The 57,671-nt window shown below is 60.2% G+C and carries 47 protein-coding genes (1 of these 47 running past the window's edge); 16 read left to right on the top strand and 31 right to left on the bottom strand.

What is annotated here, in order from left to right; translation table 11 throughout:
* The 3 genes from AAAX59_RS04415 to AAAX59_RS04405 form a co-directional block, all read right to left on the bottom strand.
* Nucleotides 1–123: the start of a NifU family protein gene (locus tag AAAX59_RS04415; protein ID WP_217750973.1), read on the bottom strand. The gene continues 156 nt to the left of window position 1, outside the view; only the first 123 of its 279 coding nucleotides appear in the window; the start codon lies at nt 121–123; the stop codon falls past the left edge of the window.
* A 171-nt stretch (nt 124–294) separates the two neighbouring features.
* Nucleotides 295–819, bottom strand: coding sequence for a dCMP deaminase family protein (locus AAAX59_RS04410; RefSeq protein WP_195535517.1), 525 nt, complete (start codon nt 817–819; stop codon nt 295–297).
* 83 nt (nt 820–902) lie between these two features.
* Entirely contained in the window at nt 903–1,754 is an 852-nt protein-coding gene (locus AAAX59_RS04405; protein ID WP_349070824.1) for a type III pantothenate kinase, read from the bottom strand.
* Nucleotides 1,755–1,966: 212 nt separating this feature from the next.
* Between AAAX59_RS04405 and AAAX59_RS04400 the strand changes: the two genes are divergently transcribed.
* A complete protein-coding gene (locus AAAX59_RS04400) occupies nt 1,967–3,670 on the top strand; it encodes an OPT/YSL family transporter (RefSeq protein ID WP_349070821.1) in 1,704 nt (567 codons plus the stop codon).
* Between the two features lie 201 nt (nt 3,671–3,871).
* On the opposite strand, the gene AAAX59_RS04395 is transcribed toward AAAX59_RS04400, so the two are convergent.
* The gene (locus AAAX59_RS04395; RefSeq protein ID WP_349070820.1) at nt 3,872–7,327 is read right to left on the bottom strand and encodes a CAP domain-containing protein; all 3,456 of its coding nucleotides are present in this window, start codon (nt 7,325–7,327) and stop codon (nt 3,872–3,874) included.
* Nucleotides 7,328–7,634: 307 nt separating this feature from the next.
* Here AAAX59_RS04395 and AAAX59_RS04390 point away from each other — a divergent pair, with 307 nt between their 5' ends.
* The gene (locus AAAX59_RS04390; protein ID WP_349070818.1) at nt 7,635–8,774 is read left to right on the top strand and encodes a DUF389 domain-containing protein; all 1,140 of its coding nucleotides are present in this window, start codon (nt 7,635–7,637) and stop codon (nt 8,772–8,774) included.
* 14 nt (nt 8,775–8,788) lie between these two features.
* On the opposite strand, the gene AAAX59_RS04385 is transcribed toward AAAX59_RS04390, so the two are convergent.
* From AAAX59_RS04385 to AAAX59_RS04340, 10 genes are all read right to left on the bottom strand, one after another.
* Complete coding sequence (locus AAAX59_RS04385; protein ID WP_349070817.1) at nt 8,789–9,298, bottom strand: aryl-sulfate sulfotransferase; 510 nt, start codon at nt 9,296–9,298, stop codon at nt 8,789–8,791.
* Between the two features lie 85 nt (nt 9,299–9,383).
* Nucleotides 9,384–14,189 carry an acyl-CoA dehydratase activase-related protein gene (locus tag AAAX59_RS04380; RefSeq protein WP_349070816.1) on the bottom strand — a complete coding sequence of 1,602 codons (4,806 nt, stop codon included), beginning with the start codon at nt 14,187–14,189 and terminating at the stop codon, nt 9,384–9,386.
* Nucleotides 14,190–14,201: 12 nt separating this feature from the next.
* Entirely contained in the window at nt 14,202–14,912 is a 711-nt protein-coding gene (locus tag AAAX59_RS04375; RefSeq protein WP_349070814.1) for a TetR-like C-terminal domain-containing protein, read from the bottom strand.
* Between the two features lie 121 nt (nt 14,913–15,033).
* A complete protein-coding gene (locus tag AAAX59_RS04370; protein WP_349070813.1) occupies nt 15,034–15,891 on the bottom strand; it encodes an HAD family hydrolase in 858 nt (285 codons plus the stop codon).
* 115 nt (nt 15,892–16,006) lie between these two features.
* Entirely contained in the window at nt 16,007–17,269 is a 1,263-nt protein-coding gene (locus tag AAAX59_RS04365; RefSeq protein ID WP_349070812.1) for an MFS transporter, read from the bottom strand.
* A 108-nt stretch (nt 17,270–17,377) separates the two neighbouring features.
* Nucleotides 17,378–18,040 carry a helix-turn-helix domain-containing protein gene (locus AAAX59_RS04360; protein ID WP_349070811.1) on the bottom strand — a complete coding sequence of 221 codons (663 nt, stop codon included), beginning with the start codon at nt 18,038–18,040 and terminating at the stop codon, nt 17,378–17,380.
* Nucleotides 18,041–18,114: 74 nt separating this feature from the next.
* On the bottom strand, nt 18,115–18,453 hold the full coding sequence (locus tag AAAX59_RS04355; RefSeq protein WP_117629936.1) for a P-II family nitrogen regulator: 339 nt from the start codon (nt 18,451–18,453) through the stop codon (nt 18,115–18,117).
* A gap of 212 nt (nt 18,454–18,665) precedes the next feature.
* Nucleotides 18,666–19,943: an ammonium transporter gene (locus tag AAAX59_RS04350; protein WP_349070809.1), complete on the bottom strand. Its 1,278-nt coding sequence runs from the start codon at nt 19,941–19,943 to the stop codon at nt 18,666–18,668.
* Nucleotides 19,944–20,141: 198 nt separating this feature from the next.
* A complete protein-coding gene (locus AAAX59_RS04345; protein ID WP_349070808.1) occupies nt 20,142–21,161 on the bottom strand; it encodes a putative ABC transporter permease in 1,020 nt (339 codons plus the stop codon).
* Nucleotides 21,162–21,164: 3 nt separating this feature from the next.
* On the bottom strand, nt 21,165–21,701 hold the full coding sequence (locus tag AAAX59_RS04340; RefSeq protein ID WP_349070807.1) for an HD domain-containing protein: 537 nt from the start codon (nt 21,699–21,701) through the stop codon (nt 21,165–21,167).
* Between the two features lie 228 nt (nt 21,702–21,929).
* Between AAAX59_RS04340 and AAAX59_RS04335 the strand changes: the two genes are divergently transcribed.
* The 6 genes from AAAX59_RS04335 to AAAX59_RS04310 all read left to right on the top strand — a co-directional run bounded on the left by AAAX59_RS04335 (nt 21,930) and on the right by AAAX59_RS04310 (nt 28,682).
* Nucleotides 21,930–23,711, top strand: a complete 1,782-nt coding sequence (locus AAAX59_RS04335; protein WP_349070805.1) for a 1-deoxy-D-xylulose-5-phosphate synthase — start codon at nt 21,930–21,932, stop codon at nt 23,709–23,711.
* A 649-nt stretch (nt 23,712–24,360) separates the two neighbouring features.
* On the top strand, nt 24,361–25,356 hold the full coding sequence (locus tag AAAX59_RS04330; RefSeq protein WP_349070804.1) for a glutamate ABC transporter substrate-binding protein: 996 nt from the start codon (nt 24,361–24,363) through the stop codon (nt 25,354–25,356).
* Between the two features lie 138 nt (nt 25,357–25,494).
* Nucleotides 25,495–26,154, top strand: a complete 660-nt coding sequence (locus AAAX59_RS04325) for an amino acid ABC transporter permease (protein WP_022094657.1) — start codon at nt 25,495–25,497, stop codon at nt 26,152–26,154.
* Nucleotides 26,151–26,984 carry an amino acid ABC transporter permease gene (locus AAAX59_RS04320; RefSeq protein ID WP_349070803.1) on the top strand — a complete coding sequence of 278 codons (834 nt, stop codon included), beginning with the start codon at nt 26,151–26,153 and terminating at the stop codon, nt 26,982–26,984. The genes AAAX59_RS04325 and AAAX59_RS04320 overlap by 4 nt, the downstream gene beginning before the upstream one ends.
* A 36-nt stretch (nt 26,985–27,020) precedes the next feature.
* Nucleotides 27,021–27,785, top strand: coding sequence for an amino acid ABC transporter ATP-binding protein (locus AAAX59_RS04315; RefSeq protein ID WP_006234892.1), 765 nt, complete (start codon nt 27,021–27,023; stop codon nt 27,783–27,785).
* An 87-nt stretch (nt 27,786–27,872) separates the two neighbouring features.
* Nucleotides 27,873–28,682, top strand: coding sequence for a gamma-glutamyl-gamma-aminobutyrate hydrolase family protein (locus AAAX59_RS04310; RefSeq protein WP_349070801.1), 810 nt, complete (start codon nt 27,873–27,875; stop codon nt 28,680–28,682).
* A 105-nt stretch (nt 28,683–28,787) separates the two neighbouring features.
* On the opposite strand, the gene AAAX59_RS04305 is transcribed toward AAAX59_RS04310, so the two are convergent.
* The 3 genes from AAAX59_RS04305 to AAAX59_RS04295 form a co-directional block, all read right to left on the bottom strand.
* Entirely contained in the window at nt 28,788–29,144 is a 357-nt protein-coding gene (locus AAAX59_RS04305) for an Hpt domain-containing protein (RefSeq protein ID WP_055286833.1), read from the bottom strand.
* 23 nt (nt 29,145–29,167) lie between these two features.
* Complete coding sequence (locus AAAX59_RS04300; protein ID WP_349070800.1) at nt 29,168–31,048, bottom strand: HD domain-containing phosphohydrolase; 1,881 nt, start codon at nt 31,046–31,048, stop codon at nt 29,168–29,170.
* Between the two features lie 200 nt (nt 31,049–31,248).
* On the bottom strand, nt 31,249–32,046 hold the full coding sequence (locus AAAX59_RS04295) for an alpha/beta hydrolase (RefSeq protein ID WP_349070799.1): 798 nt from the start codon (nt 32,044–32,046) through the stop codon (nt 31,249–31,251).
* A 225-nt stretch (nt 32,047–32,271) separates the two neighbouring features.
* On the opposite strand from AAAX59_RS04295, the gene AAAX59_RS04290 reads away from it, so the two are divergent.
* The 3 genes from AAAX59_RS04290 (at nt 32,272) to AAAX59_RS04280 (ending at nt 35,169) form a co-directional block, all read left to right on the top strand.
* Entirely contained in the window at nt 32,272–33,048 is a 777-nt protein-coding gene (locus tag AAAX59_RS04290) for a radical SAM protein (RefSeq protein ID WP_349070797.1), read from the top strand.
* 164 nt (nt 33,049–33,212) lie between these two features.
* Nucleotides 33,213–34,100: a type I methionyl aminopeptidase gene (gene map, locus AAAX59_RS04285; RefSeq protein ID WP_349070795.1), complete on the top strand. Its 888-nt coding sequence runs from the start codon at nt 33,213–33,215 to the stop codon at nt 34,098–34,100.
* A 133-nt stretch (nt 34,101–34,233) separates the two neighbouring features.
* Nucleotides 34,234–35,169, top strand: coding sequence for a D-2-hydroxyacid dehydrogenase (locus tag AAAX59_RS04280; RefSeq protein WP_349070792.1), 936 nt, complete (start codon nt 34,234–34,236; stop codon nt 35,167–35,169).
* 251 nt (nt 35,170–35,420) lie between these two features.
* Here the strand turns inward: AAAX59_RS04280 and AAAX59_RS04275 are convergent, their stop codons facing one another.
* The gene (locus tag AAAX59_RS04275) at nt 35,421–36,806 is read right to left on the bottom strand and encodes a M18 family aminopeptidase (protein WP_349070789.1); all 1,386 of its coding nucleotides are present in this window, start codon (nt 36,804–36,806) and stop codon (nt 35,421–35,423) included.
* 161 nt (nt 36,807–36,967) lie between these two features.
* Between AAAX59_RS04275 and AAAX59_RS04270 the strand changes: the two genes are divergently transcribed.
* Nucleotides 36,968–38,053 carry a carcinine hydrolase/isopenicillin-N N-acyltransferase family protein gene (locus AAAX59_RS04270; protein WP_349070787.1) on the top strand — a complete coding sequence of 362 codons (1,086 nt, stop codon included), beginning with the start codon at nt 36,968–36,970 and terminating at the stop codon, nt 38,051–38,053.
* 140 nt (nt 38,054–38,193) lie between these two features.
* Nucleotides 38,194–39,273, top strand: a complete 1,080-nt coding sequence (locus AAAX59_RS04265) for an ATP-dependent 6-phosphofructokinase (protein ID WP_117821054.1) — start codon at nt 38,194–38,196, stop codon at nt 39,271–39,273.
* Between the two features lie 537 nt (nt 39,274–39,810).
* Here AAAX59_RS04265 and AAAX59_RS04260 read toward each other — a convergent pair.
* The 7 genes from AAAX59_RS04260 to AAAX59_RS04230 form a co-directional block, all read right to left on the bottom strand.
* A complete protein-coding gene (locus tag AAAX59_RS04260) occupies nt 39,811–42,576 on the bottom strand; it encodes an FtsX-like permease family protein (RefSeq protein ID WP_349070785.1) in 2,766 nt (921 codons plus the stop codon).
* A gap of 5 nt (nt 42,577–42,581) precedes the next feature.
* Nucleotides 42,582–43,283, bottom strand: coding sequence for an ABC transporter ATP-binding protein (locus tag AAAX59_RS04255; RefSeq protein WP_118328239.1), 702 nt, complete (start codon nt 43,281–43,283; stop codon nt 42,582–42,584).
* An 85-nt stretch (nt 43,284–43,368) separates the two neighbouring features.
* Nucleotides 43,369–44,721 carry an ATP-binding protein gene (locus AAAX59_RS04250; RefSeq protein WP_349070782.1) on the bottom strand — a complete coding sequence of 451 codons (1,353 nt, stop codon included), beginning with the start codon at nt 44,719–44,721 and terminating at the stop codon, nt 43,369–43,371.
* A 29-nt stretch (nt 44,722–44,750) separates the two neighbouring features.
* Entirely contained in the window at nt 44,751–45,434 is a 684-nt protein-coding gene (locus AAAX59_RS04245) for a response regulator transcription factor (protein ID WP_349070779.1), read from the bottom strand.
* 228 nt (nt 45,435–45,662) lie between these two features.
* Entirely contained in the window at nt 45,663–46,241 is a 579-nt protein-coding gene (locus AAAX59_RS04240; protein WP_349070778.1) for a methylated-DNA--[protein]-cysteine S-methyltransferase, read from the bottom strand.
* A 403-nt stretch (nt 46,242–46,644) separates the two neighbouring features.
* Complete coding sequence (locus AAAX59_RS04235) at nt 46,645–47,670, bottom strand: aspartate-semialdehyde dehydrogenase (RefSeq protein ID WP_349070777.1); 1,026 nt, start codon at nt 47,668–47,670, stop codon at nt 46,645–46,647.
* A 173-nt stretch (nt 47,671–47,843) separates the two neighbouring features.
* Nucleotides 47,844–49,232, bottom strand: coding sequence for an aspartate kinase (locus tag AAAX59_RS04230; RefSeq protein ID WP_349070775.1), 1,389 nt, complete (start codon nt 49,230–49,232; stop codon nt 47,844–47,846).
* A gap of 103 nt (nt 49,233–49,335) precedes the next feature.
* Between AAAX59_RS04230 and thrC the strand changes: the two genes are divergently transcribed.
* Nucleotides 49,336–50,853, top strand: coding sequence for a threonine synthase (gene thrC / locus AAAX59_RS04225; RefSeq protein ID WP_349070772.1), 1,518 nt, complete (start codon nt 49,336–49,338; stop codon nt 50,851–50,853).
* A gap of 202 nt (nt 50,854–51,055) precedes the next feature.
* A complete protein-coding gene (gene thrB, locus AAAX59_RS04220; RefSeq protein WP_006234874.1) occupies nt 51,056–51,937 on the top strand; it encodes a homoserine kinase in 882 nt (293 codons plus the stop codon).
* Between the two features lie 203 nt (nt 51,938–52,140).
* Here thrB and AAAX59_RS04215 read toward each other — a convergent pair whose 3' ends face one another.
* Nucleotides 52,141–52,404 carry a helix-turn-helix transcriptional regulator gene (locus AAAX59_RS04215; protein ID WP_231501614.1) on the bottom strand — a complete coding sequence of 88 codons (264 nt, stop codon included), beginning with the start codon at nt 52,402–52,404 and terminating at the stop codon, nt 52,141–52,143.
* Between the two features lie 102 nt (nt 52,405–52,506).
* On the opposite strand from AAAX59_RS04215, the gene AAAX59_RS04210 reads away from it, so the two are divergent.
* Entirely contained in the window at nt 52,507–53,520 is a 1,014-nt protein-coding gene (locus AAAX59_RS04210; protein ID WP_349070770.1) for a hypothetical protein, read from the top strand.
* A gap of 232 nt (nt 53,521–53,752) precedes the next feature.
* Here the strand turns inward: AAAX59_RS04210 and AAAX59_RS04205 are convergent, their stop codons facing one another.
* From AAAX59_RS04205 to AAAX59_RS04185, 5 genes are all read right to left on the bottom strand, one after another.
* The gene (locus tag AAAX59_RS04205; RefSeq protein ID WP_349070768.1) at nt 53,753–54,451 is read right to left on the bottom strand and encodes a helix-turn-helix transcriptional regulator; all 699 of its coding nucleotides are present in this window, start codon (nt 54,449–54,451) and stop codon (nt 53,753–53,755) included.
* Entirely contained in the window at nt 54,417–55,100 is a 684-nt protein-coding gene (locus AAAX59_RS04200) for a DUF3990 domain-containing protein (protein WP_349070765.1), read from the bottom strand. Before AAAX59_RS04200 ends, AAAX59_RS04205 begins: the two co-directional genes overlap by 35 nt.
* A gap of 100 nt (nt 55,101–55,200) precedes the next feature.
* Nucleotides 55,201–55,791: a ribosome biogenesis GTP-binding protein YihA/YsxC gene (yihA, locus tag AAAX59_RS04195; protein ID WP_006234871.1), complete on the bottom strand. Its 591-nt coding sequence runs from the start codon at nt 55,789–55,791 to the stop codon at nt 55,201–55,203.
* A 38-nt stretch (nt 55,792–55,829) separates the two neighbouring features.
* Nucleotides 55,830–56,570 carry a 5'-methylthioadenosine/S-adenosylhomocysteine nucleosidase gene (gene mtnN / locus AAAX59_RS04190; RefSeq protein ID WP_349070764.1) on the bottom strand — a complete coding sequence of 247 codons (741 nt, stop codon included), beginning with the start codon at nt 56,568–56,570 and terminating at the stop codon, nt 55,830–55,832.
* Nucleotides 56,571–56,648: 78 nt separating this feature from the next.
* Nucleotides 56,649–57,434 (bottom strand): serine hydrolase, encoded by a 786-nt coding sequence (locus AAAX59_RS04185; protein ID WP_349070763.1) that lies wholly within the window; start codon nt 57,432–57,434, stop codon nt 56,649–56,651.
* Nucleotides 57,435–57,671: the final 237 nt, after the last annotated feature.

Genomic DNA, 57,671 nt, shown 5'->3' with positions numbered 1-57,671 from the left:
CAGCTCCAGCTTGACGACACCCTCGTCGTCGACGCCCACATACTCCATATCGCCGCCATCGGCCTGCAGGTTGGGGCGAATCTCCTCAAGAACCTTCTTAAGCAGCTCTTCGTTAACAGCCACAGGGGCTCCTTTCTCACAATAACGCGGGCATGCCCGCGGACAGGGGCTATGTTACTACAGCCATGTACCCGCTTGAGCGCCAGCCATGCGCGCGGACACGACTTTCACGAGCAGTCAATTTGGGACGGGGCTCTTTTGGCTGTTTTTGCCGCCAGCTGGCATTGGCACGCGCTACTGCTGAGCTTGCTCCCCGGTACCAATATGGACATCGACGATGACCTGGCGGTAGCTGATGCCGCAGGAGTCGAGGATACGGCGGCTGATACGGCCGTCATCGGTGTCGGCATACTTGTTGTCCAGGTAGACGACCTCGCCCACGCCCACCTGCGCCAGGATCTTGGCGCAGTCGTGGCACGGAAACAGCGTGACGTAGACCGTGGAACCCTCAAGGTCTTTGAGCGAGCCGCGGTAGTTGAGCACGGCGTTTGCCTCGGCATGCACCACGTAGTTGTGCTTGTCCTGTAACGGGTCATCGCTCGTTCCCCACGGGAAAAAGTCGTCGTTGAGCGCCGAGGGCGTGCCGTTGTAGCCCACCGAGAGGATGCGGTGGTTGGTGCTGGCGATGCACGCGCCCACCTGCGTGTTGGGGTCCTTGCTGCGGCGCTGCGCGGCAATGGCCACGCTCATAAAGAACTCGTCCCAGCTAATGACGTCGCGGCGCTTGCCCGACGCAGTTTGATGAAGATCGTCCGACATGGCAGACACCTCCGTAATCGCAACATTTTGACCCATTGTAGCAGGTAGGTGGTGGGGGCGTTTGTCCCACCGACTTCCTCGTCCTACGCGCGGCGGGGCTTTTGGTTGATGCGGTAGAGCTCGGCCAGACCTCGCAGCGTGAGCGCGTCGTCGACCGTCAGGCTGTGGCCGACCAACGCCGCGAGCGCCTCGGCATCGTCGCCGGTAATGACGATGGGCACATCGCCCTCCCCCGCTGCCTTGGTCGCGCGCATCTCGGCAAGCACCATGTCGAGCATGCCGTCGATGCGTGCTACCTCGCCTAAGACCACGCCCGAACGCATGGCCTCGCGCGTGTTGCGGCCGATGACATGCGTCGGTGCCGAGGGCTCAACCTGGGGCAGGCGCGCCGCAGCGGCCGAAAGCGAGCGGGCACCAAGCGCCAGACCCGGCGCGATGACGCCGCCCACAAAGGTACCGTGCGCATCGATGACCTCGATATTGGTCGTGGTGCCAAGATCGATCACGATGCACGGCGAGCCGTAGACGGCGCGGGCCGCCACGGCATCGGCGATGCGGTCGGGACCGATCTCGGCCGGGTCGTCGTAGTGCACGGGCATGCCGGTCTTGAGACCCGGCCCCACGGTGAGCACGCGCCCCGTACAGGTGCGGGAAAGTGCCGCCTTCCACGGGCGCTCGAGCGCCGGCACCACGCAACTCAGCACGGCCGCCGCGGGCACGAGTGCGCCCAGTATGCCCGCATCGGCCGCAAGGGCGCCCATGACCTGCGCGAGCCTCATGCGCGCCTCATCGGCTGTAATGCTCGCCGGCGTGGTGATCTCGCACGTCGCAAGTGGACATTCCTGCGCCGCAGCCGAATCCTCTGCAAACAGGCCAAAGCGAATGAACGTGTTGCCCACGTCGACCGTCAATATATATGCGCACCCATTAAGCATCGTCGGCGCTCCTTTCGTCTGCCCAGCAGTATATCCCGTATACAAATGCATCCCAAATTAGCTGCTTTTGGCGGAGCGCAGGGCGGGCGATGCCGCTATACTGGTGCGCGGTCGTTTGCGAGCTCACGCGGCGGCCCTTGGTAACCCGACTTCCCGCGCCGTATACGTAGCGGCGCTCCCGGGGGAAGCGGATATACGCAAAGGAGTTATATATGAGCAATCCCTCGAACCGCGCCTCGATGCGCGGGCAACTCACGCTGCGCGGCGTCGTCATCGGCGTCCTTGGCTGCGTGATTATCACGGCAAGCTCGGCCTACACGGCGCTCAAGATGGGCGCACTCCCCTGGCCGATCGTCTTCGCTGCCGTCATCTCGCTGCTCTTCCTTAAGCTCATGGGCAACGCCAGCCTCAACGAGGCCAACGTCACCCACACCATCATGTCCGCGGGCGCCATGGTCGCCGGCGGTCTGGCGTTTACCATCCCAGGCGCCTGGATGCTGGGCTATGCCGACCAGATCAGCTGGCTCGACATGTTCATCGTGGCACTCGCCGGCACCATCCTGGGCCTGCTGGCCACGGCACTCATCCACCGTCACTTTATCGTGGATGCCGCGCTTGAGTTCCCCACCGGCAACGCCGCAGCTCAGACCCTGCGTGCGACCGAGGCCGGCGGCAAGACCGGCAAGCAGCTCTTTGGCTCCATGGCCCTCGCCGGCATCTATAGTGTGCTGCGCGACGCCCTAGGCGTGGTGCCCAGCATGCTGTGTACGCTCAACATCCCCGGCGTGACCTTTGGCATCTACAACTCGCCCATGCTGCTCTCCGTCGGCTTCCTCGTGGGCTTCGCCCCGGTCGCCTTCTGGTTTGCTGGCGCGCTGCTGGGCAACTTTGGCATCATCGTGGGCGGCACCGCTGCCGGTCTGTTCGACGTTATGACCGCACAGGGCATCGTCAAGTCCCTGGGTATGGGCCTTATGATGGGCTTTGGCGTCGCCGTCGTCCTTAAAGACATCCTGCCGCAGGTCGCCGGTATCGTCCGTGGCCTCGCCGCCGACAGCTCCACCGACACCGACGAGCAGTCGCTCATCTCGGGCTCCCTTAAGCTCGACGCTGGCATCATCGACCTGGGCGCTGCCGCCATCGCCGTGATCATCGCCATCGTGCTCGACCTTGGCCCCGTTCCGGCCGTCATCGTCACGCTGTTCACCTTTGTCACCACCATCATGAGTGCGCAGAGCTGCGGCCAGACGGGCATCGACCCCATGGAGATCTTTGGCCTCATCGTCATGCTCATCGTGGCGGCCTGCGCTCAGATCGCCCAGGTCAAGCTGTTCTTTATCGCCGGCATCGTGGCCGTGGCGTGCGGCCTTGCGGGCGACGTCATGAACGACTTTAAGGCCGGCGCCGTGCTGGGCACCAACCCGCGCGCGCAGTGGATCGGCCAGGCCATCGGCGGCATCGTGGGCGCCCTTGTTGCCGCCGCCGTCATGGTCGCACTCGTCACCGCCTATGGCCCGGACGCCTTTGGCCCCGACAAGAGCTTTGTGGCCGCGCAGGCAAGCGTCGTCGCCACCATGGTCTCGGGCATCCCGAGCGTGCCGTGGTTTGCGGGCGGCTTTATCGCCGGCATCGTCATGTACTGGCTCGGCATTCCGGCCATGATGATCGGCCTGGGCGTGTACCTGCCGTTCTACATGTCGCTCACGGCTTTCCTGGGCTCCTGCGTTAAGCTCGCCTACGACAAGTGGGCCGCTCACCGCGACGCCGAGGCCGGTCTTTCGGACGAGGAAAAGGCCGCCAAGGATGCCGCCTTCCAGGAGCAGGGCCTGGTTGTCGCCAGCGGCCTGCTCGGTGGCGAGTCTATCGTCGGCGTTATCCTGGCGTTTGTCTCTGTTGGCCTGAGCCTGCTGGGATAAGCTGAGCAGCTGCTCGACAGCAACCATATTGCCTACGATTTGCCCGGTCGGTAGCTTTCGCGGCTATCGACCGGGCTTTTTGATACCAACGCAAAGAGAGGCCGGCGCACTGCGTTTAACAGCGCGCCGGCCTTATCGGTTAAGCTATCGAAGCGTTCCTGCTGTGAACCGAAGTTCGTTGCAGAATCTACGCTCGAAACGCTACATCTGCTTGCGGCGACGATCGCCCAGCGTCACACCCGCAGCCACGAGTGTAATACCGCCGATGACGAAGACCTCGCCCGCAAGCGCGGAGTCATCACCGGTCTGGGCGAGCGCGGCCGACGTTGCCTTCTTCTTGGCGACAGGAGCCTTTGCAGCAGCCTGCGCAACCTGAGCCTTGGCCTGCGGCTCAGCCTTGGGATGATACTTGTCGTACTCGGCCTGCGCGGCAGCCAGGGCATCCTTGGCATCGCCAAGCTCGGCAAGCGCGGCGGCATAGACGTCGTTGGCATCGGACAGCTTGGCATCGGCATCGCTCAGAGCAGCCTTGAGACCAGCAGCGGCATCAACGGCGGCCTTATAGCGAGCGTAGGCTGCGTTCAGCTTGACCAGCTTCTCGTTGCCCGTCGTGCCCGCGGCAAGGGATGCCTTGTGGTCGACAGCCTCAAGATCGGCCTTGAGTGCCTCGTCGTTGGCAAGCTCGGCCTTGGCCTTGACGATCTCGAGGTTCGCATCGACGACGGCTTCGTTGGCGGCCTCGAGCTGCTTCTGGGCATCGGCGACACCGGCGACGGCAGCGTCATAGGCGGCCTTGGCGTCGTCGACCGCCTTCTGGGCGCCGGCGAAGCGCTCGAAGGCCTTGTTTGCGCCGGCCAGCTCGCCCTCGGCGGCCTTGGCCTTCGCCTGTGCGTCGGACAGGGCCTGCGTCTTGGCGGCAACTGCCTGCTTGGCGTCCGAAAGAGCGGTCGCGGCGTGCGCGTCTGCGGCCTGAGCCTTGTCAACGCCAGCTTGGGCAGCACCGTCGGCCTTCTTGGCCTCGCCTAGCGTGCCCTGCTTGTTCGCAAGGTCCGCCCTAGCGGCGTCACGCTTGGCAGTGAGATCCTTGACCGAAGCAGTGGCGTTGTCATACGCCTCGTTGGCCTTGTCGGACTTTGCCTTGGCGGCATCGCGGGCGCTGCGAGCCTTCGCCTTGTGAGCAGCGGCATCGGCCGCCTTCTTCTTGCTGTCAGCAAGCGCGGCGTTTGCCTTGTCGAGGGCCGCCTGGGCAGTAGCGGCCTTGCTCTTGGCGGCATCGAGCTTGGCCTGAGGCGTCTTGACGTCGATGCCCTTGAGTTTGGCTTCGGCGGCGTCGTATGCCGTCTTCGCGGTGGCGGTTCCGGACTTAGCCTTCTCGTACTCACCCTTGGCGGTGTTCATGTTCACATCTGCTGCGGTGAAAGCGTCCTGGGCGGCATCCTGCCCGTTTACAGCTGCGAAGTAAGCTTCCCTAGTAGTTCCAAAGTTCTTCTGCGCCTCGGCGAGCTTGCCCTGAAGCTCCTTGAGCTGCGCCTTCTGCGCCTGCGTGCCGCCTGCGTTGTAGGCAGAGTCGATGTAGTCGTTCACGAGCTTCTTGAACTCGGAGACAGTGAAATCCATCTGTCCCGTGCTTCCGCTATAGTCGAAAACGGTTACCTCGGAATCGCTTTTCTTACCGCTACCGGTTGCGATGCCGATAGCCTTCGCACCGGCATCGATGATGTTGAGATAGTGCCCGCACTCATGGTAGATGCTGTAATGGTGCTGGTAGATATAGTAGGAATCATATCGATGGCTTCCAAGTGCGTCACCATACTGCTCGACGTACTTATCGAACGCCTTTTTCTCCTGGGTGTAGAGACCGGTATATGGCCAGCCAAGCGTATCCTCGGTCTCGCCTCCGGTGTATGCCCCGCCGCCGCCTGCAAGATTCTCACCTTGATCGAAATAGCAGTTCGAGTGTCCCCAGATGTTCGATGAATATGATGCATTAAGGGCGGCTGCCACAGTCATGCGGAGGCTGACGCTGAGCGCCGACTGACCGTTCGCCTTGCGGAGGTTGTTCTGGGTGTCGAGATATGTCAAGGCGTTGCGCATCTGCTTCAGGGAGAGCGGGTTGGTGTCACGAGACATGTCATGATCGACGTACTGGTCATACCATTCGGCCTTGTCAGCGGCACCGGTCAGCATCGATACGGCTTCCTGGGCGTTCTTTTTCTGCGTGGCTGTGAACTGGCTGCCGCCGATGATGTAGTTCATGAAGCCGAACATACCCTGACTGATGACTTCCTGGTCAACGGTCATGTTGGACTTTAGGTCTGCAATCTGCTGCTCAAGAGCCTCAACCTGGGCATTAGCAGCGTCATAAGCCTTTTCCGCGGCGTTCGAAGCGGCGCAGGCTGCCTCCCACTCGCTGCGCTTCTGCTTGCGAACTTCGACAAGCTTATCGTACGCGGTCTTCTTGTCTGCTTCGGTCTGCTGTGCCTTCTCGTATGCGGCCTTGGCGGCGTCACGCTTACTGGCCGCGTCCTTGTACTCCTTGTTTGCCGCATCGTATGCAGACTGGGCAGATGCCACAGCAGCGTTGGCGGCGTTGGCCTTCTCCTGCGCGGCAGCGACGGCAGCCTGGGCGGCCTGCAGATTTGTCTGTGCGGTGGCGTCGGCATCCGTCGCGGCATTGAGCTCCGTCTGCGCGGTCTTGAGCTCACCAGCAGCAGCTTTCTTGGCGGCCTCAAGCGCACTCAGGTCAACACCCGTACCCGAGACGGCAGCATCGAGCGCGGCCTGCGCCTGGTTGAACTTCTGCTGGGCGTTATCGCGCGCGGTGGTCGCAGCGGCGAGAGCAGCGGCAGTCTCCTGCTTCTTGGCCTGAGCGGAAGTCAGAGCGGCCTCAGTGTCCTTCTTTTCCTGCTGGGCGCTGGCCTCGGCAGCCTTGGCCTGGTCCAGATTGGCCTGTGCAGTAGTAACGGCCTTATTGGCGTCATCGAGCTTTGCCTGCGCGTCCTCGACGGCCTTCTTGGCGGCCTCGTACTCGTCCATACCCATGGCCTCGAGCTTGGCCTGGGCATCATCGAGGGCCTTCTTGGCCTCATCCTGCTTTGCCTTGGCGTCCTTGAGCGCCTGGGTCTTATCCTCGACACTCTTGTTGGCCTGATCGAGCTGATCGTTCAGGTCGCCCAGCTTCTTCTGCTGCTGTTCGGTCTTTTCGACGGTGGCTTTGAGCTCGTCAATCTTCTCCTGGAGCGCGGCGACTCCTGCTGCGTTCTGCTCGATTTCGTTGTCGCTCACAGCCTGCGAGGCCTGATTCTTTTGCTGCTGCGCCTGCTTTTGAGACTGGCCCGCCGCGTCGGCCTTCTTCTGGGCGGCATCGTAGGCGGCCTGAGCGTCCTTGAGCTGCTTTGCCGACTCCTCGGCCAGCTGGGCAGCCGTCTTTACGACCGCTTGGTTACCGGCGGCAACGGTGTTCTCTACAGAACTACCCCCCCCCTGAACAGAATCGCTGTTATCGGTTGACGGTGCGGCGATTGCCGCCAGCGGCGACATGAGCGGCTGAGCGATGAGGCCCGCCGTCAAAACGGTTGCGACGGCGCGGTTGGCAACGCCCTTGACGTTGACGGCCTTGGCCCGAGGCTCAAAGTGTTGTGGACTGTAGTTTGCCATGGCTTTCTCCCTTTGACACGGATGTATCCATACGCTTCAAAATGTAGGAGCTGATTTTTGAATTCTGTTGCGCAACATTGGTCACCGGAGGATTTTTGAAATTCACGCTCTCGTGCTTCACAATTTCGTCACATATGTAGGAGCTGGCGCATCATATTTCTTGCGGGATCGAATTGAGCCTGTGATTTGCATTTGCTCCCGCGTCATCCGCCCTATCGGATTCCGCATCCAACAGACACCTCGCCTGCCACGGTGTAGAGTTAGGACAACGGGCGCGTTGCGCGGACCGCGCTGGAACGAGGTGGACATGGAACTCGACAAACAACAGATTAAGCGACTACGCGAACACCATCACCGGCGCCACGGCATCCGCCCTGCTCATAGCGAAGCCATGGAAAACGTCACCCGCTTCCTCAAGCGCGCGTTCAACATTCGCGAGGGACGCGCGCCCTATCACGTGATTCGCAAGCGTTTTGTAAACGGGGCGCGCCTGACTGGCTCGCACTTATGCATCCTGATTATTGCCATGTTGATCGCGAGCATCGGCCTCGATATCGACTCGGATATCGCCATTGTAGGCGCCATGCTCATCTGCCCGCTCATGGGCTCGGTCCTTGCCATGGCATACGGCATCGCCACGCTCGACCGCGAGATTACCGTCGAAGCTGTCGCCAGCCTTGCGCTGCAAATGGCCTTTTGCCTAGTCACATCCACGTTGTACTTCAAGCTCTCGCCCCTCGGCACCACCACGGCCGCCATTATCGACAACTCGACGCCCACCGTGTGGGATCTTGCCGTCGCGCTCGCGGGCGGCTTTGCGGGTGGCCTGGGCAATTCGCGCGACCAGGAACCCGCCACGCTCATCGCCGGCGTGGCCGTGGCGACCGCGCTCATGCCGCCCCTGTGCGCGGCGGGCTATGGCATCGCCATCGCAAGCGGGCCGCTGTTTCTCTCGGCGCTTTACGAGTTTGGCATCAACGTGGTCTTTATCGCACTGGCTGCCGAAGCCGTGCTGCTTCTTTTGCGCGTGCCGCTCAAGCGCGACCTGAACGGCGACGGTATTGTGACTGCTGAAGAAGATGCCGAGGTCGACGAGTTATCGCACAAGGTGCGCCGCCGCATCATTGTGGGCACGCTGATCTTTGCCATCCCCTGCATCGTTATGACGGCTGGCTCCATTGGCTCGGCGCAGGCCGGCGTGCAGGACGGCTACGGCGTCACCGAGACCACACGCGAGCTTGCCGCGGTGCTGCCGGGCTTTAAGGATTACACCGTCGCCGTCGAGACCTCGGCTACCGAAGGCGAGGAAGAGGGCATGGTCGAGCGCGAGGTTGTCGCTCACGTGACGACAAGCGAGACGCTTGGGGCGCACGACCGTCACGTCGCCCGCAAGCTCATTGACCTCAACGTGCCCGAACTCGATCGCGTGGAATTTGACGTAAAGTGATGCGGAGCGCGGCCCTACAGCTCGTACTTGTACACGCGGTAGATGTACTTCTCGGTTTCCATCTCGTAGGTGGCGATGGGCAGTCCATAGCGATCGTACTCAGTAAAGGTCTTGGCCTGGCCCGATGCCACGAGCATACTATTCGAATCGCCGACGCGCTGTGCACTACTTACGTAGCTCGAGAACGGCACTGCGATCTGGTCCACAAGCTCGTAGGTGCGCGCGGTCACGTCCACCGTAAAGATTCGCCCAAACGAATGCGTTCCCTTGCTATAGTCGGTCACCACCGCGGCGCCCAGCTGACCCCAGTCGAACTTGGGATAGCTTTCTGCCGCACCAAAGTTGTTGTCGTACAGTAGCACCTGGTAGCGAGCGGTTGCCGCCGTATCGGAGCTCGGCAGATAGGTCACACTGTGCTGGCCTGCGTTGAGCGAAAAATCGCCTTGGGCCTGCAGCAACTTGTCTTCAAAGCCCGAACCGGCCCAAAACTCTGGCGAGCCCACGGAAGGCTGTAGCAAGGTCATTTGCGCAACATATGTCCAGCAAAAGCGGGTGGTAACCGGTACGGCTACCACCCGCTTGCCTCATATCTAGCCCAAAGCAGGCCAGTTACTTCTTAATGCCACGTCCCAGACACTTGGCGACCGATGCAACGGCTTCCTCGCTGGCCGGCCCGCAGCTCACGCAGCCATCGTGGGCGCGCATCTGGCCGGTGACCTCGTCCATCGCGAGCGGCGCCACCTTCTCGAGCTTAAAGCCCTTGCCGGCGCGCATGTTTTCCTTGGCAACGCTGATCATGAGCTTAATACGGTTGAGCTGGTTGACCTCGGACGCGCCAGGGTCGTAGTCCACCGCGACAATGTTGCTCTCGGGGTGCTGGCGGCGCAGCTCCTTGATCACGGCCTTGCCCACCACATGGTTGGGCAGGCACGCGAAGGGCTGCGTGCAGATGATGTTGGGCGCACCGTGATCGATCAGGTCGAGCATCTCGGCCGTGAGCAACCAGCCCTCGCCCATGTTGTTGCACACCGAAAGCACCGTGCGGGCCTTATCGGCCATGGTGCCGATGCGCTCGGGCGCCTCAAAGCGGCGGGACTTTTCGAGCATCTCTTCCACCGGCGTGCGCATCCAGTCCACGAGCTTGATGAGCGCCTGCATACCAGCGCGCGTGGTAGCAGAGCTTCCCAGCTCGTCCTTCTGCAGCTCGGCGTTACTCATGGAGTACAGGAAGAAGTCGAGCAGACCCGGCACCACGGCCTCGCAGCCCTCGCGCTCGATAACGTCGACCACGTGGTTGTTGGCCGTGGGATGGAACTTGACCAGAATCTCGCCGACCACGCCCACGCGCGGCTTGGTGCCCTCGCCCACGAGCGGCATGGTGTCGAACGCGCGAATGGCCTCGCGGCACAGCTTGGTGTAGTTGTGCCTGTTGAACTTAGGCGCCAGCTTGCGGGCGCGCGCCATGTACTCCTCGTAGAGCGCGTTCGCCGCACCGGGCGTAGCCTCGTACGGGCGGCAGCGGTAGAGCATCTGCATCATCACGTCGCCAAAGAGCACCGCGTACACGGCCTGCTTAAGCAGCGCCGGCGTAATCTTAAAGCCGGGGTTGTCCTCGCCGAGCGCCACGGCAGAAAGCGAGATCACCGGGATCTCGGGGTGGCCGCTCTCGCGCAGGGCCTTGCGGATGAGTGCGATGTAGTTTGTGGCACGGCAGCCGCCGCCGGTCTGGCTGATAACCACGGCCGTCTTGGAGAGGTCGTACCGACCGCTCTCGATGGCCTCCATAATCTGACCCGTTACCAGAATCGACGGGTAGCAAATGTCATTGTTCACATAGCGCAGACCGGCCTCGACGGCATCGTGATCGGTCGAGGGCAGCAGCTCCAAGTTGTAGCCGGCACCGCGAAACACCTCTTTGACCAGGTCAAAGTGGATCGGCGCCATCTGCGGGCACAGGATGGTGTAGCCCTCGTCGCGCATCTGCTCGGTAAAGGGCACCTTGGGCCACGCGGTCGAAGCACTCTCGCGCTGAGCCTCAAACGTGTACTTGCGGCTCGCGAACGCGGGAGCATCCGTGGAGGGCGCCACCGGCGCGGCATCGCCCTGCTCGTAGGCCTCGCCCGCGGCCGTGGCCTCGGCCAAGCGCTCGGCCTCCTGGTCCTTGAGCGCGGCCATGAGCGAGCGGATGCGGATGCGCGCGGCGCCCAGGTTGGACACCTCGTCAATCTTGAGCACGGTGTAGATCTTGCCGCTGGCTTCCAGAATCTCCTGCACCTGGTCGGTGGTCAGGGCGTCCAGACCGCAGCCGAAAGAGTTGAGCTGGATCAGGTCCAGGTCGTTGCGCATCGTCACAAAACGGGCGACGGCGTACAGGCGGCTGTGGTACATCCACTGGTCGACGACGCGAATCGGACGCTCGGGCTTTACCAGATGCGCGAGCGAATCCTCGGTAAAGACCGCAAAGCCAAAGCTCGAGATAAGCTCGGGCAGGGCATGGTTGATCTCGGGGTCGTTATGGTAGGGGCGGCCGGCGAGCACGATGCCGTGACCACCGTGGTCCTCGACCCACTTAAGAGCCTCCTCGCCCATGGTCTGGATGTCCTCGTGGAAACGCGCATCGGCCTCAAAGGCAGCGTTGACGGCGGCATCGACCTCGGAGCGCGTGATCTTGGGTCCACGCACGCGACCACGACCAGCCTCGGCATCGGCCACGCGGTCGACGGCGAGCACCTGATACAGACGGCGCTTGAGCTCGGTCTTGTCGTGATAGGGCACAAACGGGTACAGGAACTCGATGTTCTGCTCGCGGATCTCATCAATGTTGAGCGCCAGCGCCGTGGGGTAGCTCATGACGATGGGGCAGTTGTAGCAGTTACCGGCCGTCGGATCCTCTTTGCGCTCCCAGCGCACGCACGGCATCCAGATGAAGTCGACGTCACGGTCGATAAGGTTCATCACGTGGCCGTGGCTCATCTTTGCCGGATAGCACACGCTCTCGGACGGCATGGACTCGATACCCGCCTGGTAGGTCTTTTTGCTCGACTGGTCGGACAGTTGCACGCTAAAGCCCAGACGCGTAAAGAACGCGTGCCAGAAGGGGTAGTTCTCGTACATGTTGAGTGCGCGGGGGATGCCGACGGTGCCGCGCGGGGCCTCGTCGGGGCTCAGCACCTCGCGGTTAAACAGCAGCTCGTTTTTCTTTTTGAAGAGGTTGGGGGCCTCGGTCTTTTGCTTTTTGTGGCCGGCGCCCTTCTCGCAGCGGTTGCCGGTAATGAAGCGCCTGCCGCCGCCAAAATCGTTGACGGTAAGCTGGCAGTTGTTGGAGCAACGTCCGCAGCGGACGTGCTTTTGCGCCACGGTGAGGTGCGCGATGTCCTCGGCCGAAAGGATGGTCGAGGTGCCGTCGGCGCCGGCGCGATCGCGGGCGAGCAGGGCCGCACCGTAGGCGCCCATACAGCCGGCGATGTCGGGGCGCACGGCGTGAACACCGGTGAGCTGCTCAAACGCACGCAGCGTGGCGTCGGACATAAAGGTGCCGCCTTGGACGATCACCTGATTGCCGATCTCCTTGGGGTCGCGCAGCTTAATGACCTTGAACAGGGCATTCTTGATGACGGAATAAGACAGGCCGGCCGCGATGTCGCCCACCGTGGCGCCTTCCTTTTGCGCCTGCTTGACGCGCGAGTTCATAAAGACCGTGCAGCGGCTGCCCAGGTCGACGGGGGCCTTGGCATGAATGGCGGCATCGGCAAACGCGCGCACGTCCATGTTCATAGACACGGCGAAACTCTCGATAAAGCTGCCGCAGCCCGACGAGCAGGCCTCGTTGAGCATGATGTGCTCGATCACGCCGTCCTTGACGCGCAGACACTTCATGTCCTGGCCGCCGATGTCCAGAATAAACTCGACGCCGGGCAGGAATGCCTTGGCGCCGCGCAGGTGCGCGACGGTCTCGATCTCGCCGGAGTCAGCCTTGAGGGCCTCGATGAGCAGCGCCTCGCCGTAGCCCGTGGTGGTCACGTGGCCGATGGTGCAGCCCGCGGGGATGTGGTTGTAGAAATCGGCCATGATGACCTTGGCCGTGCCCAGGATGTCGCCGTTGTTGTTGCCGTACCAGGTGTGCAGCAGCTGGCCATCCTCGCCCACGAGCGCGGCCTTCATGGTGGTAGAGCCGGCGTCGATGCCAATGAACACGCGGCCGGTGTAGCCGTCGAGCTTGCCCTTGGGGACGACCTCGGTGTCGTGGCGACCCTTGAACTCGGCAAAGTCCTCGTCGGTGGCAAAGAGCGGATCTAGACGCTCGACCTCGGCACCCTGCGTGTCGCCCAAGCTGTCGATGGCCTCGATGAGCTGCGGGAACGTGCTGAGCTTGTTGGACTCGTGCGCCATGGCGGCGCCGCTTGCCACAAACAGGTGGGCGTTTTGGGGCACAATGCGGTGCTCCTCGTCCAGGTTGAGCGTGAGGTAGAAGCGGTGACGCAGCTCGGAGAGATACTGCAGCGGGCCGCCCAGGAAGGCGACGTTGCCGCGGATGGGACGGCCGCACGCCAGACCCGAGATGGTCTGGGTCACGACCGCCTGGAAGATGGAGGCGGCCACGTCCTCGGGGCGGGCGCCCTCATTGAGCAGCGGCTGCACGTCGGTCTTGGCAAAAACGCCGCAGCGGCTGGCGATGGGATAGATGGTGGTGGCGTTGGCCGCGAGCTCGTTGAGGCCGCCGGCATCGGTGTGGAGCAGGGTTGCCATCTGGTCGATGAACGCGCCCGTGCCGCCGGCGCAGGTGCCGTTCATGCGCTGCTCGATGCCGTTATCGAAGTAGATGATCTTGGCGTCCTCGCCGCCCAACTCGATGGCGACATCGGTGGCCGGGATGAGGGTCTCGACGGCGCGCTTGCTGGCGATGACTTCCTGGACAAACTCCAGGTCGAGCCATTGGGAAAGCAGCAGACCGCCCGAGCCGGTAATGGCGCAGGTCATCTGGGCCGTCGGCAGCACGGTCGCGGCACCCTCGAACAGGTCGCGGGCGCAGGCACGGACGTCGGTGTGGTGGCGCTGGTACTTGGCGTAGACGATCTGGTTGTCGTCGTTGAGCACGGCGAGCTTAACGGTGGTGGAGCCCACGTCGATGCCCAGGTGCAGGTTGCCACGAGCGTTCTCGGGGTTGAAGATCGCGCCTTCGGGGGCGTGGGCGGCGGTGGCGGTTACGGGCTCGGCGACGGTGGCCGGTGCGGCCGTGTTGGCAGTCTCGCCAGCGACGGACGCCTCCCCCGCCGCGCTCTTTGCCTCGGCGACTGCCTCGGCAACTTTCTCGGCAGCAGCGGTCGCCGCCTTCTGCGCGGCATCCACCACGGCGGGCGCGGCCTCGCGTGCGGCAGCGACCATGCGGTCCTTAATGCCCTCGACGAGTTTACTCATCTGTCTCTCCTCTTAGTTGTTGGACTCGACGGCTGCGGCGGTGTCGGCCGCGTCCTCGAGCTGCAAGTTCAATAGCTTCATGCCGTATTCCGGCACGTTGATATCGATGGGTTGTCCATACAGGTCACCAGGGCGCACAAAAGCGAGCACCGTCATAATGCGCGCCATGGCCTCGGGCGATTCGGTGAGCCCACGCTCAAACCAGCGCTGGAGCAAACCGACCTCGGCGCTCACGACGTAGGTGACGTAGTACTCAAAGAACGTGCCCAGCGCCAGGCCCAAAATACCGGTCTGCGCACGCGGGACCACGGCCTCACGCGCGGTGTCGATAATCTTTTTAATGAAGGCCTGGTCGCCGCCCGGACCTAGCAGCGCACCGATTAAGTCACGGTTGGCCGCAAGATAACGCAGCAGCTCAACCGAACCGGGCGCCGGCTCGAGCTCATCGATGTTGTGATAGAGATCAGGCAGCTGAGCTGCGGTGATGAGCTCAATACGCTCACGGATCTCGGCCAGCAAACCGTCCTCGATTTGATTGATAAAGTCGGGGATATCGCGGTAGTGCGAATAGAACGTGCGGCGCGTAAGGCCAGCGCGCTCGGTGAGCGACGCGACATTAATGCGCGAAAGATCACCGCTTTCGGCAAGTTCGCTGGCAAGCGCCTGGCGAAGGGCACGCTGCGAGCGAAGGGACCGGCGATCGCATTTCTCGAGCTGGGACAAGCGTCCTCCTTGTTACTCAGCCTGTGCGCTATTGCACAGTGCGAGTATTATTGCACACCGTGTGTATCAACACGTAAAGGCAATATTTGGATTGTGGCAAAGGGACTGTCCCTTTGCCACATTATTCGATGACGGTGCGGGAGTTTTGCTTGCGCATGGTGGCGAGCATGTGTTTGGGGACGGCGTGGACCATGCAGTTGCCGATGGTCGCGCTCGCGGCGGCCTTGGCCGCGTCACTGCCATTCTTGGTCGCATAGCTGTGGCGGAAACGCTTGAGCATGGCGATGTCGTTGCCGCCGTCGCCGTAGACCGCGACCTCGTCCTCGGCAATACCGTAGTAGCCCGCTAGCCAGGCCACACTCTCGCCCTTGTTGCACGCCACGTCCGTGATCTCGAACATCACCGGATCGAACGGCGCGTTGACCACGCGGTCCGAGCGCTCGGCAAGGTACGCCTTAAGGTCGCGCTCAAGCTCGGGCGAGGTCACGCGACAATTGATCTTGCATACATCGTGACGCAGGATGTCACCGATCGACTGGTCGAAATACTGTTCCTCGTGATAACCGCCACGCGCACGCATGCCGCGCATCACAATACGCTTGACGGGGCTGTCCTTTTTAAAGCCCGCTTGATGCATCTCGAACGAACCGCTCGAGAACATGCCATCGGGCGTGGAGCAATCAAAACAAATGTCCGGGAACGCCTTGAGCAGCTCCTCGGTAACCTGCGGGTCGATGGTCCAGGTCTTGAGCACCTCTCCATGGCTGTCGCGCACGATGGATCCATTGGAGCAACAGGCGTCAAGCGCCAGGCCCGTAAAACCATGCTCGCCGATCGGCAACGTCGAGCGCCCGGTCGCAGGAACCACATGCAAGCCAGCCTCGGTCAGCTCGCGAATGGCACGGCGGATGGTCCCATCTGCCTCATGCAGGGCGTTAAGCAGCGTTCCGTCTAAGTCACTCGCGAACATCTTGATCATGGGCATGCCTCTCCTTCGTCTGCACGATATTGTAGACGAAGGAGAGGCACGCCCAAACAATGTCGTCCCGGCGCGGCGTACCACCGCCTCCACAAATTCACGGTGCCCCAGCGCGTTAAGACAATCGCCACAAGCGACTTTTCAGCCGATAAAACAGCGCCGTCGTCAACGTCAGCACCGCCAGCATGCCTGCGAACACAATCGCCGGTGTCCATCGATCATATGCAACCCCGTACGTCAATTGGCCGATAGGTGTTGCGCAGGAAAGGACCACGTAAACGACCGAAAGCACTTTTCCGCAGAGCTCAGTCGGCGCTGCCCGCTGAACAAACGCGATGATTTCAACCGACGCAATGCTTGCCCACACCATGACCCATGCCGAACCAACCGCAAACACGGTGAACACGCAGACATCTGCGCCGAACAGCAGCGAAACAGTAATCGGTACGACTCCAAAACAGATCATCGCAACATATCGACATATACCATTGAGAGAAAAGCGATGCGGCCAAATGCCGACCAAGCCACTGCCGGTAAGACCACCCAAGCCCAGAGCAACCTCAACTATCCCAACGCAGGACGATTGCATGCCGAGATGCTTTGTAACAATAATGGGGGCGCCAATCGTTAGCCCAACCAACGCAAGGTTCAAAACGGCCGCAAGCAAAATCACAGCGGCCAATGATGCATTTTGCAACAGATACCGAATCGACTCCCGAAAATTGTTTCGGTATGTCATACGAGTCGCGTCGTCTCCCATCGTTTCAGATGAGGCATTTTGCCTGAGTGCACGCCCAAACAGCAGAGTCGACACCGCAAACGCCACCGACGCGGTTGTGCAAAGAGCATCGATGCCAAAGCACCCATAGACTGCCGTCCCGACCACAGGACCCAAGATATTGCTCACCATGGTCACCTGCGAAACCAATGCAGTGGCCCGCTCAACCTTCTTTTCACCCGCCATGCGCACCGTCTCAATTTGGAGCATTGGCTTTAGCAGCGATTGAACGCCATATTGAACACAAAGTATCGCTACTACGACGATCGCAAGAGGCAACGAGCGCTTCATGGGGATAGACAGCAGTGATGCAGTCATCAGAGCAATGCCGAGGGCCACGAGGACCTCGCGATGTCTTCCCCTATCCGCCAAGATTCCGCCAATCGGAGCTGCGAGTACGCCGGGTATGAACGCTATCGCCACGACGACGCCATATAACGTTGACGATCCACTGCAATCGAACAAGTAAAGTGGATACGCAAAGCACAGCGCCGACAGCATCGAATACGTGCACAGTTGCGCAACCAGAAGTTCCGCGAGCCTGATTGACCGCACTGTTTTTGATTTCAACGAGACGCCGACGTCTCTCAGCCCAGCCATAAGTCCGCTCCCTATACATACCGCTAGTATGTATTTATCGACTTGAAAAGGGCAGCCGGTGCTGCCCGTTCAAATCTATTACATACCGTTGGTATCTATATTACCACCTTACCACCCGGCGCGGTCCCATACGTCCCAAATCTGCGCCGTTGTCTGGAGCACTTCTTCCCCCAAATCGAGTCCCACCGCGGCAGCCATCTGCGCCAAACATTGAGCGCGAGCGAGCATTCGATCCTTGGGTTCAAGCGGACGGAACAGCGGCAGCAGCCAAAGATTCGCCAACAACGATACGGCCTCCGCCGCTTCACGCGGACATTCGCACGCAATGGATCCGTCGGCGATGCCCTCCTCGATCACCGGCAAGAGATAGCCATCGGCAGACTCGTTAAACGAGCCCTGGTACTGCATCGCCAGAAGACGCGAGCTTTTTACCGGATCTGCTGCAGGACGCATACGTGCCCATAGCTCAATTTGCGGAACAACGGACTCAGGAGCGTAAAGCCTTTTTAGCTTTTGGGCGCCGGTCATATTACCGACGCCAAGCATCGAGCGGCGGTGCTCAACAATCGGAGTCATCGCCCGATCAAATGCGGCGTTGAAAATCTCCTCTTTGCTCTTAAAGTGATGATAGACGGCACCCTTGGTCATGCCATCGAGGCGGTCGACGATATCTTGAATGCTCGTCCCCTCATAACCCTGTGTGCAGAATAGCTTCAGCGCCGCGTCGAGAATCTTCGCGACCGTCTCCTCGGGATATTTATTGCGACCCATAATCCGCCCATCCGCAACGCAAGTCTTGTGCCTCATTGCAGCATTTTAACGTTGCGGATGGCAGACGGTCGATTCTACACCGCGGCCGGACCGTGTTCGCCGGTGCGAATGCGGATGACTTCTTCGACCGGCTCGACCCAAATCTTGCCGTCTCCAACGGCACCGGTGCGGGCGGCATTGCAGATGATGTCGACAATTCCGTCAACGTGCTCATCAGCGCAGATGAGGGTGAACTGCACCTTGGGGATGGTATTGACGAGCAGTTCGTTGCCGCGCACGTATTCCTTCCAGCCGTGCTGTGCGCCGCAGCCCTGCACCTGGTTGATAGTCATGCCGCGAACATCAGCAGCAAACAGCGCGTCTTTAAGAACCTCAAGCTTCTCGGCACGAACGATCGCCGTAATCTTCTTCATAATGAATTCCTCTCTTCAATAAAAGAAATGAATTGTCCTTCACATGGCACGGGTTTTCCAGGTGCCGCAAACCAACCTCAGAGATCAATAAGTTCAACTGACTGGTCTTAGCAGGTTTCCCAAGTGCCGCAGATTGCCGTGAAAGAGGAGCGAAGCGTACTTAAGTACGTGAGCGACGATTGAACGGCAAGGTGCGGTGCTTGGGGAAGCTGCTAATCGAGTCCGGAGAACGAAGGATAAGCGCTCTCGCCGTGTTGACTCGCATCCAAGCCCAGCGCCTCGTCGGCCTCGTCCACGCGCAGGCTGCCGTGGAACAGCGCCTTGACCACCGCGGCGACCACCAAGTCGAGCACCAGTACAATAGCGACCGTCACCACAATGCCCAAAATCTGCGAGACGAGCAGCGACACGTCGCCCGTGTAGAACAGGCCACCCTTACCGGTCCACGAGAGCTCCGGCACGCAGAACAGGCCCGTAAGCACGCCGCCCAAGATGCCGCCGATGCCGTGGCAGCCAAACGCATCGAGTGCATCGTCGTAGCCGAACTTGGTCTTGAGATGGCTGATGGCCAAGTAGCAGACGGGCGAGACGATCAGGCCCATGACCAGCGCCGCCCACGGCTCGACAAAGCCTGCGCCGGGCGTGACCACCACAAGGCCCGCAACCAAACCGGTACTGGCACCCACCAGCGTGGGGCGACCGGTGTGCACGCGCTCGACGGCAAGCCACGAGACCATGCCCGCCGCGCTAGCCGTCACGGTGTTGAGGATGGCGAGCGCCGCCACAGCGTCGGCCTTGAACTCGCTGCCGCCGTTAAAGCCAAACCAGCCAAACCAAAGCAGGCCGGCTCCCAGCGCCACAAACGGCACGTTATGCGGACGGTAGCTCACCATGCCAAAGCCGCGACGACGGCCGAGCATTAAGCAGAGAATCAGACCCGTCAGACCGGACGAGATGTGCACCACGTCGCCGCCGGCAAAGTCGAGCGCGCCGATGATGTCGCCGATAAAGGAGCCCTCGCCGCCCCAAACCATGTGGGCAAGCGGCGCATAGACCACGAGCAGCCAAATGCCCAGGAAGGCCGCCATGGCACCAAACTTAACGCGGCCGGCCAGGCTGCCCGTGACGATAGCTGCCGTGATCATGGCAAACGCCATCTGAAAGGCGATGTTGATGATCTGAGGGTAGACGACACCGTCCGCAGCATTGCCCTCGGCCGCATGAAGCACCTGGTTGAGTACCGGCATGCACAGCAGCTGGTCAAGGCCCCCAATAAACGGGCTGGAACCGTCGCCGCCGTAGGCCAGCGACCAGCCGGCAACAATCCACAGCACACCAACCAGCCCAATAGCGCCAAAGCACATGAGCATGGTGTTAATGACATTTTTGCGCCTGGACAGGCCGCCATAGAAAAACGCCAGACCCGGTGTCATTAAAAACACGAGCATGGTGCAGATGAGCATAAACGTTGTCGAACCCGTATCGTACATTCGCTCTCCCTTGGTCGCATGAACGTTGTCGGCGCCCATAATGCGGCTGAGGGACAACTGGTGTAGACCAGATACGGCGTTGTTAAACGCAGCGTTGTCGAATGGAAACGGTGCCGCAATCTTGGAAACGGCGCGGCAACGGACGCGAAACGGACGGGAAATACGCGAGCAAGGAAGCCGTGAGCGTGCCCGTCCCGGCTAGCGGCGGAACAGCTCGCGGGCTCGGTCGCGGAGGTCGGTAGCGCGGATGACGCCTTCGTAGCGATTGATGCGCAGACGCGGGAAGGCGTTAAAGAAGCGTAGGTCGCGGCGGCTGAGCGACACGCTTGGCACCGGACGGCTCATGCGCTTGCCGGCAAGGCGACGACCGAGCGACGGACGCGGCATGCTCGGCGCGGCATCGGCCACGCGGCGGGCAGCGAGCGCCAAGCCGCGAGCACCATCCGAGATAAACGTCGGCATCGAAGCCTTCTCACGAAGGGCATCGAGCGTCGCGTCGCCCAGCTCGGCCAGCCACGCGTTAACGGCACGGCTACGGATATGCGTCTGTGCCACCGAGTCGATCGCCGAATCGGGAATACGTTCGAGCATGGAGTCGGACGCATCGGCAAGCGACTCATTGATGCGGTCGGCAAGGTCAGCGCGCACACGCTCCAGCTGATCGAACAGGCGACGCCAGCTGGCCAAAGAGCACACCGCGTCGACCATCATCGCGACCGCGGCGATAAAGGCGGACAGCCGCACAATCAGCACCGGCAGATGGCCAAGCAGCCCCAGCAATGCCGGCTCCACTAAACGGCAAATGCACAGCGCACCCAAGCCAAACGCGCAGGCCCAGTACAGGCAGATGCGTCCATGCAGGTTAAACGGCAGGTGCGAGTAATCCCAAAAGCGCGCGCCTGTTGTTTTTTCCAATAGAAGGCCCACGCTGTACTCGATTGCGCTACATACAAGCGCCGCGGCGACAAACTGGCTCGAGGCATCCGGAATCCCGCGCAGCAAAAGCCAGCAGGCAATGCCGTCCACACCATAGATAGGACAACACGGCCCCAGCAAAAAGCCACTGTTGGCAAATCGTCCGTGATTGAGCATGGCGCATACTGTCGACTCCCATACCCAACCGCAAAACCCGTAAAAGGCAAACGAGAGCACCAGTGCCGAGAGTGGGCAGGCGGCAAGCGTCGCGCCGCCAAACGCCATATCAATCGCGGTTTCCACCGTCTACCCTCTCCTCTTTTCACTCGATGCTTTACTCACGCTATCGTCCGTCTCGTCCTTGCGCGGCAGGCGGCCGGCGACCGTCTCACGCAGAGCACACCATTTATCCGCCAGACAAACAATCCACGCCTCGCGACACGTCGGCGGCACCGGCACCAGCGGAAACATATGCCGCACGATAATATTCCGCTCTCGCGGCGTCAGCTCAAAATCTTCCTCGGCACGCGCCAGGGCAAAAAACGGATGTCGAAATCCGTGCAGTCGATGGCTCGGGTCGGGGTCGTGCCAATCATAGAGAAAGTAGTCGTGCAGCAAGGCCCCGCGCAGCAGCGAGGCACGGTCGATCGAAATGCCAGCACGGCCCAAGTGCTCGGCAAAGGACAGACTTGCCCGTGCCACCGAGGTCACATGTGCATAGACCGTCACATCGCCATGTTGGATAAACTCATGCGTCAGGCCCAAGCCGCCCGTCTGGGCAAGCTGACGGGCGGCATCGTCGACCTCGCGCGCGATTTTCTCGGCACGAACGGTATCGGACATGCTGCCTCCTTCCAGCGGCTCACGGCGGCAAGCCACGGCCTGCACACATTGAATAAAATCATCATCGAATTTACCAGTATGGCATCGGACAAAACGTTTTGCCCCACCAGTTGGCGAATTACCGCGCCGCCGTCACATATCAAACGCCAAAATGTGCGAGACTGTCTTGTGCAATTGTGCCGGCCGAGGGAGCGCCGGCGCTCGATTCGCATGGAGTAACCCACAACGATGCTGCTTACGCAAACGACAACGCCCGAGGACGTCAAGGCTCTCGATCGCGCCGAGCTTCCGCTGCTCTGCGGCGAGATCCGCCACGCCATCCTCGAAAGCTCCGCCGCCGTCGGCGGGCACGTTGCCCCCAACCTGGGCGTCGTTGAGCTTACGGTCGCGCTCCATCGCGTGTTTAACTCCCCCACCGACAAAATTGTCTTTGACGTGTCACACCAGACCTATGCCCACAAGGCGCTGACTGGGCGCGCGTACACTTATATCGACCCGGCACGCTACGGCGAGGCCTCTGGCTTTGCCAATCCCGACGAGTCCGAACACGACCTGTTCGCCATGGGCCACACCTCCACATCGGTGAGCCTGGGCTGCGGCTTGGCACACGCTCGTGACCTGGCGGGCGATGCGTACAACGTCATCACCATCATTGGCGACGGCTCGCTTTCGGGCGGTCTGGCGTTTGAGGGCTTTAACAATGCCGCCGAGCTCGACAGCAACTTGATCATTATCGTCAACGATAACGACCAGTCCATCGCCGAAAACCACGGTGGCCTCTATCGCAATCTGGCCGAGCTGCGCGCCAGCAACGGTACCTGTGAGCGCAACGTTTTCCGCGCGATGGGGCTCGACTACCGCTATCTGGACGCCGGTAACGATGTGTTGGCCCTGGTCGACGCATTGCAGGAACTGCGCGATATCGATCATCCCATCGTGCTGCACGTCTCCACCGCCAAGGGCAAGGGCTTTGAGCCGGCCCAGAGCGACCCCGAGCGCTGGCACCACGTGGGTCCGTTTGACATGGCGACTGGGCGCAAGCTCTGCCCGGGCCATCCGAGCGAGCCTGCGCCTCGCACCTATGCCGACATTACGGGCGAGGCGCTCAGCGCCGCCATCGAGCACGATCCGCAGGTCGTGGGCATCACGGCCGCCACGCCCTACATCATGGGCTTTACACCCGAGCTTCGCGCCGCGGCAGGCAAGCAGTTTGTTGACGTGGGCATTGCCGAGGAGCACGCCGTGACCTTTGCCACCGCGCTTGCGCGCTCGGGCGCCAAGCCAGTCTTTGGTGTGTACGGCACGTTTTTGCAGCGCGCCTACGACGAACTGTGGCACGACCTGTGCCTCAACGACGCCCCCGCAACCATCCTGGTATTTGGCGCGTCGATCTTTGGCACCACATCCGAGACGCACCTCTCGTTCTTTGATATTTCCATGCTGGGCGGTCTTCCCAACATGCACTACTTGGCGCCGGCCTGCATGGAGGAATATCTGTCCATGCTGAGCTGGTCGCTCGATCACCGCGAGCATCCCGTGGCGATTCGCGTGCCGGGCATTGGCTTGGTAAGCCGCCCCGACTTGGCACCTGCCGAGGACGCCGATTACGGCGCCGTTCGTTACAACGTGGTGCGTCAGGGTCGCGACGTGGCCGTGCTCGCGCTTGGCGATTTCTTTGAGCTGGGCGAGCGCGTGGCAAACCGCTTGGCTGCCGAGTACGGCATCGAGGCCACGCTCGTCAACCCGCGCTATGCAACTGAGCTCGACCGTGAGTTCCTCGACAGCCTTGCCGCCGAGCATCGCGTTGTCGTCACTCTCGAGGACGGCATCTTGGACGGTGGCTGGGGCGAGCGTGTCGCGTGCTACTTGGCCTGCACGCCCGTGCGCACGCGCACCTTCGGCATCGCCAAGGGCTTCCCCGACCGCTACGACCCCAACGAGTTGCTCGCTCAGAACGGCATGACGGTCGAGAGCATGGCCGCCGAAGCCGTAAGGCTACTGAACGAGTAAAAAACCTCCGCAAGGGAAGCACCCCTGCGGAGGTTTTTATTTTTGAGCTCAACTATCTCGATCTGTAACATCTAGGGCCCGAATTCCCGTCTAACTGTTACAGATCTAGACAAACCGTCTTTGCTCCTGACCTTTGTCTCAATCTGTAACAGATAGAGACCTTTTGGCCGCCTAACTGTTACAGATCGAGACATTCAAATCCCCCTAAGGATAAAATCTCGATCTGTAACAGTAAGAACCCATTTCCTCGTCTAGATGTTACAGATTGAGACAAAACAACGAGACCGGCCGCCGTACCAGCCCAAACCACCACAAAGGTGCCTGTCCCCTTTTTGGTGGTTTTAGGTCACGGTCGGCGCGAAAAACGAATAACCGTTCATACGCGATCTCCTTACTTATATATGTGTCGCGTTGCCGCCATTATAGCGACCGCCGCGAGCGACCACGCCGTCCGCGAAACGCCGTCTCAGCAGTAATAACCGACGTTTTCCCAGAAAAAACCTACCAAAATAGACCTGTCCCTTTTTGGTAGGTAGAATAACCTATAAGACAAGTATGTTTCTGAGTTATTTCGTGTTGACACATTTGAGCGCGATAGGGTATAACTCTACTCAACCGCTAGGGATTTTATTGAGAAAGGTGTTCTCCTATGAGCAAGAACCTCTCCCAGCAGGTCGTTCTCGACCGCCGCGGCTTCGTTGCCGCCACCTTCGCAACCGTCGCCGGCCTCGGTCTTGCCGGCTGCTCCGACACCAGCGCCGAGGCCGACAAGGGTTCCGCCGCCGGCTCCTCCAAGAGCTCCGAGGGTACCGAGGCTTCCACCACGCTCGACGCCAAGGCGTTCGACAAGCTCGTCGACAACGGCCCCAAGGCCGATGACGATGCCATCGCCGCCAGCACCTGGGCTACGGCCGTCAAGGACGCCGGCGTCTTTAAGATCGGTGGCGTTCAGACCTCTACGCTTTTCTCCCTCCTCAACGAGAAAGACGGTCAGACCCGTGGCTTCGATGCCGGCATCGCGCAGCTTCTGTCCAACTACATTCTGGGCGAGAACAAGGTCGAGATCACCCAGGTGACCTCGGACACGCGCGAGTCCGTCCTGCAGAACGGCCAGGTCGACGCTGTCTTTGCCACCTACACCATCACTGACGAGCGCAAGAAGCTCGTCTCCTTCGCCGGCCCCTACTACTACACCCAGCAGGCTATCCTGGTGCTCACCGATAACGACGACATCAAGGGCGTCGACGACCTGGCCGATAAGAACGTCGCCGTCCAGTCCGGCTCCAACGGCCCCGCCATCCTGGAGGAGTTTGCCCCCAAGGCCAGCCAGCAGGAGTTCAAGACCGACGAGGAGGCACGTCAGGCACTCCAGCAGGGCCGCGTCGATGCCTACGTCATCGACAACAACATGCAGCAGAGCGCCCTGGTCCGCGAGCCCGGCAAGTACAAGATTGCCGGCAAGCCCTTCGGCAGCAAGGAGCCCTACGGCATCGGCCTGCCGCTCGATTCCGACGGTGTCGCCTTTGTCAACGACTTCCTTAAGAAGATCGAGGATGACGGCACCTGGACCGAGCTGTGGCAGATCTGCATTGGTGACCGTACGGGCGACACCAATGTTCCCGAGCTGCCCGAGATCGGCGCCTAGGCAGCGAGCCTAGTAACGGCCGCTACGAAACCATATGGAAACGCACGATGCGCTTTATTGCGCTAAACTGTTTCCTCACTGAGTTGTCGGGGCTTCCGTACACACGGGAGCCCCTTTCCTTACCGGCGGGAGGTCCGCATGAGTCTCTCCGAGCTCTGGTCGCTCTATGGCCAGAACTATATCGACGCGCTGCTAGCAACCTGGGGCATGACGCTTGAGTCGTTTGCCATCGCCATGGTGCTGGCCGTCGCCGTCACCGTGATGCGCGTGTCGCCGCTCAAGCCGCTGCGCGTCTTTGGCGACCTGTATGTCCAGGTCTTCCGTAACATCCCCGGCATCGCGCTGCTCATCATCGTCGTCTACGCGCTGCCCCCGCTCAAGGTCGTCCTGCCCTACCGCACCTGCGTTATCGTCGCCACGGTGCTGCTAGGCTCGGCATTTGGCTCCGAAAACTTTATGAGCGGCATCAACACCGTCGGTGTCGGCCAGGTGGAAGCCGCCCGCTCGCTGGGCATGAGCTTCAGCCGTATCCTCGCCAAGATCGTGATTCCGCAGGCGCTGCGTTCGAGCGTGCTGCCCATGACCAACCTCTTTATCGCCGTCATGCTCACCACCGCGCTCGGCAGTCAGGTGCCGCTTAAACCGCAGGAGCTCACCGGCGTGGTGAGCTACATCAACACGCGCTCGCTCGGCGGCGTCGCCGCGTTCTTTATCTCGGCGCTCGGCTACCTGGGCACGGCCTTTGTGGTGAGCCACATTGGCAACTATATCGATAAGAAGGTGAGGATCCTCCGATGAGCAAGCACTCCACCTCCGCGCTCACCATGCGCGATGCGCTCTACGAGGCTCCCGGCCCCAAGATGCGCGCCAAGATTCGCGTCGGCACCGCCATCTCACTTGTTGCCGTGGCCGCGCTCATCGCTCTGGTACTGCAGCGCTTTTATGTGACCGGCCAGCTTTCGGTCCACTATTGGTATTTCTTTACGCACCTCACCACCTGGAAGTTCCTGCTTGCCGGTTTTGAGGGCACGGTAAAGGTCGCGCTCACCGCAGGCGCCATCGCGCTGGTGCTGGGCCTGGGCCTTATGCTCGGCCGCACAAGCGATATTAAGCCGTTGCAGCTGGCCTGCCGCGTGCTCACCGATTTCTTCCGCGGCGTACCAAGCCTGCTGTTCATCTACTTCTTCTTTTTGGTGCTGCCCCAGTACAAGATCGCGCTGCCGTCGTTTTGGATGCTCACGCTTCCCGTCGCGCTCGCTGCAGCCGGCGTACTTGCCGAGATCTTCCGTGCCGGCGTCAACGCCGTACCGCGCGGGCAGGTTGAGGCGGCCCAGGCGCTCGGTCTCTCCAAGGCTAAAATCACCTTTAAAATCGTGCTGCCGCAGGCGATTCGGTTTATTATTCCGTCGTTGATTTCGCAGCTCGTGGTCGTAGTCAAAGACACCACCGTCGCCTATGTGGTGAGCTACCCCGACCTCATGCAAAACGCCCGCGTGCTCATTACCAACTACGACGCCCTCGTATCGGTCTACCTGGTGATCGCAGTCATCTACATCCTCATCAACGTCGCGATCAACAAGGCCGCTGTCTATGTTTCGCACAAGACCGGCGCGACCATCATCCGCTAACGCTTTACCATTTCGAGTCATAAGGAGCCGAGCACCATGGCACAGAGCACCTCTTCCACCGGCAATCAGCCGCTGATCGAGCTCAGACACGTCGATAAGCACTATGGCGATCTGCACGTCCTCAACGACATCAATCTCTCGGTCGACCGCGGCGAGGTCGTCGTTGTGATCGGCCCCTCGGGCTCGGGCAAGTCGACCATGTGCCGCACCATCAACCGCCTGGAAACCATCGACTCGGGCGAGATCCTCATCGAGGGCGAGCCCCTGCCGCAAGAAGGCAAGGATCTTGCCCGCATGCGCGCCGAACTGGGCATGGTGTTTCAGCAGTTCAACCTGTTCGCACATATGACGGTGCTGCAGAACGTCATGCTGGGACCGGTCGATGTGCTGGGTGTCTCCAAGGACGAGGCCCGCGAGCGCGCCATGGACCTGCTGAGCCGCGTGGGCGTGGCCGAGCAGGCCGACAAGGTGCCCGCACAGCTTTCGGGCGGCCAGCAGCAGCGCGTGGCCATCGCCCGTTCACTCGCCATGCAGCCCAAGGCCATGCTTTTTGACGAGCCCACAAGCGCCCTCGATCCCGAAATGATCAACGAGGTGCTCGAGGTCATGGTCCGTCTGGCCCAGCAGGGCATGACGATGATCGTCATCACGCACGAGATGAACTTCGCCCGCCGCGTGGCCGATCGCGTCGTATTTATGGCCGACGGCCAGATTGTGGAAACCGGCACGCCCGACGAGTTCTTCGACCACCCCCAGACCAAGCGCGCCCAGGACTTCCTCAACTCCATCAAGGGCCACTAACCCAATTGCCACGCGGGCAAATTCATCAGTAACGTTTGCCCCGCGCCACCCCTGTGCTATGTCCACCCGGATTCGAAAGCTACGCCCATGATCGGAACCCGCACCTCATCGTCCTACACTCCGCACGTCGACGTCGATCCCGCCGACCGTCCGCTCATCCTGGTCGCACCACGCTGGGAAGAAGCGAAACCCTATTTGAGCGAGACGCTCTCCCCCAACGAGGAGATTGCGAGCGTCTTTGTCGATGCCATCCTTGCCGCCGGCGGCCTGCCGCTGCAGATGTCCATCACCGAGGACATTGAGGTCATCCGTCATTACGTCGATATCGCCGACGGCATCGCCATTCCCGGCGGCCCCGATGTCAATCCCAAACGTTGGGGCGATGATCGACCCTACGACCCCACCCTCTGCTGCGAGATCCGCGATAGCTTTGAGTTTAAGCTGGTCGGCGAGGTGCTCCGCGCCAAAAAGCCGCTCTTTACCACCTGTCGCGGCACGCAGTTGCTCAATGTCGCCACCGGCGGCACCCTGTGCATGGACGTGCCAAGCCTGGGCGCGCGCGAGGGCCGCACGCAGTGGCGCCATACCCACGTGCTCAACGACCCCGTGCATCCCGTCGAGGTCGTGCCGGGCTCGTTGCTGGAGCGCGCGCTTGGCGGGCACAGGCTTATCCAGACCAACTCCGCACACCACTGCTGCATCGATCGTCTGGGTAAAAGCACGCGCTTGGTCGCCAAGGCAACCGATGGCGTGCCCGAGTGCATCGAAGTCGAAGGCCAACCCTTCTGCCTGGGCGTGCAATGGCATCCCGAGTACACCTGGCAGACGCTCGAAACCGACTTTAACCTCTGGAAGTCGTTTGTCGAGGCGGCAGCCAAGGTCAAGCAGGCCCACTAGCACGCGAACCACAAAACAGATAAGGGCGCCCCGCCGGCCACATGGTCCGGCGGGGCGCCCTTTCACCTATATGTGGCCGGCAAGCAGCCCAAGGCTCGCAAGCTCTTATTCAGCCGCCTCGCGCAGAGCCGACATCGTTGCCGCATATTGCTGCTGCAACGCATGCATTCCCTCGCGAGCGCCGTCAACGGCATCGGCGCCGCGCAGTGCTTCGGTCACCACGACCGCCGGCTCGTACAGATTATCGAATCCCAGGTTCTGGCTCACGCCCTTGAGCGTGTGCGCTGCCATAAACGCACCTTCGGCGTCTCCTGCCGCCATGGCGGCCTCCAGCTTGTCCATGCTCTCGTCATCCAAAAACTTGAGGGCAAAGCGGGCAAGCATTTCCTCGCCCATCAGCCGAGCGCACGCGTCATCATAATTAGCGCCGATCTTCTCATACGCCTCACGCATGGAAATCATGGATTAAAACTCCTTAGGTCAAACTAAATCGTGGGAAACGCGACAACGTCGGCGGGGCGTGCCAACGTCTCGGCAATACGGTCTTGCACCTCGAGCAGGCAGTCGAGCAACAGCGGGTTAAAGGTGCCGCACTTACCGTCCAGGATCATCTGGATCGCCTCCTTGTGCGGGATAGCGTCCTTGTACACGCGCACGCTCGTCAGAGCATCGTACACGTCGGCCACCGAAACCACCTGTGCGGCAATGGGAATATCGTCGCCCTTAAGGCCATCGGGATAGCCCTTGCCGTCCCAGCGCTCGTGGTGCCAACGCGCAATTTGGTACGCATATTCCATAAGCGCATTGCCGACGTGATGGCAACCCAGCTCAAGCAACATGTCGGCGCCGATCGTGGTATGCGTCTTCATAATCTCGAACTCCTCGGGCGTAAGGCGCCCGGGTTTGTTGAGAGTTGCATCGTCAATCGACATCTTGCCGATATCGTGCAGCGCCGAAGCCAGGGCAATCGTAGAGCGTTCCTCGTTGTCGAGGGAAATGGTGTCGCTACGCTGGACCAGACAGCCAAGCAGCAGCTCGGTCAGCTTTTCGATATTCGTAACGTGCCTGCCACTCTCGCCATTGCGAAGTTCCATGACACCGGCCATGATGTCAATGAGCATGCGACTGTTCTTGACGCGCTCGTTGTACTGTTGAGCCAGCAGATTCGTCAGGCGACGCTGCTTGGCGTACAGACGAATGGTGTTGCTTACACGGCGGCGCACGACGCGCGCGGCGAACGGACGGCTGATATAGTCCGAGGCACCCAGCTCGTAGGCACGCAGCACCACGTCATCGGAGTCTTCACTCGAAATCATAATGACGGGCAGGTTATCCATGGCAGACCGGCGTGACAGATCGGACAGCACCTCAAAGCCGTTCATGCCCGGCATGACGATGTCGAGCAGCACGAGCGACAGCTCGTCGCCGTAGCGGTCGACCATGTCGAGCGCCATGCGGCCGTTGTCAGCCTCCAGAATGCGATACTCATCCTTGAGCATCTCGTTGAGGATGACGCGGTTCATCTCGGAGTCATCAACGATAAGAATCGAGGGCTTTTGGCTTTGGAAGGTCTCGATTGCGTCGTTGTCAGTCACGACCGTACCGGGCTTTGCCTTGGCATGGCTCAACAATTGGACCGCGCGGCTAACGCCCTCATCGACCGTCTCGCCATTGATGCGAACACCGCCCACGCATGCCGTAAGGCTGACATGCTCATGGCCGGGGACAATCGTGGCATGAACGACATCGGATACATGGCGCAGGCGACGGGCGAAGTCATCGGAGGGGACATTGGGCATGACGACCACAAACTTGTCGCAGCCATAGCGGACAAGCTCATCAGTCGAACGAATGCCGCTGCGTATTGCCGCCGCCACGGCACCGAGCGCCAGGTCACCGGCATGACGACCGCAGGTATCGTTGAAGACCCTAAAATCATCGAGGTCGATCATCGCAACGCCGGCGTTCATGCGGGCGCTGCGAAGCCTCTCCTCGTAATAACGGCGATTACGCACGCTCGTCAGCACATCGGTGTAGACAAGGTCCTCTTCTGCGGCCTCTTGTTCGTTGATCGGGCGCGCCATCAGCAGGACGTGAGGCTCGCCTTCGACCGTCATAGAGCGCACGCGAGCACGGTATTCGATACCGTCGTTAAGCAGCTGCTCCGATATCTCATCGGAAGTTGCCAAGGCCTCGAGACTCGACTGGCGCAGACAAGGGCACCGATCGCCGGCGAACAGACAGTTACGCTCGTTCTTGACCTGTTCGGCAGATAGCAGACGTACCACGGGGTAGATCTTCGCGGCACGGGCAACCTCGGCGGCAGCTTCCTCGTCGCTTAGATTGGCCTCGTGATTATTGAGCATATGGGGCCCTTTCAGTCGTTGCGTTTGATAGCAGTTGGCATCAAATGGTACAAGGGTAGCATCTTGTCGATGCAGGTAAGCACGTGAATGCCGTTACATTTTCATGAGTTGGCGGACGGCATGTTTGGAGGTGCAGACGCGAGGTTTTGGGGGCGTTTGTTAACACCGCCGAAACGCTTGCGAGTGGGCTGGCGCGACTGCTACGACCCCAGGATGCCGCGGACGGTCTGGGCCGCCGGCGCCGGGCGATCGCGAAGACCGTTATGCGCTCCGGGAATCGTCACGAGTGGGCAGTTCAGGAGCTCTGCCGCCGTTCGCGTGCCCGCCTCGCGAGATGTGCCGATCGAAAGCTCGCCCAAAAGCACAGCGGCAACCGCCTTTGGTGCGCTGATGTCTTCCCATTCGGGTGCATAGGTCATGTTGAGCCCGTATTCGTTCGCCATGAAACAACGGCCGTTGCGCAGGGCATGCTTGGCCTCCGCTTCAGTTGTCTTGGGGGCCTCAGGGTCTGGGTCGCCGATGGCGCCCAGAAAGGCCCTCAATGCCCTCGAGACCTTCCCCGCCGCAATCATATCGAGCAAAACCGGAGCTGCACCCAGACCGGCACCCTCACCCGTCACGGCGGGCTCATGCAGAATCGCTCGCGAGACGACGGCCGGGTTTGTACGAAGAAGTTCCAGGGCCACCAGCGTTCCGGCGCTGTGCGCGAGCACGTTTGCCGCAGGGCCGACATACTCGATAACGGCCTGCAGGTCGGCAGCTTGGGTGGCGAGGTCATAGCGACCGTCCGCAGCATCGCTGCTCTCACCGCAGCCGCGGCGATCGTAGGTAATTACGCGGTAGTCATGGCTGAGCTCGCAAGCAATGCCGTCAAAGAAGATGCCGTCGACGCAGGCACCGTGCACGCATACCAGGGCAGGCGCATCGGACGGCACGTCCGGGCCGGCATACTCGCGACAGGCAATCGTGGTGCCCGCATTCTCAACCGTAAAATCCATGTTGTATCCCCATCATCAATGCTCATCCAGACGCACGCCGGCAGCTCCGGACAGATGCTCATCGTCTTGTGCTTTGTTAACAGATTAACTGTACCCGACTCGAAAGCTTTCATAGCGCAGCATCAAGGGCAGAGTAAAAAATCGAAACCTGCAAAGCACAAGCCCGGACCAAGCGTTGGCGCCGATGCTATGCTAAGGCACAACTGTCTTGAGGAGCATATGCCTATGTCTACGTTTTTGAATGCCAGCCCTATCTTTGGGCCCGTCCGCAGCCGTCGCCTTGGCCTCTCGCTTGGTGTCAACATGATGCCGGCTAGCGGCAAGATTTGCACCTTTGACTGCATCTACTGCGAAAACGGTCTCAACGCCGAGCGCCCCTGTCACGAGCCGTATAACACCGCTGCCGTGGTGCTCGACGCTCTGGAGGCCAAGCTGCATGAGATGGCAGCCGAGGGCGAGCTCCCCGACGTGATTACGTTTGCCGGCAACGGCGAGCCCACCGCTGCCCCGGAGTTTCCGCAGGCTATCGCCGGCGCTGTAGCGCTGCGCGACCAGCTGGCTCCGAGCACCAAGATTGCCGTACTCTCCAACGGCACGCGTGCCGACCGCCCCGAGGTGCACGATGCGCTCATGATGGTCGACGACAATATTCTTAAGCTTGATACCGTTGACCCGGCATTTATCCAGCTGCTTGACCAGCCTGTTGGCCCCTACGACGTTGAGCACCAAATCGAGACGTTCGCGAGCTTTGACGGCCACGTCATTATCCAGACGATCTTTTTGACCGGCGAGTACCAGGATAAGTCCGTCGACAACACCGGCGAGGAATACGTCGGCCCCTGGCTCGCAGCGCTCGAGCGCATCCGCCCGCAGGAGGCGACCATCTACACGGTGGCGCGCGAGACGCCGGTCGCCGGCCTTGCCAAAGCAGCGCCCGAGGCGCTCGACGCCATCGCCGCACGCGTCCAAGCCCTCGGCATCCCCTGCCAGGTGAGCTACTAGCACGCGACTACGATTCAGGCGGCCAGCGCCCCCTCTCACGTCATCAGTTGCGGTGATACAGTTCCTGTTTATGCCGTTAAACCGCTTAAATCGGAACTATATCACCGCAACTCATATAGGCATGTTAGTGGGCTATACTAGCTGCGGATGAAAGGAAGTTAGCCATGTTTGACAAGGGACCTGTGCCCGGCCGCAACGACGCTTGCTGGTGCGGCAGCGGCAAGAAATATAAGAAATGTCACAGCGCCTTCGACGAGCGCCTCGAGCGTCTGTGGGAGGAGGGCTGGAACGTCCTGCCTCGCACGCTCTACAAGACGCCTGCCGACATCGAGGGTATCAAGCGCTCGGCCGCCATCAACGTGGGTGTGCTCGATTACGTGGGCGAGCACATCGCCGCGGGCATGACCACCAACCAGATCGACCAGATGATCTACGACTACACCGTCGAGCACGGCGGCACGCCGGCCGACCTCAACTACGAGGGCTACCCCAAGAGCGTGTGTACCTCGATCAACGACGTCGTCTGCCACGGCATTCCCTGCGACACGGACGTCCTGTGTGAGGGCGACATCATCAACGTGGACTGCTCCACGATCTTGGACGGCTACTTTAGTGATTCGAGCCGTATGTTCTGCATCGGCGAGGTCTCGGCCGAGCGCCAGCGCCTGGTCGAAGTCACCCGTGCCAGCGTGGAGGCGGGTCTGGCGGCCGTCAAGCCATGGCTACCACTGTCCGTTATGGCCGAGGCCGTGCAAAAGACGGTCGAGGACGCCGGCTTTAGCGTGGTGCGCGAGTACGGCGGACACGGCATCGGTAAGGAGTTCCACGAGGACCCGTTTGTGGGCTTTACCACCGAGGCGCCCGATGTGGACACCATCATGGCTCCGGGCATGGTCTTTACCATTGAGCCCATGGTCAACGCCGGAGCGCCCGACATCAAGATCAGCAAGGGCGACGGTTGGTGCGTGCGCACCAAGGACGGCAGCGATTCGGCCCAGTGCGAGGTACAGCTCGTGGTGACCGAGGACGGCTACGAGCTGCTGAGCTGGTAGCCGTGGATGCGCCGGGCTTCGCGATGGATATGTTAACCATCGCGAAGCCCGGCGTTTTTATAGCGTTTTGCCTGATAAAACCTGCCAAAATAAACCTGTCCCCTTTTGGCAGGTTGGGCGGAGAGGACCGTTTGTGAACATCCTGGTTTTGTTGCCCGTCAACGACCGTCATCGCGCAATTCTTGAGTCGAGCGCTCCGGGCGAGGACTTTATCTACACGAGTGCCGACGCCATCACGCGCGAGCAGGTCGCCGATGCCGACGTGATCTTGGGCAACATCGACCCTTCCCTGCTGACCGCATGCGAGCACCTCCAGCTGCTGCAACTGCAGACCGCCGGCTATGACGACTATCTCGCCGCCGGCACCGTGCCGGCTGAAGCCAAGCTGTCTTGCTCAATCGGCGCCTACGGCCAGGCCGTGAGCGAGCACATGTTTGCCATGGTCCTTTCCATGATGAAGCACCTGCCCGGCTATCACGACTTGCAGCGCGAGCATCGCTGGGAGGATTTGGGGCCGGTCACCTCGCTCAAAAACGCCAATGTGCTGGTGCTGGGCGCGGGCGATATCGGCGGCCACTTCGCCACGCTCTGCCGCAACATGGGCGCGCACGTCCGCGGCATCAAGCGCCATCCACTCGTCTACCCCATTGTGTTTGAAGACATGGACGGCATGGACGCCCTGTCCGAGCGCCTGGCGGAAGCTGACATCGTCGCATCCTTTATGCCGAGCACACCCGAGACCCGCGGCCTGGCAAACGCCGAGTTCTTCGCCGCGATGAAACCGGGCGCCTTCTTTGCCAACGGCGGCCGCGGCGACCTCGTAGTTGCGGACGATTTGGTTGCCGCTCTGGAGTCGGGACATCTCGCCGGCGCCGCAGTCGACGTCACCGACCCCGAGCCGCTGCCTGAGACAAGCCCCCTGTGGGATGCGCCTAACATGCTCATTACGCCGCATATCTCGGGCTGGTTCCACCTGGCCGCCACGCTCAACAACGTCGTCGACATCGCCGCGGAGAATCTGCGTCACCTGCAGGCGGGCGAAACGCTTCGCTGCTGGATCGAGCATTAGGGTTCCGCCGTTCTAACGAACGGCGGACCGGTCGACGCTGCGCGCCGCCCAGAACGACAATTTGTCATTCAAAAGACAAGGCATGACCAGAAGGTCTATGCCTTGCCTTTTTCATGCCAACTTGTTCGCTCTGGACATCGCTCGCTGACGCTTGCTCAACCTGCGGTGTCATAACAATTCTGTCCAGCTGTTGGCTTTGCGGCATTTGCCCAGATAAACCTGCATAATAAACCTGTCCCTTTTAGCAGGTTTTAGAGCTCCACGCTTTCGGCACCGTTGATGGTTAGGTTTCGCTCGTAGAAGGCTGTGAGGGCGCGGATGGCGTACATGACGTCGCGCACGCCGCCGGTCTCGTAGCTCGAGTGCATGGCAAGCTGCGGCAGGCCCACGTCCACGGCATGCATGCTCGCCTGCATGTTCGACAGATTGCCCAGCGTAGAACCACCCGCCATATCGCTCTTGTTGGCGAAGGCCTGCGTGGGCACGTCGGCATCATCGCAGATGGCTTGGAACACCGCGCGGCTAAAGGCATCGGTGCAATAGTGCTGGTTGGCGGCTTCCTTGATGACGATGCCGCCGTTGAGCACAACCTGGTTGCGCGCATCGCACTTCTCGGCGTGGTTGGGGTGCACGGCATGCGCGTTGTCGCAGCTCACGAGCATCGATGCGGCAAGGGCGCGATGATACGACTCGTCGTCAAAGCCCAGCGATCCGTTAATGCGGCGCAATGCGTCGGCCAAGAACGTCGACATGGCGCCCTGCTTGGTCTCGGAACCAACCTCCTCGTTATCAAAGCAGCAGAAGACCGAGACGTCGCGCGCGTTCTCGGCACCCAAAAATGCCTGCAGTGAGGTGTAGGCGCAGGCCAGGTCGTCGAGCTTGGGCGTCGAGATGAACTCGTCAGCCCAGCCCCAAATGCGCGCATCCTGGCGGTTGACCAGGAACAGATCGCGGCCCAGGATCTGCTCGGGCTCAACGTCCAGCTCATCGGCAATCAGGGCATCAAAATCTCCCTGCTTGAGTTCGCCGGCGCTGATGAGCGGGCACAGGTCGACGGCTCGGTTGGGAGCAAAGCCCTCGTTAACGCCGCGGTTCATGTGGATGGCAAGACTCGGAATGATAGCGACCTCGCGCTCGGTGGCAAGCAGGCGGCTCTCGATACGGTCGCCCTCGCGCACCAGCACGCGGCCTGCGAGCGCCAGCGGGCGGTCGAACCAGGTGTAGTCGATCATGCCGCCGTATGCCTCGGTGTTCAGGCGCAGCGTCTCGCCCGCGCCGTCGAGTTCGGGCACAGCCTTGACCTTAAATGTCGGCGAATCGCTGTGCGACGCCGTGAGCTGAAAATGATAGTCACCCGCAACGCCGTCCTCGCCCCACGTCGCGGCCAGGTCCTCGCCCACCTTAAAGGCGATGACGCTCGAGGTATTGCGCTGCGTGTAATAACGCCCGCCCGGCTCGATGTCCCACGCCGCATTCTCGGGCAGATAGGTGAAACCCGCCTCGTCGAGCTCGGCCATAATGGTTGCCGCCGTATGGAACATGCTGGGGCATGCCTCGATAAAGTCGATAAGGTCGTTGGCGGCCTCGATATCATCGGCCGTCACATGCGCGCGCTCGGGCGTTTCCTGATCCGTCATGCTCTCCCCTTTCGCTGGGTTGATGGTCCCCTCCAGCATACCCCGCCACGCCAGCGCCGCACTCTTCATTCCGTGCTTAATTCCGCGCCGCTCACCAACTTGAGCCATCATGCCCGCGTTCCTTTTGCGACAATTGCGCTAACAGGACGAGAGGAGTCGTCATGAAGCCACGTAACATTGCCATCGCCTGCGGTGTCGCGGGAGTCGCCGTCGGCCTTGCCGCTGCCACCGGTATCGTTTATCACAAGCAAATCAAGTCCGCCGCGTCGCTCAAACGCTTGACCGGCTACGCGGATGGCTATGACCTGTACGCAATCGACATCGCCTACGACTACGATCTTGATCGCATCATCGCCGCTGGCGTGCGCGACGACCAGGCCTACATCGATGCCGTGGTGGCGCAGGTGCTGCCCGGTGTGCCGGCACATGTCCAGGCGCCCCAGTTTGCCTGCAGCGCTTTTGTCGCCGTAGATGCCGAAGGCCGCGTGCGCACCGGTCTCAATTACGACTTTAAGGACGACACCTCGGCGCTGCTGGTGCGCAATCACCCACGCGGCGGCTATGCTTCCATCGGGTTTGCCGCCCTCAATAACCTGGGCGCCAACACTCCGCTTGACTCCATCACCGGACGCGCCGCGGCGTTGATGGGCCCGTTTGCCCAGCTCGACGGTGTTAATGAATGCGGCGTGTCCATTGCCGTACTCACCCTGGATTCCAAGCCCTGTGACCAGGACACGCAACGCCCCGCCATCAATACCTCGCTCGCCATCCGCCTGGTGCTCGACCGTGCCGCCACCACGCAAGAAGCTGTCGACCTGCTTTCCGCCTACGACATGCACGCTATGGCAGGACGCGATTACCACTTCTTTATCAACGACGCCGCCGGTGACGCGCGCGTAGTAGAGTGGGATCCGCGCGATCCGGACCGCGCTTTCAAAGCGACTCCTGTACGCCAGGTTACGAACTTCTATGCCTGCTATGGCGACGAAGTGCTGCCCAACCAAAAGAATGGCGAGCTGGGCCATGGTAAAGAGCGCGCCGTCGCAATCGCCGATGTCCTTGACGCCCATGTCGGTGCCCAGAACGAGGCAGTCGCTTGGAAGGCCCTACGCGCTGCGGCGCAAGAGCCCAATCCGGAAGACATCACCAGCAACACGCAGTGGTCGGTCGTCTTTGACAACACCGAGCCCGCTGCCGCCATCACGCTGCGCCGCCACTGGGGCGACATCGATGCCTTCGCGCTGTAAGGAGCTGGCACCGTCGTCCTTACGCTGGCCTGACGTTGCTTACATTTCCATACATTTGAGCTAACACGTTTTACCCCCGTATCAACAGTGTGCGGGGGTAAACTTATGCGCATGTTATAACTTGCCCGGAAGGATTCACCATGCTTAGAATCGGTCTTCTTACTAGTGGCGGCGACTGCCAGGCGCTCAACGCCACCATGCGCGGCATTGTCAAAACGCTTATGACCAATAGCGAAGAGCCTATCGAGATTTATGGCTTTGAGGACGGCTATCAGGGCCTTATCTACAGCAGGTTCCGCGTCATGACGCCCGCCGATTTTAGCGGCATCCTCACCCGCGGCGGCACCATCCTGGGCACGAGCCGCACACCGTTCAAGCGTCTGGATACCCCCGAGGCCGATGGTGTCGAGAAGGTGCCGGCGATGGTCCACACCTATCATAAGCTGCAGCTCGACTGCCTGTTTATGCTGGGCGGTAACGGCTCCACCAAGACCGCCAACCGCCTGCGCGAAGAGGGCCTCAACGTTATCGCGCTGCCCAAGACCATCGATAACGACACCTGGGGCACCGAGCTGACGTTTGGCTTTACGAGCGCCATCGACGTCGCCACCAAGTGCATCGACGACATCCACACTACCGCCTCGAGTCACGGCCGCGTGTTCGTTATCGAGATCATGGGCCACAAGGTTGGCTGGATCCCGCTGTACGCCGGCGTCGCGGGCGGCGCGGATGTCATCTTGATTCCCGAGATTCCCTACGACATGGACCAGGTCATCAAGACCATTGAGCATCGCATGGAAACCGGCAGCCGCTTTACCATCGTGGCCGTCGCCGAGGGCGCTATCTCCAAGGAGGACGCGGCGCTGTCCAAGAAGGAGTACAAGAAGAAGCTCGCCGAGCGCACGAGCCCGTCGATCGTCTACGACATCGCCAAGGAGATCGAGGCCAAGACCGGTCGCGAGACCCGCGTCGCCATCCCCGGCCACACGCAGCGCGGCGGCCAGCCCGACGCCCAGGACCGCATCTTTGCGACCCAGTGCGGCGTCGAGGCGGCACTGGGCTGTCTACGCGGCGAGTTTGGCTACATGATCGCCCTGCGTGACGGCAAGATGTGTCACATGCCGCTCGAGGATGTCGCCGGCAAGCTCAAGTATGTCGATCCCCAGAGCGATCTGGTGCGCGAGGCCAAGGCGTTGGGCATCAGCTTCGGCGACGAATAGCCTCGGCCGAAACTGCTCTCATCGGAGACCCCAGGGCTTACCTCCCAAATCGTCCTCGGACATGTCAGGATCCCGCCGTGCGCTTCGCGCGGCGGGATCCTTCCGTCCTGCGGAAAGATTTGGGAGGCAAGCCCTGGGGCCTCCTGCGGTAACCGGGGAGGCCGAGGCTATTCGTCTTCTTGCTGCAAGTGCCTGGGGTAGGATGCGGCGTGCATTTTTGGGAGTATTCAGCAGCCGAGGGTGCCTGCATACTGGATTTTGGGCGAGAGACAGGCGCCGCGGGCCGCATTCTGCAAAAAAATGAGCGGTCCTCGAGGCGCCGGAGCTCAAAGTCAGGCTTTCAATGCGCTTTTGTGCGCCCGCTCCCACACTCGCGGACTCCGGGATGCTGAATTCTCCGGAATTTGCACGCCGCCCCCTGGGGTACCCGCGGGCAAAAAGCAACCGCCCCGCCGAAATATGCAATCGGCGGGGCGGTTTATGCAAAAATGCGGTTGTGGTACATTACAGCTCGCTACAGCTTGAATCCCAGGCAGGTTACTCGGCGCTCTTGAGGGCGCCGACCATGTCGATCTTGTTGAGCGTTCGGTTGGTGGCGAGGTTGACGATAAACGTAAAGCCAAAGGAAAGCACCACGGCGAGCACGTAGCTTAGCGGCTCGACTTCGACGTCAAAGTACAGCGACGGCATCTGCAAAATGTACGTAAAACTCTCGGCCAGCAAGCCGCCCAGTGGCACGCCCAGCGCGGCGCCAATTGCCGTGAGGATCAACGTCTCCTTGTTGACGTAATGGTGCACCTCGCCACGGCGGAAGCCCAGCACCTTGATGGTCGCCAGCTCGCGTTCGCGCTCGGAGATATTCGTGTTGGACAGCGTAAACACCACCACAAACGATAGGCACGCCGCCATAAAGGTCACGAGCACCACGACGGAATTGATAATCGTAAAGTTCGCCTCGTAGTTCTGCCAATGTTCGGCCGTGCTCGAAATCGTAAGCCAACCGTCACTCTTAAGATTCTTGCTAAACGCAATCTGGTCGGCCGACGAGCCCTTAAGCAGCACAAAGACGCCGTTAAGGCGTGCGCTTCGGCCAAACGCGCGCTCATAGGTGCCCTGCGTCATGTAAAGCGTGTTGCCCAGATAGTTAAGCGAAATGTCGCTGACTTTGACCTTGGCGACATTGAGCGACGAATCCTGGACGTGCGCCGTATCGCCCGGTTGAATCCCCAGCACCAGCTGTGAACTCTTACTCAGATACACGTCTCCGTCACGCAAAGACAGTGGCTCTTTGGACTCATCCTCAAGGCGAACGTAATCGCCCAAGTCACCCGTGCGGTCATCGGGCACCACGATCAGCTGCACGGTCTCGCTCTTTCCGCCGAATGTAAAGGTAACGTTGTCGGTCATAATCGGCAGCGTCGAAGTCACGGTCACGTTGGAATCATTGGCCGCGCCGCGCTCATCCAATGCCGCGCACGTCTGTGAAAAATCGTCGGGGTTAGCAACCGCCAGCAAGTCATAGCGCGTGATATGCCCGTACTGTTTGGGCGAAAGCGCCACCGACGTGTCGCGGATGCCCATACCGCAGATCACGAGCGCCGTACAGCCGGCAATACCGAAGATGGTCATAAAGGCACGCTTTTTGTAGCGGAACAGGTTACGCGCCGCCACCTTGTTCAAAAAGCCCATGCGACGCCAGATAAAGCCGATGCGCTCAAGCAAGATGCGCGAGCCAGCGCGCGGGGCCTTGGGACGCATAAGCGAGGCCGGGGTCTCGGCCATCTCGTGGCGGCAGGCGATAATCGTGGCGCCCACCACGCCCACGGCAAACAGCGCCACCGAAACGATCGAGGACACGATGTCGTACGAAAGCAGCATCTGGGGCAGTGAGTACATATCGTCGAACACCGTAAACAGGAACAGCGGCAGGCCCACAAATCCGATGATGTTGCCGAGCACGCCGCCGATCAGACACGCCCACAGCGAGTAGTCCACGTATTTGGACAGAATACGCCCGCTCGAATAGCCGAGCGCCTTGTACAGGCCAATGAGCGTGCGCTCTTCCTCGACCATGCGTGTGGCGGTGGTAAGACTGATGAGCACGGCGACGACAAAGAAGATAAATGGGAAAACCGTGGCGATGGCCTCGATCGAAGAACTGTCGCTCTCGACGCTCGAGTAGCTTGCGATGTTACCGCGGTCCTGGATGTACCAGGTGCATTCGCCCAAATCGGAAATCTCGGCGCGAGCATCGGCGAATTGTTGGTTGGCGGCGGCGCGGCGCTGGTCCAGGTCGGCCTGAGCCTGGACACGCTCCTCGCTGCCCTGGGGCATGCGGTTGATGTTGTCCTGTTCAATCCCAAAGAGCATATTCGCCTGGCGCTCGGCCGCATCCAAGCTTGCCGGCGTGTCAACCGTCAGCTCCTGAGCGCGCACCTTCTCACGCTCCTCACGGATCTTCTCGATATTACCCTTGACCTCGTTGATCTTTGTCGTATAGGCATCTGAATAGGAGTTGAGGCTCTTGGCTCCCTCGACGGTCACGCGGATCGCGGAGTAGGAAGAAGATGTCGCGGCATCCTCGCTCACATAGAACTTATAGTCCGCAGCCGAAGCAGCGCGAAAGGCGTTGACTGTCGAGTCGGAGCTCACGTCGGTGGGGTCGAGGACCTCGGCCGTAATGGTGCAATCGCCCGCGGCAAACTGATCCTTGGCACTTTGGTTCGACGAGCTTGCGTCATTGGCGGCAAAACTCACGGTATCGCCGATTTTCTTGCCCGATGCCTTCAGGAACTTCGAAGTCACCGCGACTTCATCGGCGCTCTCGGGCAAATCGCCGTTCACGAGCACCGGCTGATCGATGTTCTCCTTGGAGAGACTCTGCACGACCACGCGCTCGCGCGTTGTACCCACGGCGGTGTAGGCGGTCTCGGTGTAGATGCCCTCGGCCGTCTCGACACCATCGACCTCTTGGATGGCGGCGAGATCATCGTCGGTCAGGCCATAGGTCGACTGGACGTTGATATCGTAGACATTCTGCTGGTCAAAGTAGGCGTCGACCGAATCGCACAGATCCTCGCAGCCCGCCTTAAGACCGCACATCACACTCACGCCGAGCGCGGTGATGACCACAATGGACAGGAAGCGCTTAAGGCTGCCTCGGATTGTGCGGTAGATGCCACGGCGAAAAACCGTCGGCACCATATCGTTTGAGCTTTGGGCAGTGCGGTAGGTCGTAAAATCCTGCTCGCGCTCCGTGTTCTGCGCGTCGCGGCGTAGGCTGTTTTGGCGGTCTTGGTCCATGGGCGCTACCACTCGATCGTCTCGATAGGCACGGGATTTTGCTGGACCGTTTCACTCTCCACGCGCCCGCTCTTAAAGCGAATCAGGCGATCGGCCATGGGCGCGAGAGCGGAGTTGTGGGTGATGATAATGACCGTAATGCCCTGTTTGCGGCAGGTGTCCTGCAGCAATTGCAAGATCTGCTTGCCGGTTTTGTAGTCAAGTGCACCCGTGGGCTCGTCGCACAAAAGTAGCTTGGGGTTCTTGGCCAGCGCGCGGGCGATGGACACGCGCTGTTGCTCGCCGCCCGAAAGCTGCGCCGGAAAGTTAGCGAGTCGGTCGCCCAGGCCAACCTGGCAAAGCGTTTGCTCGGCATCGAGCGAATCGGGGCAGATCTGAGCTGCGAGCTCAACGTTTTCGAGTGCCGTCAGGTTGGGAACCAGATTGTAGAACTGGAAGACAAAGCCGACGTCGGCGCGGCGGTATTCAACAAGCTGCGCCTCGTTGGCGGAGCTCACGTCGCGCCCGTCCACCGTCACGGTGCCGGAAGTCGCCGTATCCATGCCGCCCAGGATGTTGAGCGCCGTGGTCTTGCCAGCACCCGAGGCGCCCAGGATAATGGCGAGCTCACCGCGCTCGACCGTAAAGCTCGCGCCGTCGAGTGCGTGAATGCGGGCGTCGCCCTCGCCGTATGCCTTGATGACATCTTTGAATTCGATATAGGCCATCGATTGGTTCCCATCTGGTCGGATAACTCTTTAGTATTACCCATTTCGCACCGACCAAAAAGGGACAGGTTCATTTTGGCAGGTTTTAGAGGCGGACGGTGAAGGTGATTTGGTTGCCGCTGCCGCAGACAGAAGCGCTCCCGCCATGTGCTTCGGCGATGGCGCGCACGACGGACAGTCCCACGCCCGAGCCGCCTGTCTTGGAGCTGCGCGACACGTCCGCACGATAGAAACGGTCGAACAATCGGTCCAGGTCGCCTTCGGGCAGCTCGTCTACAGCGTTCGATACGACAAGCTCTGCCGAGCCTTTGCCCGCACCGCGCGAAACGGCGCGCAGGCTCAGCTCGATCACGCTGTCCTCGCTTGCGTAGCGTGTGGCGTTGTCCAGCAGCAGCTCAACAACCTGCGCCACTGCCGCGGCATCGGCATGGGCCCGCACACCGCTCGCGATCGACGTCGACAGCCGCTTTCCGCGCGAAACCGCCACCGATTCAAATGGCGTCGCAGCCGTGTCCACGGCCTCCGAAAGATCAATCGTCGCCATAGTAAAGCCGGCCGAGCCCTCGTCCATACGCGCCAGGAACACCAGACGCTCCGTGAGCGCCGTCAGCCGCGCGACCTGCTCGTGAATGCTCTGCGTCCACTCGCTCTCGCCGCTCTCGATCTCTTGGACCTCGTTGGCGGCGTCAATCACGGCCAGCGGCGTTTTGATCTCGTGGCTTGCATCGGTAATGAAGCGCTTCTGTTTGCTATAACTCTCGACCATCGGCCGAATCACCGCACCCGAGGCGACCGTTACAATTGCCAGCACCGCCAGCCAGCCAATGCAGCTGATTGCCACACTCGCGCTCAAAAACGAATGGAAACTTGCAAGCTCGCGCGAACAGTCCACGAACACATAGGTTGTCTTGTCGCCCTGAACCGTAGCCGTATAACGGTAGTTGCCAGAAAAGCCCGAAGTCCAACCCTTGGAATATAGTCCTGCAGCGATGCGGGCGGCGCGCTTGGCACCTACCGCGGCAATGCGGGCCGTGTTGACATCGGTCACCTGCCCGCCGGCAATCGACACCGTAAAGTAGCGCGTGTCGAAGGGAGACTCCGCCGTCATGCCTTCAAAATGCACATCGCGAACGGCCGCCCGGTTACCGGTAGCAACCTTGCCGGCAACCGCATCCTGACCGGGACCGGTCTTAGGCTCGTCCTCCCCATCAATGCCATCCTTGCCTGCCAGGATATAGTCCAGTCGTGCATCGGCCATCTTGCAAACATGCGAATAATTGACAATGTTGATGCCAGCGATGATGAGCGTGAGCACCACGGTCACAGCGCCCATGGCAACGAGGATGAACTTACGACGCAGGCGACGGCCCATTGCACTGGCAGCATCGGCGCGCCCCGGATTACCCGAGCCCACACCCATGCCGAGCTTCGCCGCCATGCGCTTGCACCACGCGCGTACGCCCACTCCTACTCGCCTTCCTCGACAACCTCAAGCGAATATCCCTGGTTGCGCGATGCGCGAATGGCCACGTCAGCACCCAGCGCCGTCAGTTTTTTGCGCAGGTATGAGATGTAGACCCACACCACGTTGGCACCTTCGGGCGCGTCTTCTCCCCAAACCTCGAGCATCAGACGCTCGGTGGGTATACGCGTGCCGGCGTTGCGCATAAAGAGTTCCATGAGCTGAAACTCGCGATTGGCCAGATGCTCCTCGCCCAAGGGCCCCACAAGCGTGCACGATGCCGTGTCGAGGCGTACGTTGCCCACGCTGAGCGTCGTGGCGTCAATTGCCGTCGCGGCGCGCGTCATGGCGCGAATGCGCGCAAGCAGCTCCTTGGCGGCAAACGGCTTAGTCAGGTAATCGTTGGCGCCGGCGTCCAAGCCCTCGACCTTATCGGACACCTCGCTTTTTGCCGTAAGCATGATGATGGGCAGACGTTTGCCGGCCTCACGCGTGCGCTTGAGCACCTCGATGCCGTCCATGCCGGGCATCATGATGTCCAAAATTGCGGCGTCATAGTCGTTGGCAAGCAGATACTCGAGCGCCGTCAGACCGTCGAGCGCGGTGTCGACCTCGTAGTCGCTATGTTGAAGAATCGCGGTGAGGGCGCGGGAGAGACCAGGTTCGTCCTCGGCAAGCATCAGCTTCATAGTTGCTCCATTGGCGCATGGCTCCACAGGTTTCGATACTGCCGATGATAGCGTACCGTCAACCGCCTTAGCGCAGCCTTAGCTGCTCAGCCTGCGCGTTTTTAAATACGCAGGATGTGGCTTAGCCAAACTTAAGGCGCACGTGTCGAGCGCTTTGACGCATGCCGGGCGCGAAGGGACAGTGACTCGTCCTTTCACGGCGCCCTAGTTATGCAAAGTGCTCGAGCGTTACTCCTCGTACGCGCCCTCAAGCCGAAGCAGCCACTCCTTGCGATCGAGCCCGCCGGCATATCCGTTGAGCGAACCATCGGCGGCAACTACGCGATGGCATGGCACGATAATCGAAATGGGGTTACGCGCAACCGCAGCCCCCACCGCGCGAGGAGATACAACGGGTGCCTCGTTTCCCGGCACATGATGTCGAGCCGCAACACGCTGGGCGATCTCGCCATACGTAGCGACCTCGCCACGCGGGATAGAAAGCAGCTCAAACCAAACCTCGCGCTGAAACGCCGTGCCAATCAAATGCAACGGCGGCGTAAACCGAGGCTCCTGCCCCGCAAAATAAGCATTCAGCCAAGCCCATGAACGCTCAAGCACCGAAGAGGCCACACCATTTGCCGGACTCACCGACGACATGCCACCGGTACCGGAAACCGCGTCGGCGCCTTCAACATGTTCGGAGTCTTCCCGGAGAAGCGTGGAACCAAAGTGCTCCTGCCCCTCAAACCAAAGCCCCGTCAGACCGCGGCCATCAGCGGCAAGCAAGATTTCGCCCAAAGGCGAGGCAAATGTCGTCGTGACCACCAGCGGCTCCTTTCAAAACTCCGCAACATAATACCGCGAATTGTGCAGACAACCCCAATCGACCCCAAAGTCCCCGCAGGCAGCAGGCGCAACGCGCCACAGCTGCCGGCCGCGTCCCAAAGTCCCCCAAGGCGGCAGGCGCGAAGCGCCGGGGCCGCCGCCGGGACCAGGGCCTGCAACGGCCACGTGCCCCCCACATCAGCCCAGCGGCCCCAACCAACAACGACCCCATCGCAGGCCGCTCGCAGCCGAGTCACCGCAGGCGGGGGCCGGGCTTGGTTTTCAGAACACTCCGCAGACCAGTGTGGCGCCTTGTCCGCGGCTCCGAAGGAGCAGGACAAGGCGCCACACATGGTCGAGGACGTTCTGAAAACCAAGCCCGGCCCCCGCCGGATAGGTCACACTACTCGCAGAGCAGCTTAGCGATCTGGACGGCGTTGGTTGCCGCGCCCTTACGGATTTGGTCGCCGCAGCACCAGAAGGTGATACCGCGCACGGCCTCGGGGTTCGAGATGTCGCGACGCACGCGGCCGACCCAAATCAGGTCCTGGTCGGACGTATCCATCGGCATGGGGAAGCGATCGTGCGCATCCTCGGCGCTCATATCGTCAACCAGCTTCACGCCCGGAGCAGCAGCCAGCGCAGCACGGGCCTCCTCAACCGTAATGTCGCGCTCAAACTCGAGCGTAATGCTCTCGGAGTGCGAACGCAGCACGGGCACGCGCACGCAGGTGCAGTTCACGCGCAGCTCGGGCAGATGCATGATCTTGCGGCCCTCGTTTTGCAGCTTCATCTCCTCGGAGGTAAAGCCTTCCTCCTTGACACCGCCGATCTGCGGAATCAGGTTGCTCGCCAGCTGGGCGGCAAACGCGCGCGGCTCGGGAATCTCCTCGCCACGGCCCAGGGCGGCAAGCTGAGCCTCGAGCTCGGCCATACCGGGAGCGCCAGCGCCCGAAGCTGCCTGATACGTGGACACGATCATACGCTTCACGCCAGCAAGCTGGTGCAGCGGCCACGTGGGAACCAGGCCGATGATGGTCGCGCAGTTGGGATTGGCGATAAGGCCGTGATGCCACTTGATGTCGTCGGCATTGATCTCGGGCACGACCAGCGGCACCTCGGGATCCATGCGGAAGGCGTGGCTGTTGTCGACCACGACGGCGCCGCGCTTGACGGCCTCGGGCAGTAGCTCCTTCGCAATATCGTCGCCGGCGGCGCCGAGCACGATGTCGCAGCCCTCAAAGGCCTCGGGGCAAGCCTCCTCAATCACAACCTGCTCGCCGCGGAACTCGACGGTCTTGCCCGCAGAGCGCGCGCTCGCTAGCAGCTTGAGCTTGCCGACCGGAAACTCCTGCTCGTTGAGGCACTCGAGCATCTGGGTGCCCACGGCTCCCGTCGCGCCCAAAATAGCAACCGTGTACTGTTTCATGCTTCCCCCTTTAAAGGCTGTGGCTTTTGCCCGCACGCCGAGCAGGCCGATTATTGTTGCCAGTGTATACAAGAACAGGGCGGGCACGAAACCCGCCCCGTCGAAACGAAACCGAAACGAAACGCCCCGCCGTAGTTTTTGAGGCAAGTCCCAAAAATCTACTGGGATAGCAGCTACTTGTGGAGCGCGGCCGGAGCGGGATCGACCGGCACGGGAGCCTCCAGGTCGGAGACCTTCACAATGCCGTTCTCGTCGGAGAAGGCGCGGTAAATGGTCCGAATCGCCAGATCGAAGTCCTTCTCCTCCACGCCGATGATGATGTTGATCTCGTCGCAGCTCTGCGAAATCATACGCACGCTCACGCCGGCCTGACCGAGCATGCCAAACAGGTGACCAGAGATGCCGGCGCGGCCACGCAGGTTGCGGCCGACGGTGGCGATGAGCGCCAGACCCTCGACGACCTCGATCTCGAGCGGCTCGACTTCCTTTTGGATGTCGCCCACGAGCGAGTACAGCGAATCGTGCACATCCTCTTCCTGCACCACGGCGCCAAAGCGGTCGACACCGGTGGGCATGTGCTCGACGGAGACGTCATAGCGCTCGAACACCGAAAGCGCGCGACGCATAAAGCCGACGCGGGGCTTGGTACGGTCGCGGGCCACGTTAATGGCGACAAAGCCGCGCTTGCCGGTCACGCCGGTAATGATGGGCTCGGCCTCGCCCTCGTCGGCCGTCTCGCTAATGATGGTGCCGGGGTCCTGCGGCGCGTTGGTGTTCTTGATGACCAGCGGAATACCGGCCTCGCGCACGGGGAACACGGCCTCCTCGTGCAGGACGCTCGCGCCCATGTACGAAAGCTCGCGCAGCTCCTCGTAGGTAACGCGGGCGATGGGCTGGGCCTCGGGCACAATGCGCGGATCGGCAGAATAGAAGCCCGAGACGTCGGTCCAGTTCTCGTAAAGGTCGGCGCCCAGGCACTTAGCCAAAATCGAGCCCGAGATATCGCCGCCGCCACGATCGAGCAGCTTGATCTGGCCCTCACGTGTCGCGCCGTAGAAACCGGGCATAACAAAGCCGCCCTGCTGACCGTACTCCTGCACCAGCTCGGAGGTACGGTTCATGCTGAGCGTACCGTCATGATGGAACGCCACAACCGTCGCGGCGTCCAGGAACGGCAGGCCCAGGTACTCCGCCATCAGGCGAGCGGTGAAGTACTCGCCACGGCTCACGAGCTCCTCGGTAGAGTAGCCGCCCGAGCGGGCGCGCTCGGCAAAGGCCGCGAACTCCTCACGGATGGGATAGGTGAGTTCCAGCTCGTCAGCGATATCAAAATAGCGCTGGCCAATGTCCTCGAGCAGTTCCTCGCACGACACGTGGTACTTGACGTGCGCGTTAACCAGGTAGAGCAGGTCGGTCACCTTGGTGTCGCCCTTAAAGCGGCGGCCGCAGGCGGAAACCACCACAAAACGGCGGGCCGGGTCGGCATCGACAATGGCCTTGATCTTCTTAAAGTGTTCGGCGTCGGCGACCGACGAGCCGCCAAACTTGGCAATCTTAATCATGGGCTTGAGGTTACCTTTCTAAAAGCCTCTGCAAACCTGTTTTGCGCGCTCTGATACCATGGTTTCACCGATTGGGACCAAGGCATCCGAGGAGCAGTGTTATATGGGAACTTATCATAGTACACGAGGACGCACTTTATCGTGCTCAAGTAAGGTGGCAATCCGTACCGGCATCGCTCCCGACGGGGGTTTGTTTGTCTCGGACGAGCTGGGCACCCAGCAACTCGATATCAGCTCGCTTGCAGATAAATCGTACTTTGAAATCGCTCAAGATGTGTTGGGAATGTTACTGAATGATTACACGGCCGAAGAAATTTCGGCGTGTGTCGACGAGGCTTACCGCAGCACGTTTGCGAGCGAAGAGGTCACGCCGCTCGTCAAACTCGACGCCGCACCGGGCGCCGATGCCCCTCAGACCTATGTGATGGAACTCTTTGGCGGCCCCACAAGCGCCTTTAAGGACGTCGCCCTGCAGATGCTCCCCCGCCTGATGGCCCGCACCTCTGCCAAGGACGGCAGCGCCGAGCGCATCATGATCGTCACCGCCACGTCGGGCGACACGGGCAAGGCAGCACTTGCCGGCTTTGCCGACGCTCCGGGCACGGGCATCACTGTCTTTTATCCCGAGGGCAAGGTCAGCCGCGTTCAGAACCTGCAGATGTCCACGCAGGAGGGCGACAACGTCGCTGTCTGCGGCATCCGCGGCAACTTTGACGACGCCCAGAGCGCCGTCAAGCGCATCTTTGCCGATAAGGAGCTTGCCGAGCGCCTGGAGGCCGCTGGCACCGTGCTTTCGAGCGCCAACTCCATCAATGTCGGCCGTCTGGTACCGCAGGTCGTCTACTACTTTGCCGCCTATGCGCAACTGCTGCGCGCCGGCGCCATCGAGGCTGGCGACGCCGTAGAGTTCTGCGTGCCCACCGGCAACTTCGGCGATATCTTGGCCGGCTACTACGCCAAGCGCATGGGTCTGCCCGTCGCCAAGCTCGTCGTGGCGAGCGACAAGAACAACGTGCTGGCCGACTTCCTGACCACCGGCGTTTACGACCGTAACCGCCCGTTCTTCACGACCATCTCGCCGTCGATGGACATCCTTATCAGCTCCAACCTGGAGCGCATGCTGTACTTCCTGTCCGATGGCGACTGCGAGCTTGTTGCCGGCCTTATGGAGCAGCTTGCCCAGACCGGCCGTTACGAGGTGCCCGCCGAGCTGCTGGCCAAGATCCAGAGCGTGTTTGGCTGCGGCTGGGCCAGCGAGGACGAGGTCCGCACTGCCATCAAGAGCTGCTGGGATGCGAACGGCTACGTGATTGACCCGCACACCGCTTGCGGCTATCACGTCTTTGAGCAGGTCGCTCCCGCCGAGGGCGCCAAGGCCCGCGTGCTGCTTTCGACCGCCAGCCCCTACAAGTTCCCGCGCGCCTGCTGCGACGCCCTGGGACTCAACGTTCCCGAGGACGACTTTGAGGCCATGCGCGTGCTCGAGCAGGCAACCAACACGGTCGCCCCGACCCAGCTCGCCGAACTCGAATCCAAACCCATCCGCTTCGAAGACGTCTGCGACGTCGATGAGATGGCAAGCTACGTCGAGTCCGCAGCAAAAAAGATGGCTACCAACTAAAACCCCTTATAAGGCGCCGGCGAAAGCCGGCGCACCTTCTTTTATCAGAAACCCACCGGGATGATGACGAGCTGACATGCGGGTCTGCCTGTTTAGTTCGTCGCGAGTTCCGCACGAGCCGGAAAGCACTTAATGTGCTTTCCGAGCGAGCCAGGACTGCCCGAGCAGCGAACTAAACAGGCAGACCGCCCAGGAGATTCCCATGATCAAGATCACCGTCCCAGCAACAAGCGCCAACTTGGGCATTGGCTACGACACCCTCGGCATGGCCGTCAGCCTCTACTCGCACTTCACCTTTGAGCGCGCCGACAAGCTCACCATCACGGGCTGCCCCGAGGAGTTCCAAAACGAGAACAACCTAGTCTACGTAAGCTTTGTGGATGCGCTGGCCGCATGGGGCGAGCCGGCCTTCCCCGTCGCCATCGACATTCAGACTGACGTTCCCGTCGCTCGTGGCCTGGGTTCCAGCTCCACCTGCGTTGTCGCTGGCATTATGGCCGCCGCCGCGCTGACGGGCCACACCGTCGACCGCGCCGAGCTCGTCCGCATCGCCACCGAGGTCGAGGGACATCCCGACAACGTCGCCCCCGCCATCCTGGGCGGCGCAGTCTGCTCTTTTACACCGACCGATTCGCTCCCCCAGTGCCTGCGCTACGAAGTGAGCGATCGCCTGCGTTTTATTACCGTGATTCCGCCCTACGAGGTACACACGAGTGAGGCGCGCAAGGTCGTGCCGCAGGAGATTCCGCTTTCCACCGCCGTATGGCAGATGGGCCGCATCGCCGGCATGACGCGCGGCCTGGAGACCGGCGACCTTGACCTGATTGCCGCCGCCAACGACGACCGCATCCAGGAGCCCTATCGCCGCCGCCTGATTCCCGATTACAACGCCGTGCGCGACACCTGCCTTAACGGCGGCGCCAAGACCATCTGGATCAGTGGCTCCGGCTCGACCCTCATGGCCGTGACTGACGACACCATCGTGGCAAAGTTCCTACAGGTCAAGCTGCGCGAGCAGTTCCCCAAGTGCGATACGCATATTCTGACGTGCGACACCGAGGGCGCTCAAATCGAGTACCTGTAGCGCCCTGCCTCATTGCTCTCACCGGTCCCCTTGGGGCTTCCCCTGAAAACGTCCTCGATCATGAATTGCCCCGTCGTGCGCTTCGCGCGACGGGGCAATTCGATCTGCGGATTGTTTTCAGGGGAAGCCCCAAGGGGACCTGCGCAGCCTCGACAGGATAATCGCATTCGCTGATTTAATTATCGCCCGATTCGCGGCGCAATCTATTTATCTCCGCTGCTCAGAACCGCCTCAAGTCTTTGCACGAGAACTCCGACGGTAATTCCAAGTGCCTCTGCATAGGCGAACTGCTCATAAACCCTAAGACTGCGTTCCCCGGTTTCGACTTTCGAGATGAACGACTGAGGTACCCTCAGTTTCTTTGCGAGTTCAACCTGAGTGATACCTTGCTCCCGACGAATCTGGGAGAGGCATTTTCCGCATGTCCTATTAGCATCAACGTTCATACCGTTTACGCTATATTCCATTTTGATATATCCCAAACTAGGATATATTCATGTGAGTATCTGTTTCACTTATCGCAATTGTTCGCATCGCACATTTGAAACGAGAGAGGGGACTCGATAAGCATGGATGACGAGATGAAAGAGCCCAATAGTGAGCAAACGCCCAGTGCATCTGATGAACAGAAGCCGAATATCGAAGGGAAGCAGGTTTCTGATGGTGCTGACGACACCACCTCCCCTGACGATCGATCATCAAATGAAGACGGTGCCACATGCAAAAAGGAAGAGGACGATTCACTTCTAACGAGTGCCATTAACAAACTTGGTGGTAATAAACGAGCGGCTATCGCAACTGCTGCGATAGTTGCCGTCATCTTCTGCTTACCCATGCTGTTTCCTCAAATGTTTTGCACCCACAAGCTTTGGACCAATGCGAGTTGCACAAGCCCTCGTACCTGTAAAAGTTGCGGAAAAACCGAGGGGGAACCGCTCGGACATGAATGGGAAGAAGCAACGTGCACGGTTCCGAAGACCTGTCAACGCTGCGGTAAAACCGATGGAAAACCCCTTGGGCATCAACCGGGCTCGTGGACTACCGAAGTTGACTACGTAGACGCCACCTCAAAGGAAATACGAGAATGCGAAAAATGCGGAGAGGTCGTTGACACTCGCAACGAAAAGGAAATTACTTCCTTTCTTGGCGACGGATCGTTTTCAATTTCACCTGAAGGCTTTATTGAACGACTTAACGAGGAATTCTCCGATATTCCCAATTGCAGCAGTATGAAGGCGAGTTACGAGTTAGACGATAGCGGCACGGGACTCGAGCTTCAGATAAAAAATGGCTCTACGCTTGCCGGTATTGGAGGCTTTTTCTCGGACTCGAGCAGTCAACTACTATTCAGCTATCTTGGATCAGAAAACTGCTTCAAAAACATAGTCATGTACTTCGAAAATTCAGATTATGCCGCGGCGACAGCATTAGCAACCATACAAGCAATTGATCCAACACTCTCATTTTCCGACGCTAAGGAGATTGGAGCTGCCTGCGTAGGTACGCCAACTGTCAAAAAAGGAATTACGTACGCAATCTTACCTTCAAATGGAGAATACTGGCTGAGCACCCGAATTGAATAATTTACTTTAATTGCTAAATGCAGACGCCTCTTACTCGCGGCATATTAAAGTTCAACCCCTGCTAGCATCGTCAATCGAAATATGCCCCGCCGAGCACTTTAGCTTGGCGGGGCATTTCAATACGTAGGCGGATTTTGATACCTAGAAGGCCCACATGCCCCCACTAGGCAGCCGGCTTCGCTGCTCAAATTGCTCGAACTGCAACTTGAGCAATCAGCGGCCAGCATCTCTTTTAGGCTGCGCTAGTTTCTTTGTATTCAAAGACTGGCTCTAAGATGTCTTCGATGCTGCAGTGCAGGACTTTCGCCATATCCCTTACGGTTGTTACCGATGCTTCGTTGATGTTTCTCTGGCGCTGTTCGTACATTTGGATTGAGCGGAGTGACACATCCGATTCGTATGCCAGATCTTGTTGGGTTTTCTTGAGCCTCTTTCTTGCTAACGCAAGCTTGGTTTGCCTGGACGCTTTTTTCGCCATATCGCAGACGAGGCGAGCCACGCGTTCCTCCGAGGCTTCGTGCCAGGGGTAGTACAGACTGCGTAGCACATCGAATGGAACGACATGCAGCAAATCTTCGAAAGACTCTCCTAGGCGCCACTGAAGGTATGCCAATATCCAGCCTGTCCAATATTCCGGTGTCTTTTCGAATCGGTAGGTTCGATTTGGCATCGGCCTTGATTGATAGCCCGACCTTTCGGCGATAAGCGCAAATAGTTCAACGCCCGACTTTCCCGACACTACCCATGCGTTGCCGCGTTCGAACTCGCGAGCTACGCCGCTCAGGCAAAAGAGTTCAGCAACTTCCGATCCTTCTGCTCCGTAATCGTTAACGGCATAGTCGAAGCAATCCCCGAGGTTGTTCATTGCGTCCTCAAGGTAATAGACGGGATATGTCCTACTCGGCCCACGATCCGTTAACTCTTGGATCATTTAAATCAACCCTCCCTGCCATCAAATCCCTAATGTAGACGCCCTCAGCGTCGAATCCATTTACTGTGTCCAAGTACTTGCATCGCGCGTTCTGCTCTCGCTTAAAACGCTTGGGATAGTATTCGGAGCCGGTTGCCGGCTTCCAATCGCAGAATCTAATCGCCGAGAATGCGCGCTCACTCATAAGAGCATATTGAATGCCTAGATCGCCCAGGCGCATAATGCGCTGAAGTTGTCGGAGCGAAATCATGCCATTAACAAACTGCCTTGCAAAAGAAAAATACGAGTCGTCGGCACGATAGCCCCGAATAACGTCGTAAGAAGAAATATCAATCAAACAGTTATCAAGCAGAAATCGAAGTCCGTCGCGTGCTAGCGGCGTCGAGACATTAAACTCCCGGTTGTCGGCCAAAATCGCAAGCCAATTGAGGATTGAAAACTCCCCAGACTCTAAATCCAAGACCGAAAGGCCATCTAAATCAAGTTCATATCGATTTGCAATGCCATCCGACTCGGTCCGGCATGCCCATTCCATCGCCATTTCTTCATGTGGCGTGCAATAAAACCCGCGCCCATAGTCATTGAATTGTCTGCATTTATCCAACGACGGATGCTCGACAACAACCTCCGACCCGTGCCAAAGCTCCATATCGACCTCCAAACAAAAATATCACCCCAGTGATAGTTTACCAATAACTATCACTGGGGTGATATAGATAGACAAAAGTTGTTTGACAGTGCGGCATGCCCTAGAGGCAGGCCTCGGCGATGCGCTTTTTGAGTTCGTCGATGCCGGTACCGGTCTGGGAGCTTGTGATGATCACGTTTTCGGCCGGGACGTTGAGCTGCTTTTTGATGGCTGCTGCCTGGCGGGCCTGCTGGGTGCGGCTGAGCTTGTCGGCCTTGGTGAGGCAGACGATAAAGTTGAACTCGTTGCCCTGCAGGTAGTCGATCATGTCATGGTCGAGCTTGCTCGGGTCGTGACGAATATCCACCAGCGACACGACCAGGTTAAAGCTGCGCTCCGAGTCGAAGAAGTCGCCGATAAGTTCTGCCCAGCGGTCACGCTCGGCCTTGGAACGACGGGCGAAACCATAGCCCGGCAGGTCAACGAAGTGCACGTCGTCGGCCTCGAAGAAGTTGATGTTGCTCGTCTTGCCCGGTGTGCTCGAGACCTTGACGAGGTTCTTGCGGCCAAAAAGCTTATTCATAATCGACGACTTGCCCACGTTGGAGCGGCCGACGAAGCTCACCTCGGGGCAGGTGGACTCGGGAATCTGCGAAACCTTGCCATAGCTGGCAACGAACTTGGCAAGCTGGTAGTTAATGGAATCGGCCATGGACACTCCTTGGTCGTAGGTTCTTACAAAAGAGCGCGCTAATAAATAGCAGCGATACGGCGAACGATATCGAGCGTAATGCCACTCGCGGTACGGGCATACTCGAACAGGTCGAACTCGCGGTCGCAAATCGCATCGTACGCCTCGTCACAATTATCGCTGATAGCGCGCAGCACCAGGCAATCGACACCATTTTTAGTTGCGACATGGGCAATTGCCGCGCCCTCCATGCCGACACAATCGGCATGCGTCGCCTCGATAGCGTCGTTGCGCATGGCGGTGCCCGTCACAAAGCGGTTACCCGTAGCAATCGTACCGACCAGGAACTGCTTGGCGCCCTTGTTCGAAGCGGCTGCATTTGTCGAAGCATCAACAAACCCATGCTCAGCAAGCACATCGGCAGCAATATCGACCAGCGCAGGCGTCGAGCCAAACTCCTCGAGCCCCGGTGCAGACTCGGCGATAAGCGCGGTATCGGTATCCAGATAGCGCAGGCGTTTGCCGATGACCACGTCATCGATATGGAGCTTGGGGTTCAAACCGCCCGCGATACCCGAGAGCACAACGGCCTGTGGAGCATACTTGCTAATGAGGTGCTGCGTCGCAGCAGCGGCGTTCACCGTGCCCATGCCCGCCGTTGTGGCGACAAGCGTCAGGCCGTCGAACTCACCGCTCACAACGGTCAAGCCTGCCTCCTGTGCCTCGCAAACGTCGCTCAGCTCTTCCTTAATCTGAATGATCTCTTTTTCGAGTGCACCGATAATCGCGATGGTAGCCATGCCATTCCCCAAACCTATACGAAATTCTCAACCACGGTATGGTACCAGCATTTTGTTTGACCTCGTCAAACGAACACGCTAGGCCAGCGCAGCTCGCGTATCAAACAGAGCCTTTGCAATCGCAGCCGTAGCCTCGCTCGAGCGGTCGCTCCACGGCATCGATGTCATGATGCTCATAATGTAGGTGTCGCCGTCGACATCGATGAGGCCCGCATCGCATGTCGAATAGCAACCATCCTCGCTAATCCAGCCTGCCTTATTGCGCACCAAGGCTTGGTCGTCCGCAATGCCATCACGGATAAATGAGCGCGATGTTGATGACAGCAGTTCAGATAACCACTGAGAGGTCTCACTGCCACAGCTCAGATACTCGCTCATCTCGCGCCACAACTTGGCCGAGGTACGCGCGCAGTAGGTTGGGAAATCGCTCATTGGATCGAGCGCGACCTCGTCTTCGACGCCGAGTGCGGCAATCCAATCCTCGTAATCGACACGGTCAAACGCCGTGCGTAACGCAATAAACGAATCGTTGTCCGAATTAACGACCGCGGCCTCGATCAGGTCGCGCACCGTCTGCCAGCCCATGTTGTAGCCACCATAGGTGCCAAGGGAATCATCGAGTGAGACCTGGCCCGTCTCGACCAGGGATTCGCAGATATACAACGCATAGAGTGCCTTATAACTGCTCGTACCGTACACCTCGGCGTCCGCGTTATACGTCACGCCCTTGCCGCTCGACAGATCGTAAAACACCACGCCCACATCGCCCAATTCCTGGGCCCGATCAAGGGCATCTTGGAGCGCGGCGAGGCTCCCATCCTCCAGGGCGGGGATCTGGTCATCAACCAGTGAGAAGGTCTGCACGGTATCGCCTGATGGAATATCGTTAAAGTCCGCCTTCGAAAGCCTCGTCTTGAAGCTCGCTGTCGACAGGGTTTGGCTTGCGGTGGCTTTAGATTCAGAGACCTTTTTGTTTGGCTCTGTTAGACCAGAATTGACATATAGGTGATGCCACCGTGGTATAATGAAACCAGCAACCACGGCATTGGAGCAGGTATGAACGCCGAGGATCTGGTCATCACCCTCAAGAAGAATATGGCG

The organism is Collinsella sp. CLA-ER-H2 (assembly GCF_040092405.1).
Classification (GTDB): domain Bacteria; phylum Actinomycetota; class Coriobacteriia; order Coriobacteriales; family Coriobacteriaceae; genus Collinsella.
Note: the sequence above shows the minus strand (reverse complement) of the source record. Positions and strands in the feature narration are given on the sequence as shown.

Excerpts from the sequence above, each read along its gene's own strand:
- AAAX59_RS04410 (WP_195535517.1), bottom strand. The coding sequence starts at position 819 with ATGTCGGACGATCTTCATCAAACTGCGTCGGGCAAGCGCCGCGACGTC.
- AAAX59_RS04405 (WP_349070824.1), bottom strand. The coding sequence starts at position 1,754 with ATGCTTAATGGGTGCGCATATATATTGACGGTCGACGTGGGCAACACG.
- AAAX59_RS04400 (WP_349070821.1), top strand. The coding sequence starts at position 1,967 with ATGAGCAATCCCTCGAACCGCGCCTCGATGCGCGGGCAACTCACGCTG.
- AAAX59_RS04395 (WP_349070820.1), bottom strand. The coding sequence starts at position 7,327 with ATGGCAAACTACAGTCCACAACACTTTGAGCCTCGGGCCAAGGCCGTC.
- AAAX59_RS04390 (WP_349070818.1), top strand. The coding sequence starts at position 7,635 with ATGGAACTCGACAAACAACAGATTAAGCGACTACGCGAACACCATCAC.
- AAAX59_RS04385 (WP_349070817.1), bottom strand. The coding sequence starts at position 9,298 with ATGACCTTGCTACAGCCTTCCGTGGGCTCGCCAGAGTTTTGGGCCGGT.
- AAAX59_RS04380 (WP_349070816.1), bottom strand. The coding sequence starts at position 14,189 with ATGAGTAAACTCGTCGAGGGCATTAAGGACCGCATGGTCGCTGCCGCA.
- AAAX59_RS04370 (WP_349070813.1), bottom strand. The coding sequence starts at position 15,891 with ATGATCAAGATGTTCGCGAGTGACTTAGACGGAACGCTGCTTAACGCC.
- AAAX59_RS04365 (WP_349070812.1), bottom strand. The coding sequence starts at position 17,269 with ATGGCTGGGCTGAGAGACGTCGGCGTCTCGTTGAAATCAAAAACAGTG.
- AAAX59_RS04360 (WP_349070811.1), bottom strand. The coding sequence starts at position 18,040 with ATGGGTCGCAATAAATATCCCGAGGAGACGGTCGCGAAGATTCTCGAC.
- AAAX59_RS04355 (WP_117629936.1), bottom strand. The coding sequence starts at position 18,453 with ATGAAGAAGATTACGGCGATCGTTCGTGCCGAGAAGCTTGAGGTTCTT.
- AAAX59_RS04350 (WP_349070809.1), bottom strand. The coding sequence starts at position 19,943 with ATGTACGATACGGGTTCGACAACGTTTATGCTCATCTGCACCATGCTC.
- AAAX59_RS04340 (WP_349070807.1), bottom strand. The coding sequence starts at position 21,701 with ATGTCCGATACCGTTCGTGCCGAGAAAATCGCGCGCGAGGTCGACGAT.
- AAAX59_RS04335 (WP_349070805.1), top strand. The coding sequence starts at position 21,930 with ATGCTGCTTACGCAAACGACAACGCCCGAGGACGTCAAGGCTCTCGAT.
- AAAX59_RS04330 (WP_349070804.1), top strand. The coding sequence starts at position 24,361 with ATGAGCAAGAACCTCTCCCAGCAGGTCGTTCTCGACCGCCGCGGCTTC.
- AAAX59_RS04325 (WP_022094657.1), top strand. The coding sequence starts at position 25,495 with ATGAGTCTCTCCGAGCTCTGGTCGCTCTATGGCCAGAACTATATCGAC.
- AAAX59_RS04320 (WP_349070803.1), top strand. The coding sequence starts at position 26,151 with ATGAGCAAGCACTCCACCTCCGCGCTCACCATGCGCGATGCGCTCTAC.
- AAAX59_RS04315 (WP_006234892.1), top strand. The coding sequence starts at position 27,021 with ATGGCACAGAGCACCTCTTCCACCGGCAATCAGCCGCTGATCGAGCTC.
- AAAX59_RS04310 (WP_349070801.1), top strand. The coding sequence starts at position 27,873 with ATGATCGGAACCCGCACCTCATCGTCCTACACTCCGCACGTCGACGTC.
- AAAX59_RS04305 (WP_055286833.1), bottom strand. The coding sequence starts at position 29,144 with ATGATTTCCATGCGTGAGGCGTATGAGAAGATCGGCGCTAATTATGAT.
- AAAX59_RS04300 (WP_349070800.1), bottom strand. The coding sequence starts at position 31,048 with ATGCTCAATAATCACGAGGCCAATCTAAGCGACGAGGAAGCTGCCGCC.
- AAAX59_RS04295 (WP_349070799.1), bottom strand. The coding sequence starts at position 32,046 with ATGGATTTTACGGTTGAGAATGCGGGCACCACGATTGCCTGTCGCGAG.
- AAAX59_RS04290 (WP_349070797.1), top strand. The coding sequence starts at position 32,272 with ATGTCTACGTTTTTGAATGCCAGCCCTATCTTTGGGCCCGTCCGCAGC.
- map (WP_349070795.1), top strand. The coding sequence starts at position 33,213 with ATGTTTGACAAGGGACCTGTGCCCGGCCGCAACGACGCTTGCTGGTGC.
- AAAX59_RS04275 (WP_349070789.1), bottom strand. The coding sequence starts at position 36,806 with ATGACGGATCAGGAAACGCCCGAGCGCGCGCATGTGACGGCCGATGAT.
- AAAX59_RS04270 (WP_349070787.1), top strand. The coding sequence starts at position 36,968 with ATGAAGCCACGTAACATTGCCATCGCCTGCGGTGTCGCGGGAGTCGCC.
- AAAX59_RS04265 (WP_117821054.1), top strand. The coding sequence starts at position 38,194 with ATGCTTAGAATCGGTCTTCTTACTAGTGGCGGCGACTGCCAGGCGCTC.
- AAAX59_RS04260 (WP_349070785.1), bottom strand. The coding sequence starts at position 42,576 with ATGGACCAAGACCGCCAAAACAGCCTACGCCGCGACGCGCAGAACACG.
- AAAX59_RS04255 (WP_118328239.1), bottom strand. The coding sequence starts at position 43,283 with ATGGCCTATATCGAATTCAAAGATGTCATCAAGGCATACGGCGAGGGC.
- AAAX59_RS04250 (WP_349070782.1), bottom strand. The coding sequence starts at position 44,721 with ATGGCGGCGAAGCTCGGCATGGGTGTGGGCTCGGGTAATCCGGGGCGC.
- AAAX59_RS04245 (WP_349070779.1), bottom strand. The coding sequence starts at position 45,434 with ATGAAGCTGATGCTTGCCGAGGACGAACCTGGTCTCTCCCGCGCCCTC.
- AAAX59_RS04235 (WP_349070777.1), bottom strand. The coding sequence starts at position 47,670 with ATGAAACAGTACACGGTTGCTATTTTGGGCGCGACGGGAGCCGTGGGC.
- AAAX59_RS04230 (WP_349070775.1), bottom strand. The coding sequence starts at position 49,232 with ATGATTAAGATTGCCAAGTTTGGCGGCTCGTCGGTCGCCGACGCCGAA.
- thrC (WP_349070772.1), top strand. The coding sequence starts at position 49,336 with ATGGGAACTTATCATAGTACACGAGGACGCACTTTATCGTGCTCAAGT.
- thrB (WP_006234874.1), top strand. The coding sequence starts at position 51,056 with ATGATCAAGATCACCGTCCCAGCAACAAGCGCCAACTTGGGCATTGGC.
- AAAX59_RS04215 (WP_231501614.1), bottom strand. The coding sequence starts at position 52,404 with ATGGAATATAGCGTAAACGGTATGAACGTTGATGCTAATAGGACATGC.
- AAAX59_RS04210 (WP_349070770.1), top strand. The coding sequence starts at position 52,507 with ATGGATGACGAGATGAAAGAGCCCAATAGTGAGCAAACGCCCAGTGCA.
- AAAX59_RS04205 (WP_349070768.1), bottom strand. The coding sequence starts at position 54,451 with ATGATCCAAGAGTTAACGGATCGTGGGCCGAGTAGGACATATCCCGTC.
- AAAX59_RS04200 (WP_349070765.1), bottom strand. The coding sequence starts at position 55,100 with ATGGAGCTTTGGCACGGGTCGGAGGTTGTTGTCGAGCATCCGTCGTTG.
- yihA (WP_006234871.1), bottom strand. The coding sequence starts at position 55,791 with ATGGCCGATTCCATTAACTACCAGCTTGCCAAGTTCGTTGCCAGCTAT.
- mtnN (WP_349070764.1), bottom strand. The coding sequence starts at position 56,570 with ATGGCTACCATCGCGATTATCGGTGCACTCGAAAAAGAGATCATTCAG.